Below are 57,671 nucleotides of genomic sequence, written 5' to 3'. Positions count from 1 at the left end.
GGAATTTAACGAATACAGCTGCTGTATGTCCGTTGAGGACCGGAACACGTACACACTGGCATGTGATGACAGGTGTGGTAGCCGGAACGATCACGCCGTCCTCGATCTTGCCCCAGAGTCTTAATGGCTCCTTCTCACTCTTCTCTTCCTCACCACCGATGTACGGAATGATGTTGTGCTCCATCTCCGGCCAGTCCTTGAAGGTTTTTCCTGCTCCGGAAATAGCCTGGTATGTAGTGGCAACTACTTCATACGGCTCGAACTCTTTCCATGCGGTAAGTACCGGAGCGTAGCTCTGGATAGAGCAGTTCGGTTTAACAGCTACAAAGCCGCGTTTTGTTCCGAGACGTTTCTTCTGGAATTCGATAACCTCGAAGTGCTCCGGATTGATTTCCGGAACTACCATCGGAACGTCCGGTGTCCAGCGGTGTGCGCTGTTGTTGGACACAACCGGTGTCTCTGTCTTTGCATATTCTTCCTCGATCGCCTTGATCTCATCCTTAGTCATATCAACTGCGGAAAATACAAAGTCAACCGTAGCTGCAACCTTCTCAACCTCGTGGATATCCATAACAACCAGCTTCTTTACTGCCTCCGGCATCGGAGTATCCATTTTCCATCTGCCGCCTACAGCCTCCTCGTAGGTCTTGCCTGCGCTTCTCGGGCTTGCCGCTACAGTAACCACCTCAAACCACGGGTGATTCTCCAGAAGAGAAATGAATCTCTGACCAACCATTCCAGTTGCACCTAAAATACCGACTTTAAGCTTTTCACTCATAATAAAACTCTCCTCATCTTGTGTCCCTCCATGGCACACATTTGTCTTTTCTGTAAATACTATACCAATTTTTCCTAAAATGCAAGCATTATCTTAATTTTTTTCAAGATATTCTTTATTCTGAGCGATCACCTGCTCCATCACGTCCGGTCCCGGCGCTCCCAGAGTCACACGTTTTTCCACGCAGGTCTTCATACTGATGGCTTCATAGATGTCCTCCTCAAACACAGGACTGATCTCTTTGTACTCGGAAAGCGGAAGCTCATCCAGAGAGATTCCCTTATCCAGACAGAGAAGGACCAGTCTTCCGACGATGCCGTGAGCATCACGGAACGGTACACCGTGGTTAACCAGATAGTCTGCTGCGTCTGTGGCGTTTGTAAAGCCTCTCTTTGCACTTGCCTCCATGTTGGCTTTGTTGAACTGCATAGTGGAAACCATGCCGGTAAACAGGGCGATACAGCCTTTTACGGTGTCGATGGCATCAAAGGTCAGCTCCTTGTCTTCCTGCATATCTTTGTTGTATGCAAGCGGGATTCCCTTCATGGTTGTGAGAATAGATGTCAGCGCTCCGTAAACACGGCCTGTTTTTCCACGGACAAGCTCTGCGATATCCGGATTCTTCTTCTGCGGCATGATACTGCTGCCTGTGCTGTATGCGTCATCGATCTCAACGAAACGGTACTCATTGGAATTCCACAGAATAATCTCCTCTGAAAAACGGCTCAGATGCATCATGATCGTAGAAAATGCACTGAGAAGCTCGATGACATAATCTCTGTCAGATACGGAATCCATACTGTTTCTGGTTGGTGCATCAAAGCCGAGAAGCTCTGCAGTATAGGCACGATCCAGCGGATAAGTGGTTCCTGCCAGTGCTCCCGCTCCAAGCGGACAGGTATTCATTCTCTTACGGATATCAAAAAGTCTGTCACGGTCTCTGCGGAACATCTCAAAATATGCGCCTACATGGTGTGCCAGAGTTACCGGCTGTGCCTTCTGAAGGTGGGTAAATCCCGGCATATAGGTGTGAACATTCTCTTCCATGATCTTCTGCAGGGCAAGAAGAAGGTCCTTCAGCTCCTTATCTGTCTCATCGATCTCGTCGCGGACATAAAGCTTCATATCCAGAGCTACCTGGTCATTACGGCTTCTTCCTGTGTGAAGCTTCTTTCCGGCATCTCCGATACGGTCGATCAGGTTTGCCTCCACGAAGCTGTGGATATCCTCATACTCCGCTGTGATCTCCAGCTTGCCTGCTTCCACGTCTGCAAGGATACCGTCCAGTCCTTCTGTGATCTGCTCCTTTTCTTCCTCTGTCAGGATCCCCTGTTTTGCAAGCATGGCAACATGTGCCTTGCTTCCACGGATATCCTGTCTGTAAAATTTTTGATCAAAGGAAATGGATGCGTTAAAATTGTAAACCAGCTTGTCCGTTTCTTTTGTAAAACGGCCTCCCCATAACTGTGCCATATTGATTCTTCCTCACTTTTCTTTTTTGCGGCAGAACTGTCTTCTCCGGACATACACGAGCTCCGTCTCCCGGACGTCTGCACTTTTCTGTGTTAGTGTAACATATTTTTATAAAAATGCAAAGTTTTTCATAATTATACGTTTGCTGTCTTCAGCCGTTGTTACTGTTCACTCGGTTCTCAGTAACCAGCCGTTCTCTGTCCATGGCTTCTTTCTTTGAAAATACACAGCCGCAGTAATTCTGCCGGTACAGAGCATGCTCATGAGACAGTTCAATAGAACGCTTGTAGCCATTCTTTTTCTTAAAATCCGAAGTCAGATGTGGCACTTTATAGATTTCTGCCAGCTCCTCGCCAATCTCATTGATCTTCTGTGCATTTTTCAGCGGACTGATACTTAAGGTTGTGGTGAAATAATCATATCCGCCCTCCTTCGCCAGCTTTGCCGCCTCTTCCATCCGCAGGCGGTAACACCGAAAGCACCTCTCTCCTCCTTCCGGAACATCTTCCAGGCCTTTTGCCATCTCATAAAATTCCTTCGGGTCATACCGGCCCTCCATAAGAGTTACCGGATGGACAAATTCCATCTCCCCGATCAGGCGGCGGATCTCAGCCACGCGGTGTGAATATTCCTCCACCGGTGCGATATTGGGATTATAAAAAAATATCGTGATTTCAAAATACTGCGACAGATATTCCATCACATAGCTGCTGCATGGCGCACAGCAGGCATGCAGAAAAAGTCTGGGGGTTTTCCCTTCTTTCTGGTTTCTTTCAATCAGTTTATCCAGTTCTTTCTGGTAGTTTCTCTTGTTCAATGTTTGTAATTCCTTTCTCTATGACTGTTTTCAGGCAGACATCAAAGTATGCTCTCTGCCATTGGCCTTCTCATGTTTCAGACATATGATAATATTATACCATTATCTACGAAAAGGAGGCAACATCCATGAATCCTGTCCTGAAAGTGCGGGACGTGTGTCTCTCCTATCACACATTGTCCGGTGAGACACCCGCCCTTTCTCATATATCCTTTGACCTGATGCCCGGTGAATTCCTGTCCATTGTAGGACCTTCCGGATGCGGAAAATCCACTCTTCTGAATCTCATTGCCGGCCTGCTCACTCCGGAACACGGTTCCATTACTCTGGGAGGCCGGCCGGTATCCTCCGGCAGTGCCGCTGTAGGATATATGCTCCAGAAGGATCATCTTCTGGAATGGCGGAGCATCTACAAAAACATCCTTCTCGGCCTGGAGATCCGGAAAGAGCTCACACCTGAAAAGCTGGCACATGCAGAAGCCCTTCTTCAGACCTACGGTCTGGACCGTTTCCGTGATGCCCGCCCTTCCCAGCTTTCCGGCGGTATGCGCCAACGTGCCGCTCTGATCCGGACCCTGGTGCTGGAACCGGAGCTCCTTCTTCTGGACGAACCATTTTCCGCTCTGGATTACCAGACCCGCTTAAATGTCAGTGATGATATCGGAAAAATCCTCAAAAGCTCCGGCAAGCCTGCGATCCTGGTCACTCATGACATCTCCGAAGCCATCAGTATGGCCGACCGGGTACTGATCCTTTCTGCACGTCCTGCCACTGTACGAAAGATCATTGATATCGATCTGGATATCAGCGACCGCACTCCCCTCTCCTCCAGAAATGCTCCGGATTTTAAGAAATATTTTAACATCATATGGAAGGAGCTCAATGAAAATGCCTGAAATTTCCAGACAGCAGAAACAATATCTTGCACGGCAGAAAAAAGAAAAACACATTATCCTGGCTGCACGGACACTTCTTTTTGTTCTATTTATGGGACTTTGGGAAATATCCTCTGATCTTGGATGGATCGATTCCTTTATCTTCAGCAGTCCTTCCCTGATCGCAAAGACCTTTCTTTCCATGTGCAGGGATCAGTCCCTGTTTGCACATATTGCCGTGACACTGGCAGAAACTCTTGTCAGTTTCTTTTTTGTTGTGATCCTGGGTGTAGGAACCGCAGTACTCCTCTGGTGCTCCCGACGGATCGCACGGATCCTGGAGCCATGTCTGGTGGTACTGAACAGTCTCCCGAAATCTGCTCTGGCCCCTCTTCTGATCGTATGGCTTGGTGCCAACGAACGTACCATTGTGGTCGCCGGCATGTCTGTAGCCATCTTCGGCTCCGTTATCAATCTGTACTCCGGTTTCTGCCAGGCAGATCCGGAAAAGCTGAAGCTGATCGAAACTCTGGGGGGACACAAAAAGGAAAAGCTTCTGAAAATCGTCCTGCCCTCCTCCGTTCCTCTTATCCTGAGTGTGATGAAGGTCAACATCGGGCTTTGTCTGGTAGGCGTGATCATCGGAGAATTTATCGGTGCCCGAAAAGGCCTGGGATACCTGATCATTTACGGAAGCCAGACATTCAGACTTACATGGGTCCTGATGTCCATTGTAATCCTCTGCATCATTGCCATGCTGCTGTATTTTGCACTTTATCTTATTGAAAAACAGGTCCGGAAGCATTAGCTGTAAAAAGGGCGTGTAAAAATGATCTCTCATTTTTTACACGCCTCTTTTGCTCTTATAACCTTTGTTTCAAAGTTTTCCCACGGCAAAGGCCGTGCATAATAAAAGCCCTGAATCTCATCGCAGCTCAGGCTTCGCAGGATCTCCACCTGTTTTGCTTTCTCCACGCCCTCGGCAAGAACCTTCATTCCAAGGCTGTGTGCCAGCGAAATGGTATGACGGATCACCTGCTGCCCACGAAAATTCTCTATGTAATCGATCAGACTTTTATCCAGCTTCAGAGTGTCGAATGGCAACTGGTTCAGGCTTGTCATAGATGAATAGCCGGAGCCAAAATCATCCATATGCAGCTCGAATCCTGCATCCACCATCTTCTCTATGAGCTTACTGATCCGATCATTATACAACGTAGCAGTTTCTGTCAATTCAATGGGAACAGAAGAAAACGGAATGCCATTTTCTTCCACGATCTTCACATAACGACAGATCATATTATCGTAATGGATACTGGCACGCGACAGATTCACCGAAATCGGAAGTATCTTTTTCCCTGATCTTATACGTTCCCCCTGGATGCTGCATACCTTTCGGAAAACATATTCATCAAGGCGTACGATCAGACCATCCTTCTCAAAAAGAGGGATAAATTCTCCCGGCGAAACCATAGTTCCTTCCGCTCTCTTCCAGCGCACCAGTGCCTCCGCCCCAACGATCTCTTCTGTCTCCACACTGTATTTCGGCTGCAGGTAGACTACGAATTCTTCATTGCGTATAGCCTCCACGAAAGCATTCTCCATCTGTCCGTTACGGATATGTCTCCGTCTCATCTCATCATCATAAAAAGCGATCTGGTGCTCATAGTCATCCCGGATACTCTTCATGGCCAGAAAAGCCCTGTCACAGATCAGGGTAAAAGGCAGTGTCTTATCCACATTCTCATAAACCCCATAGTTGACCACCAGATTAGGAATCGGCGCTCCGCTCTCGACCCTGTGGATAAATTTCTCCATATCTGTCATACGGATCTCTTTCTTTCCATATATGATGGCTACAAACTGGTCTCCTCCATATCTGCCCACCGTCCCATAGCGAACCTGATTTCTATACGTATCTCCCAGATAGGTAAGAACCTGATCACCGGTCTTCTCTCCATAGGTTCCGTTGATCCATTTAAAGTTCTTTATATCTGCCACCACCACATGAAAATCCTGATTCGTATTAAAGCGCATCAGCGTCTTTGCATGATGGAAAAAGGCCTGTCTGATATAAAGCCCTGTAAGATCATCATATTCCAGAGCTGAGAGTACCATCACGGACTCTCTCAGCTTGATCACATTGTTGATCTTACTTTTTAATATACAGACATTATACGGTTTCCGTACAAAATCCACTGCTCCCAGTTCCAGACATCGCACCTCATCCTCCAACCGGTTACTTCCGGTTATGATGATCACAGGCACAGAGGTCAGCATCACATCATCACGGATCAGCTCCAGAAACTGAAATTCATCACATACCGGCACACTCATATCAAGAAGAATTGCAGAAAGGGTTTTGTAATTCTCAGACAGACGCTTCATCCCCTCTGCTTCATTCATCGCAGTGATAACCTCAAAACTGCCCTCCAGATGTTCTGTAAGCGCTTTCCGATCCGTCTCGTCATTCACTACAATAAGAAGTTTTCTTCCGGATGCTGTTCCTCCTGGTTCCAGTACGGCCTCCATCTCACTGTACCGTACATCCATATCCTCATTGGCAAAAGCAAACACCACGGCCTGAAAATCCTCAGCCGTTCCTACCCTGGCACATTTCACATAGAAATATTCAATCCTCCCGTTGCTTCGGCGTACACGATAATGTACCATCAACTGGGGAATCCTTGTAAGACGTTGGCATATCTTCTCAAAATCCATCATCTGATGCATCCGGATCCTGTCCTCTGCCGCAACACTGCTCTCAATATAAATATCCATGATCTTCTCATAGGATTCATCACTGCGAAGTCCCTCCTCCACATAAGCTCCACTCTGCCCCTGGAAGCGGCATACCTGGACCTTATGAGTCTCTCTGTCAACAGAGTAGATATTGATAAAATTTTTTCCGAGAACATTAATGATCCCCATAAGAAGCGGATTCTCCATCATTCCGCTGCTGATCTCATCATTCGTCTCTGTATCCGAAAAAACAAGGGCATGTCCTGTCCCGCCGGATTCCAGCGGAATCTCCACAGCATCAACCGAACGCAGGATATTCCGTCCCGGTTCCAGATAATTCTTCGGACCTTTGATCCCGTTAACGACCGGACAGATCTCACAGGGAGTTTCTCTGTTTCTCAGACAGTGATAGCATTTCTCGCCCCTCTTCAGCTGCGGATAGATCTCACGTGCTGCCAGGTTATAGCTGATAATCTTATAATCCTCATCTATGACATACATTCCCGATGCATTTTTCCCCACGAGCATCACCTCCGGATTCGTAAATTTCTCATAGATCCTTCGTGACAGTTACTGTCTCAAAATCCTTAAATATTCCTTCATTATATACGATTTTTCTGATAACTGCAATTATCTTTCGTATTATTTATTTTTCATATTGGTTTTATTATATTTCGGTTATCAGCGCATCTGAAAAGATTTCCCCCTGAGCGGAACCCCTGCAAGCTCCGCAAGCCTTTTGATTCCGGAATCTGCTATGGATACCGCACTCTCCACATGATTGAAATCTGTGGCACTGTAATCAAACAGGATATTTCCCTGTGCTTCAAACTCCTCGTCCCGTTCCCAGAAAAAGAATCTCATAGGCATACAGTCAAAGGCCCTGATCTCATATCCCACATCACCCTGGGGCAGTTCCCTGCCGTCAAGTTTCTGAAACGCCTCCCTCAATTCCTTTTCATGGCCGGAAAATGTAGCACTGAACACATCCGTCTCTCCGATCTGATACGCCGGCGCAAATGGTCTTGCATTCCTGAGATCTGCAAAAGGGACCCACTTATCCATAATAAAAGCCCCCTCTTTCGCATACCCCAGAAGCGTATAAATATTCAGCATCTCCGTAGTATACGGTTCTCTCTGTCCATCCAGGCTCCGGATGCTGCCGTCTTCCAGACTCACCCCATATCTTCTTCCGAAATGAATGATCGTGAGAAACCCGTTTTCTTCCTTCAGTTCCGGCACCCGTTTATGCAGATCTGCCTGATCCATCTTCAAAAAGCGTTGTGCCCACTCTTCACATAGTTTTACATAGTTGGAAATTCTTTCTTCTTTCATCCTGTCTTCTCCCTGTCTGATATTGATATCCTTTCTCCGCTGTATTCCGGACTTTTTTTACAGAATACACTGCTTTCACATTTTCCGCAAGAATCTTCGCCGATGTATCCGAAATCCGGCTATTTTCAGTGTTACTGTTTTTTCAGCATCCCGGAACCTTCTTAAGCGTTTCTTTTTTTCGACAGATCATCCATCAATTTTCCCAAATCCGTCTAATTTCCCAATATAAAAATAACGTTTTTTTGCACAAAAAACTGGATTTTCTTTTTTAAAAGGTGTATAATATTAACAAAGTTTATTGTTTTTATGGTTAAAGACACCTGGCAGTAAACAAGAAATGAAAGTGAGGATTCGCCATGAAACAAAACAGTATGTTAGCAATGATCCTGGCCGGTGGAAGAGGAAGTCGTCTTCACGAGTTGACGAATAAAGTTGCCAAGCCAGCCGTTGGTTATGGCGGTAAATACCGTATCGTGGATTTTCCGCTCAGTAACTGTGCCAACAGCGGCATTGATGTCGTAGGTGTACTGACACAGTATGAATCAGTTTTACTGAACAGCTATGTAGCAGCCGGTGGCCGCTGGGGCCTTGATGCCAAGGACAGCGGAGTTTATGTACTTCCTCCACGTGAGAAAGCGGATGCCGGTCTGGATGTATACCGTGGAACAGCTGATGCGATCTCTCAGAATATTGATTTCATCGACTCACAGAACCCGGAATACCTTCTGATCCTTTCCGGTGACCACATCTATAAGATGAATTATGCAAAGATGCTTGATGACCATATCCAGCATAAGGCAGATGCGACTATTGCAGTTATCGAGGTTCCCATGAAGGAAGCCAGCCGTTTCGGTATCATGAACACCGGTGAAGATGACCGCATCGTAGAATTTGAAGAGAAACCGGAACACCCGAAGAGCAATCTTGCCTCCATGGGTATCTACATATTCAACTGGAAGCTTCTGCGCAAGCTCCTGCTGGCAGATATCAAAAATCCGGATTCCAATCACGATTTCGGTAAAGACATCATCCCTACACTCCTTGCACAGGACAAGGCACTCTACGCCTACAAGTTCAAAGGCTACTGGAAGGATGTAGGAACCATCGATTCCCTCTGGGAAGCAAACATGGATCTTCTCAGTCCTAACAGTGAACTGGATCTTAACGATCCTACCTGGAAAATCTACACTGAGGATGCTACCTCTCTTCCACAGTATATCTGTGATACAGCTGTGATCAACACTGCTTTCATTACTCAGGGCTGTGTTGTAGAAGGTGAGATCACCAACTCCGTACTTTTCACAGGCGTCAAGGTCGGTCCTGGTGCCAAGATCATCGACAGTGTCCTGATGCCGGGTGTTGTTGTTGAAGCAGGTGCCGTTGTCCAGCGTGCTCTCGTTGCAGACGGAGTCGTGATCGGTGCCAATGCTCATGTCGGTTCCAAGGACAGTGAGCACATCGAACTTGTATCAAAACGTGTAAAGGGGGCTGAGTAATATGTTTAAAGCATTTGGAATCGTGAATTCCTCAGAAAGAAATATCCATGTGGAGGGGCTTCAGGACTACCGTGCGATCGGCGCCTTTTCATTTCTCGGAAGATATCGTGTCATCGACTTCCCAATCTCAAATATGACCAACAGCGGAATTGAGTACATTCAGGTCTATGTAAAGAACAAACCCCGTTCTCTTGTAGAACATCTCGGAACCGGACGTCACTACAACATCAACTCCAAGAGCGGTAATCTCCAACTCCTCTTTTCAGAGCATTCCGGAGTCAACGATATCTATAACACCGATATCGACAACTACTACTCCAATCTGGAGTGCATCGAAGCAGTTCATTATCCGTATGTTGTTATCGCTCCGAATTACATGATCTACACCACCGACTATTCCAAGCTGATCGATGCCCATATCGAATCCGGTGCAGATGTGACCATGCTTTATCATTCCGTTGATAATGCCAAGGAGAACTATCTGAACTGCCACATCCTGAACCTGAACCGTCAGAAGGGTGTTCTCTCCATTGAGCACAACCACGGCAATGCAAAGAACCGCAACATTTTCATGGATACCTACGTAATGAGCAAGGAGCTTTTCATCAGCCTCATCCATAAGGCAAAAGAGATTTCCTCTCTTTATACCCTTGCAGACGTGATCAATGCCGGCTGCAGAGACGGTGAGCTGGATGTACGTGGTGTATCCCATCGCGGATATTTTGCATCGATCACTGATTTCAAGAGCTATCACGATGCAAATATGGATCTGATCGACTACAAAACTGCAACCGATCTTTTCCATGATAACTGGCCGATCTATACACGCACCAACAACTCCTGTCCGACCCATTATTTTGACACAGCCAATGTTTCCAACTCCGTTATCTCCAACGGCTCCATGATCGAGGGAACTGTAGAGAATTCCATTGTCGGACGTGGCTGTACCATCAAAAAGGGCGCTGTTATCAAGAACTGTGTAGTTCTTGCAGACTGCACCATCGGTGAGAATATCCATATCGAAAATCTGGTGGTAGACAAGCATGCCAAGATCACGCATGCCAAGGAGATCATCCGTCCTGCGGATGAGCCAGGCTACATCAAACGTAACGATACACTGTAATATTCATATATAATAAGGCCTCCGGTTCCTGTGTTACGAACCGGAGGCCTTATTTATCTCTGTACTCAGCTAAACATATGGATCCATCATTTCAAAACAGACTGGATCCATTTCAACGCATTCTCTTTATTCTTCACATTACCCGGAAGGCAGATGCACACCGGATCATATCTCAGGCCAAAGTCCTGAGCAACACTACTGCTGCCGTCAAGCTCCAGATGCTGATCATCCACAGCGCCCAGAGACTCAAACACCTCATCTCCAAACGTTTCCCTGAGATCTGCATACATTCCGCTGTCTTTCTCATGTTCATAGAGTTCCTTCGGCATGATCAGGACATCAACGGTAGCACTCTGGATTTCCGTCACATATGCGATTCTGGCATAGTAATCAAAATCCTCTCCTGTCTCGTCCGTCATCAGATTCTGCGCCACACTGACTTCTGCATATTTATCCTCTGTTCCCAGTGTCTTCAAAACATCCTCTTCCACCTTCTCAGAGTCATAATTCCCTGCATTCACCACCGCAATGGAAAGCACCGTCTTCATCTGTGCGTGACGATAAATATTCACTCCCAGACAGACTCCGCCAATGGCAAGAAGCACGCACAGCATATGTATCTTATAATACATCCAGATATACTGAATCTTCTTACCTGTTCCCATTCCCTTCAGTTTCTCTCTTTCGATCCGGCGGCGTTCCTTCTTCGTCAGATCAGTTTCGTTGGGCATCTCCGGATTCAGTACACTCTCATCGTGTCCGTCACTGCCGGCCTCCGCTCTGTTTTGTAAATCCATAAAAATCTCCTTTGTCTTTCATATCTCAGTATTTTTTACCCTGAAGCGGGATATTCCAGTCGCTTTCCCCGCATCTTCCGGGTGGGTGCTGTGACTTATCAATAAAGGATATTTTAGCATATTTTGGTACAAAATCACAGCGCATAAATATGAAAATACCATAAACTCTTCTATTTCCGGCAGATCTTCATTCCATATCCATACATTACCGCCACAGCAGTCACAAGAACACAGACCATCACCGGTCTCATCCACAGATATAAAAGATTTTTCTCAATTCCAGCTGCCACAGCCACATCCTTCAGGATATCCGCCACACAGAGATGGAACAGATAAATAAAAAATGCATATTTCTGACCGATGGCTACCGGAAGCTCGGGCACTTTCCGATTTTTTCCCATGATCGCAATGAGAAAAAGGCCAACAGCCATAAATACTGAACCCAGAAACAATTCCAGTTTGCCAAAATACCGGTATTCCAGCAGACTTGCGATCCCGCCGCCAGCTGCCATGCCATACAAAAGAAGCACTTTTTTTCCTGCAAAACAGGCTTCCAGCTTTTCCTGATATCTGTGTATCAGATGTCCCAACATAAAAAACGGAAATCCGGTAAACAGATAGTTGCGAAACTGCATAACACGGAAATGCTTTTCCGGGAACAGGAAGGTCGAAAATTCCTCCATTCCGAAATGGATCAGAAGAAGCACCGGTATCAGAACATATGCCTGCTTACAAATCCGGAATCTTGCTGCCAGGGCAAAAAGAAGATAACAATAGAGCAGTGCCGGGATAAACCACAGATGCCATTTCACCTGAGAGCTATTATTATATAGAAGAAACTGGCGGATATGTTCCCCCGAAACCAGGGCTTCCAGCCATTCCTTCTGGCTTGCTCCGTCGATGTGGTTCTGGATCAGCTCCCACAGACAGCAGACCGGAAATGCCACAAGCATCAGCTTCAGAACATGCCGGATCTTTTTTCCGATTCTTATAAATTCCGTATCATCGCCACGGAAACAAAAATATCCGGATACCATAAAAAACACAGGTACTGCAAATCTGGCAAGTACATTGGCTATAATTCCGGCATTTCCCGGAAAATGGACGTGAAGAAGCACAACTGCATAAGCACAGATCGCCTTTACCATATCCAGAGTACGGTTTCGCATAAAAATTACTCCTTTTTATATCGAACGCTTATCCCGAAAATATGATTCCGGGGTTCCCTTTTTTTCGAAACGATATACTAACAAACCAGCAGAATTTTGTCAATGCTGTTTTTCTCCTGTACGGTTTACTCTTATACGTTTTACTCTTGTACGGCTTCCGGATCTGAATTATAATTCTTTTATGACTTCTATGACAGGATGTTTGTTATTTCCTCAGAAAGGATTCTATTTTTTATGAAAAAAGACGGCTACTATTCTTCCGGCGAATTTGCACGCATGGCACACGTAACTCTGCGTACTGTCCGCTATTATGATAAACAGGATATCCTGAAACCCTCTCTCGTCACCGAATCCGGCGCACGTTTTTATACAGACGAGGATTTTGCAAGGCTTCAGCAGATCCTCCTTCTGAAATACCTGGGCTTTTCCCTGGATGACATCCGTGAAATGACCATCGGTGATTCCGATTATCATTTCATGCTGAATTCTCTGAATATCCAGCTTCGTCTGGTCCGTGACCGGATCGAACAGATGCAGCTGGTCGAAAAAGCAATCCAGGATACCGCACAGATGATAAAGGAACAGCACACCATTGACTGGAGCCAGATGCTGAACCTGATCCACCTGACCGGCATGGAAAAAAGCCTCAAGAATCAGTATCAGAATGCCACCAACATTTCCTCCAGGATCAACCTCCACAGCCTGTACTCCCAGAACAAACAGGGATGGTTTCCCTGGATCTTTGAGCAGTGTCGGATCTCACCCGGTCTTCGTATTCTGGAGCTGGGCTGCGGAGACGGAACGTTATGGACCGACAACCTTTCCCTTCTGCCGGAGGATATCTCCATCACACTTTCCGATATTTCCAGCGGTATGCTCCGCGATGCCAGACGAGCCATCGGTTCCTCGGATACCCGGTTTGCATTCCGGGCCTTTGACTGCAGAAAAATCCCCTGCAAGGACGAAAGCTTTGATCTGGTGATCGCCAATCACGTGCTTTTTTACTGCGATGATATTCCTTCCGTCCTGAAGGAAGTCCGCCGTGTCCTCGCTCCCGGCGGAAGATTTCTCTGCAGTGCTTACGGAAAGGCACATATGCAGGAGGTCAGCCAGCTGGTGCAGGATTTTGATGAACGGATCGTGCTTTCCGCAGACCGGCTTTATGAACGGTTCGGACGTGAAAACGGTCAGAGTATCCTAGCGCCTTTTTTCCCAAAGGCTCAGTGGCTTTCTTATGAAGACTGCCTTCTGGTCCAGGATGCGGAGCCGCTGATCTCCTACGTCCTCTCCTGCCACGGCAACCAGAATCAGTATATATTGGACCGTTACAAGGAATTCCGGGCCTACACCGCCAGAAAAACTGCCAAAGGATTCCGCATTACCAAAGATGCCGGCGTATTTCTTTGTGAAAAATAGCCAAAAATAAAAAATATGAAAAAAGCTCTTGAAGGTGACCTTGCGTCACCTTTTATAATACAGTTACAGTAACAAAGTTATGTGCAGGCACGACTTATGCTGCACATCATCACGCAAAGGAGAAAACATATGAAAGGAATTATTTTAGCCGGAGGCTCCGGAACACGTCTTTACCCGCTTACCATGGTGACCTCCAAACAGCTTCTGCCGATCTTTGACAAACCGATGATCTACTATCCTATGTCTGTTCTTATGAACGCAGGCATCCGTGATATCCTGATCATCTCCACCCCGCAGGATACCCCGAGATTTGAGGAGCTTCTCGGTGACGGCCATCAGTTCGGTGTCAACCTTACCTATGCTGTACAGCCAAGCCCGGACGGACTTGCTCAGGCATTTATCATCGGCGAGGAATTCATCGGCAACGACACCGTATGTATGGTCCTTGGTGACAACATTTTCGCAGGACATGGCCTCAAAAAGCGCCTGAAAGCTGCTGTAGACAACGCAGAAACAGGCAAAGGTGCCACTGTTTTCGGATACTATGTAGATGATCCGGAGCGTTTCGGCATCGTGGAATTCGACCAGAACGGAAAAGCGGTTTCCATTGAAGAGAAACCGGAAAAGCCAAAAAGCAACTACTGTGTAACCGGTCTCTACTTCTACGACAACAAGGTTGTAGAGTACGCAAAAAATCTGAAGCCAAGCGCAAGAGGCGAGCTTGAGATCACAGACCTGAACCGTATCTACCTTGAGAAGGGACAGCTGAACGTTGAGCTTCTGGGCCAGGGCTTCACATGGCTGGATACCGGTACACACGAAAGCCTTGTAGAGGCAACCAACTTCGTAAAAACCATGGAGCAGCATCAGCACCGCAAGATCGCATGCCTTGAGGAGATTGCTTACTTAAACGGCTGGATCACAAAGGAGGACGTGCTCAAGGTTTACGAAATCCTTAAGAAAAACCAGTATGGCCAGTATCTCAAGGATGTTCTGGACGGAAAATATCTGGACGCGCTTCACTAAGCCGATCTGATTTTCCGACACTGAATTTACCTGCGGACTCCGTTTCGACGGAATCCGCATAAGATCAATCATTTATTATAAAGGAGATTTTTTATGACAATCATCGTTACCGGCGGCGCCGGATTTATCGGAAGCAACTTTATTTTTCATATGATGGAGGCTCATCCGGATTACCGTATCGTATGCCTGGACTGCCTGACCTATGCCGGAAACCTTTCCACTCTTGCACCGGTCATGGACAAACCGAACTTCCGCTTTGTAAAGGAAAGCATCACAGACCGTGACGCTGTTTACAAGCTTTTCGAGGAGGAGCATCCAGACATCGTGGTAAACTTCGCAGCTGAGAGCCACGTAGACCGTTCCATCGAAAACCCGGAGGTATTCCTTGACACCAACATCAAGGGTACTGCTGTTCTCATGGATGCCTGCCGTAAATACGGAATCCAGCGTTATCATCAGGTTTCCACAGACGAGGTTTACGGAGATCTTCCTCTTGACAGACCGGACCTCTTCTTCACAGAGGAAACTCCGATCCATACAAGCAGCCCGTACAGCTCCTCCAAAGCAGGTGCTGACCTTCTTGTTCTCGCATACCACAGAACCTACGGCCTGCCTGTGACCATCAGCCGTTGCTCCAACAACTACGGCCCGTATCACTTCCCGGAAAAGCTGATCCCGCTGATGATCGCCAACGCTCTGAACGACAAACCACTCCCGGTTTACGGAAAGGGTGAAAATGTCCGCGACTGGCTCTATGTTGAGGATCACTGCCGTGCCATCGACCTGATCATCCACAAAGGACGTGTAGGCGAGGTTTACAATGTAGGCGGACATAATGAGATGAAAAACATCGATATCGTAAAACTGATCTGCAAGGAGCTTGGCAAACCGGAAAGCCTGATCACACATGTAGCAGACCGTAAAGGCCATGACATGCGCTACGCTATCGACCCGACCAAGATCCACAACGAGCTTGGATGGCTTCCTGAAACAAAATTCGCAGACGGAATCAAAAAGACCATCAAATGGTACCTTGACAACAAGGAATGGTGGGAAACCATCATCTCCGGTGAGTATCAGAACTACTACGAAAAAATGTATGGAAACCGCGAGGAGGTTAAAGCATGAGATTTTTCGTAACAGGTGTTGGCGGCCAGCTTGGCCATGACGTAATGAATGAACTGTCCGACCGTGGACATGAAGGCGTAGGAAGTGACATTGCTCCTTCCTACAGCGGCATCGCTGATGGTACTCCTGTTACCACCATGCCTTATGTGCAGCTTGATATCACAGATAAAGAAGCGGTAGCAAAAACCATCCGTGAGGTAAAGCCTGATGCAGTGATACACTGTGCCGCATGGACAGCCGTAGACGCTGCAGAGGACGAGGAAAACCGTGAAAAGGTACGTCTTGTCAATGTTGTAGGAACACAGAACATTGCGGACATCTGCAAGGAGCTTGGCATCAAGATGATGTATATTTCCACAGACTACGTTTTTGACGGCCAGGGAACCACACCATGGGATCCGGACTGCAAGGACTACGCTCCACAGAACGTATACGGTCAGACCAAGCTTGACGGTGAGCTGGCTGTATCCGGCACTGTAGATAAATTCTTTATCGTACGTATTGCATGGGTATTCGGCAAAAACGGCAAGAACTTTATCCGTACCATGGTAAATCTGGGAAAAACCCATGACAAGCTTACCGTAGTCAGTGACCAGATTGGAACTCCGACTTACACCTACGACCTTGCCCGTCTTCTGGTAGACATGGTCGAGACAGAGAAATACGGCTACTATCACGCAACCAACGAAGGCGGCTTCATCAGCTGGTATGATTTCACTAAAGAGATCTTCCGCCAGGCTGCTGCCCTCGGCCACAAGGAATACGAAAAAGTAGAGGTATCTCCTGTCACAACTGCAGAGTACGGCGTTTCCAAGGCTGTACGTCCATTCAACAGCCGCCTGGATAAATCCAAGCTTGTAAAAAACGGCTTCCAGCCACTTCCAACATGGCAGGATGCCCTGGAAAGATATCTGAAAGAGATCCTGTAAAAAAAAATCCATCGGTGATCGCCGGTGGATTTTTTTCGTTCTGTTTCTCATGAAAAAACAGCCGGTGGAAAGCTTTACGCTTCCCCGGCTGTTCTTATGCTAAAATTTAATAATTTTATCTTACTGCTGTGCAACAGTTCCGTCTGCACTCTGGGCATCTGCTGTGCCATTCTGTGTAGCATCTGCAGTCTCACCCTGCGCTTCTGCTGTACTTCCCTCTGCAGCTGCCTGTGCATCATTATCCGTAGCTACTGCCGCTGATGTTGCACTGTCTGCCTCCTCCTGGGAAACAGTCTCTCCGTCACGAACCTTCTTCATCATGGCCTCCGCCTTCTGAACGGTAGACTCATCCGGAATCATAACGTAAGCCTTCTGGCTCATAGAATACGGCTTCTGTGTGTCACCGGTACCATTTACACTATAGCTTACGATGTTCCAGTCACCGCCGTTGTTCAGCTGCTGCTGGAGCAGTCTGGCAATCTCCTCGTAGGAGATATTGGTCTCAAAGCATCCCTGGATGCTGGAAAGAACGGAAGAATAATTCTTCAGAAGCTCCGGTGAAAGAGCCTTGTTGATCACACCCTTGATCACAGCCATCTGGTTCTTGCCACGCTGACGATCGCCCTCTTTAAAGGCATAACGCTCACGGCTGAATACCAGAGCCTGCTCACCGTTCAGGTAGTTCTCTCCCTGATTGAAGTGATATCCTGTCTCATTCTTGGAATCAAAGTCATAGTCAGAATAAACAGTAACTCCGCCAAGCGCATTGATCAGCTGCTCAAATCCCGCAAAGTTGATACGGAAATAATAGTTGATATCCTCATTATAAAGCATTCCCAGAGTATCCATACATACATTGATACCATAGATACCTGCATGTGTCAGCTTATCTCTCTGTCCGCCTGAAATAGAAAGCGGTACAAAATAATCACGAGGTGTGGAAACCAGAAGCACCTGTCTGGTAGCTGTATTTACCGTAGCAATGATATTGGAATCGCTTCGGCTCTTTGCAACAAGGCCGCTGCGGCTGTCGATACCACTGATAAAGATGGTATATACAGAACCGTCATTGGTATTCTCTTCAGCCTTCGCCTCTGTCTCCTGGGGCTCAATGGTCGTCTCCACCTTCTTCACGGTCAGCTCTTTGATCCTGGAAGAAATATCGGAATATCCATCCATCTCTTCAATAACGCTTAAATATGCGCTGTTCAGCACGATCGCACCTGTCTGTCCGTTCAGAAGACCGTCAACCAGCTCTGTAAGTCCTGCATACTCCTGGACCTGCACAGTCTTGCCTGTCTCGGAATCCACCTCCTGGATAGCCTTATCCGAATTGGCTCTGTCAAGATCTGTCAGCACACCATATACATAATCTGCTGTAGCCTCTATGGAATCTGCAGAATCATCTGCACGGACATAAATGCCGACCTCCGTAACCTCTGTGTTCACACCGGAGATCCCTGCCAGTGTGGAATGTGTCTTATAAACATACATACTTCCGAGAATGAATACTGCTGCAAAAACTGCTGCCAGGATCACTCCCACTACAAATCTTATCTTACCATCCGTACTCCATACAAGCGCTCCGACGATCACGATCAGGACCAGCATTACCAGTCCGATCACTGCAATGAACTTCGTCGGGATCACCTTCATATTCAGAAGCATGACCGCAAATACGATTGCTGTGATCAGAACCACAAGCGTCACGATCAGCCCTGGGATATGTTTTCCCATTTTTCTCATATGCAATCCTCCATTTTTGATGGTACAGAGAATATTACATATGGACACTCTCTGTACAGATTCAAATATCCTAATCATTTTACGCTTTTTTACTGATAAAAGCAAGAAATATCGTAAATCGCCAAATGCAAAAACAGTTCCGTGATATCATGATTCTTTTATGCTCTCACGATGTCACGGAACTGCCTCTAAAATGTTCCTTCCATGAAACAGATATCCTTATTCCACGGTAACACTCTTGGCAAGATTTCTCGGCTTATCCACATCCAGACCTTTATTTACACTGACATAGTAACCCAGAAGCTGCAGCGGGATCACTGCCAGAGAAGTTGCAAAATGCGGGTCTGTTTTCGGGATATAAACCGTAAAATCTGCAGTATCCTCGATATTATAGTTTCCAAACGTAGTAAGCCCCATCAGATACGCCCCACGGCTCCTGCACTCCACCATGTTGCTGACTGTTTTCTCATAAAGCTCCGGCTGTGTCAGGACACCGATCACAAGGGTGCCGTCCTCGATCAGGGAAATGGTGCCATGCTTCAGCTCGCCAGCCGCATACGCCTCAGAATGGATGTAGCTGATCTCCTTCATCTTAAGGCTGCCCTCAAGGCTGATGGCATAATCGATCCCTCTTCCGATAAAAAAGATATCCTTTGCATTGGCCTGCTTGGAGGCAAACCACTGAAGCCTTTCCTTATCCTCGATGATCCTGCCGATCTTGTCCGGAAGTGTCTTCAGTTCCTTAATGTAGGACTCACACTGCTCCTCTGAGATCTTTCCGCGGACCAGTGCCATCTGCAATGCCAGCACATAGGAAGCGATCAGCTGTGTACTGTACGCCTTGGTGGTAGCAACCGAGATCTCCGGTCCTGCAAGTGTGTAAAATACATGATCCGCCTCTCTTGCAATGGAAGAGCCCACCACATTGACAATAGCCAGCGTGCGGATCCCCTTCTCCTTACATTCCCGAAGCGCAGCCAGACTGTCCGCAGTCTCACCGGACTGACTGATGATCACTGCCAGGCCGGCAGGATCCAGAAGCGGCTTCCGGTAACGGAACTCCGAAGCAAGCTCCACACGCACCGGAAGACCTGCAAGATCCTCGATCACATACTGTGCAGCCATTCCCACATGGTAAGCAGAGCCGCAGGCCACGATATAAACCTGGCTGATGCTGCGGATCCTCTCATCATCCAGACCGATCTCTGTCAGATCCAGCTTGTCCTCCCGGATAACGGAATTCAGTGTATCTGCGACTGCCTTCGGCTGCTCATGGATCTCCTTCATCATGAAATGCTCAAAACCGGCTTTCTCCGCTGCCTCTGCATCCCACTCAATGATCTTAGGCTCCTTCTCGATCTCCTCACCATCCAGATTGTAAAAAGTGATCTCACCCGGTTTTACACATGCCAGCTCCAGATTTCCGATATAATAAACATTTCTTGTATACTTCAGGATCGCAGGAACATCCGATGCGATATAGGATTCTCCATTCTCCACACCCAGGATCATAGGGCTGTCTTTTCTCGCTACAAAGATCTCTTCCGGATAATCACGGAACATCATTACCAGCGCATAGGAACCACGGATACGCACCATGGCATGACGCACTGCCTCAACCGGAGATCCGCCGTATTTCTGGTAGTAATAATCCACCAGCTTCACAGCAACCTCCGTATCTGTGGAAGAATAAAAAGAATATCCCCTGCGGAGAAGCTTCTCCTTCAGCTCCTGGTAATTCTCGATAATACCGTTATGCACAGCTGCCACATTTCCGTTATCACTGACATGAGGATGGGCATTGACCTCTGATGGTTCTCCGTGAGTTGCCCAGCGGGTATGACCGATCCCGCACATACCCGGAACAGATTCACCTGCGTTTGTTTTCTCCAGAAGGACCTTCAGACGGCCCTTCGCCTTAATGATCTCAATATCCTTTTCCCCGTCACGCACTGCGATGCCGGCGGAATCATATCCTCTGTATTCTAGTTTGGAAAGCCCGTCCAGAAGGATGGGTGCTGCCTGATGCCTGCCTGTAAAACCTACAATTCCACACATGATTTTTTTCTCCTCTTATTGCATTTTTATATTCTTCTGACTGCTCCGTTCTTCAGACACCTGCGGTCTGCATCCAGGACATCACTCTGCCACATGCCCCTTCTTACGGACGATCTCAACCACCTGGTCCACATATTTTCTGCAAAGCTCCTCACTCTCTGCCTCTACCATAACACGAAGCAGAGGTTCTGTGCCGGATTCTCTCACCAGGATCCTTCCGGTGTCTCCAAGCGCCTCAGCCACACTCTCTACTGCTGCCTGCACATCCACATCTGCCTGCGCTGCTGCCTTGTCATGGACACGCACGTTCTCAAGAACCTGGGGATAGATCGCCAGATCAGCAGTAAGCTCACTGAGCTTTTTCTTCCTTGCCATTATAACTTCCATCATCTTCAGACTTGTAAGGATGCCATCCCCGGTAGATGCATACTTGGAAAAAATAATGTGCCCGGACTGCTCACCACCAATACGGCAGCCATTCTGCATCATATATTCATAAACATATTTATCCCCTACTGCAGTCTTCGCATACTCGATATCAAGAGCATCAAAAGCCTTGTAAAGGCCAAAATTGGACATTACCGTAGTCACAACCGTATTGGTGAGAAGCTTTCCGCGCTCCTTCATATAACGGCCGTACACATAAAGGATCGCATCCCCGCTAACCACATTTCCCTTCTCATCCACACAGAGACAGCGGTCCGCATCTCCGTCGTAGGCAAAGCCAACATCCAGTCCCTTCTCCACTACAAGCTTCTGGAGACCCTCGATATGGGTGGAACCGGCATTGTTATTGATATTGGTACCATCCGGCTCAGCATTGATCACATAAGTCTTCGCTCCCAGCGCATCAAAAACCGCCTTTGCGATATTCCATGCACTTCCGTTGGCACAGTCCAGTCCAATCCGCATTCCCTTAAAGGAATATACTCCCAAGGAGATCAGATATCCTATGTAACGGTTCCGGCCTGCCGAATAATCCACCGTCCTGCCGATCTCACCGCCCTTTGTAAAAGGAATCTCATGCCATTTCTCTCCGAACAGCTGAAGACGGTCATCCAGATAATCCTCCACCAGAGCGATGATCTCCTCCTCCATCTTCTCACCCTGGCCGTTGATCAGCTTGATCCCGTTATCATAATAAGGATTATGGCTGGCAGAGATCATGATACCGCAGTCAAAGCCATCGGTACGGGCAACATAAGCCACAGACGGCGTTGTTGTCACGTGGAGAAGATAAGCATCCGCTCCGGACGCCACCAGTCCGCCAACCAGCGAATACTCAAACATATAGCTGGAACGTCGGGTATCCTTGCCGATCACGATCCTGGCCGCAGCCGTCTCCCCCGCTCTTCTGCGCAGTTCATTATAATACCATCCCAGAAAACGTCCGATCTTAAATGCATGATCCGCCGTCAACGAAACACCCGCTTCTCCACGGAAGCCATCTGTACCAAAATATTTTCCCATTTCTAGCTCTCCTTTGTGCGTTAATATTTATAACTTATCTTATATATTAATGTATAAGGACAATGTTATTTCCGCATTATCCTTATGCATGAATATATCTTGTTTTTATTACTATAATATATTTTATTCCATTAACTTCTATGTACTTTATGTCTTGGGTCCAATCGTATGATCTTATAATATCCTGCTTCTATAACAACATGTATACGAAATACCTCAGTTACTGCATAATGATATACCTGCATTCCATTATACACATCATCCGTATCTGGTTTACGCGAATACGCTTTATCTACCTGTGTGACTGTCATTTGAGAAACCTTATTCAAAAATATTTGAAACTGTTTCACATTTTCCGGTGTAAGTTCCTTGAATGTATACCCATTCTCCAAATGATATTTAAAACACAATTCAAAAGGTACTTCCCGATTTTGTTTTTCCGTTAATTTTGCCATTATTAATCACCACAATAAATAGCCTTATAGTAAGAAGCCATCGTTTCAGGAGAAATGATAACTGTACATCTCTCCTCTGGTTCATATCCTCTCCGAGCTTCTATCCAGGGTAATTCTCTATGCGTAAGTGTCTCAAGCGCATTGCCAGTGCTCTCTCCATACGTATCCCACACATCTTCCAACAACTGAATATCATCATCTGATAGCTTCAAAGCAACCTTCCCTTTTATACAAATCGTATCATATCCAAATGCCTTAAAACGCTCCCATAATGCAGGAGAAACCGGTCCATGTACCCAAGCCTGAAAATCTGTATTCATAAGTCGAAAACCTTTCAAAGCATAACACCAGGCCTGTGCATAATAACATAATTTCTGCAATTTTTTATGAGTCATCTGTCCTTTAGTCAAAAACCAGTTTGCAATATCAAATACAGAATACTTTCCCTCTTCATTAACATCAATATTAATCGATTCTTCTGGATTTACAATAACATATTTTTCTGTATCGGTAGGTATTGCAGACGTAGTAATTGCATGATATGCAGTATATGATGTTGTAACTGCAGTATTATGTTTGGAATTCACTACCTCTTTCATAAACAATATCCTCCATTCTATTGCCTGACTGTACCTGCATTTTTTCTATTAAACAGTCATGTCTCCAACCTTCAAAATTTACTCTGTTCTGAACAGCAATCTGTCCATCTGGCAAAGTTCCCCGGATAACAGTCCCTTCTGTTGAAAAATAATCCGCTCCTCCAACTATACTTTCCAACAGGCCTCTACGCACCACATATGCACCATTCACTTCCGTTAGTAAAAATGGTTTGCTAAACATCAATTCTTCGTTTATATCATCATAAATCTTTTTGATGATTTTATATTGTGTCTCGGATGGTTTTATAATATTTAATCCCAGTTCATCCTTAGCTTCCCGTCTGTTAATAGTATAATCATGACTTCCAGATTCGCTGCACAGAAATGCTATGATCTTCTTAATCTTCTCCGGATCTCTAACCTGATTTTGAAGTAATTTCTCTGCCATCATTTGAATCTGAGCCTTGGAACGGTAAACTTCCCCCAGAACCAAAGGATGCACAAAATCTGTCAGCTTTTCAAAAATACTTGCAAGGGAAGCTGTATCATCAATCTGCATTTCATTTTTTGCAAATTCAAGATATCCTTTAACAGCCTCTACACTTACCGGATATATGCCTCCATCCTGCAACCTGGGATTCAATGGGGTATGTAAACTCGGATCTATTGGTCCTAGTGTAGCTTGCTTAGTCATTATGATCTCATTAGCTCCCAAACTGATGATAGTCCCTGAACTATGCGCTTTATGAGGAACTATTACCTGCAATTCATCTCCATACATCCGTAATAAATTGACTATATTTCTCGCCGCTGAAGTATCTCCGCCTCTTGTATAAAGAAACAGTGAGATTTTCTTGCATGGTCCTATTTTATCCAGATGATCGATAAAATAATCAATCACATCCGGAGCGATCTGCGCTCCCATATTAGGTCTGTCACTGGTAACATATACCAATATCCTGCTACCCAATTCCGCTTCAAGTTCTTCATATAATCCTATTCTTTCCTGATACACGCAACTCACCCCCATCCTTTAACATTTTATCAGATTTACAGCCTCTGAACAGCCACTTTACATCGCTTCTTACAAAAAGCAACTCCATACGCCAGAATATTATTTCTTCCTTCATTACGTAACTGTTCATCGTACCGCTTTTCTCTGATCTGTGCCAGCGCTCTTTCACATGCATTTTGCAGTCCTGAAAAAGTCTGAGAATACTTCAGCTCGATAACGATCCCGGCATCCGGATCTTCCGGTTCTGCCAGAATATCTGCAAAACCATCTCCAGATTCCGCATTAGACTGAACAAGCCAGTTTGGATCACTACGCAAAAGCCCCAACAAAAGTCCATGATAAAAAATTTCTTTTTCTTCATTTCGTCCTTTTGTATCAAAAATACTGATCGTATTTCCCAGAATCTTTGTAAGGCGTTCCTCAATCTCACCTGCATTCCCTTCTTTTATTGCTTTCAGCAGATTTTTCGTCGGCTCCGCCTCTTTCAGCACTGCGCGGTCAAACCATTCCTTTATCTGAAGCACATAAACTTCTCTTATCTCCCTGTTCGGAATGGTCAGACGATACACTCCCCGTTCGGTCTTCCCTGACTGTGTAAGATATCCTGTAGTAAATAATACACTCCAGAGATTATCCAGACTGTTATCGATTTCATCATAGGTCAACTCCATACGGACCGTTTTCTCAATAGACTCACCTGCGATCAGACGCTCTATCTCATCTCTTGTAGTCTTATCTGCCCTGTCAATAAATCTCCTTACCAGTTCATTCCCACTGGTATTGATCCAGTAAGACAGCGGCTCCGCATCCGGATTCCCACACAGACAATCTACATGATTGATCACATCCCATGGGCAGTACACATCCGTATTTCCAAAATGATATCCATCATACCATTCCTTTGTTTCGGAAAGATGATCCTCCATGCCATATGCTGTAAGCAATCTGCAGACCTCATCATCTGTGAAACCAAAATGCTCATCAAATCGATGGTCCGTGATCGAAAGCACTTTGAAGTTATTAAGTCCTGTAAAAATACTCTCTTTAGACACGCGAAGACACCCTGTTAATACTGCAAAATACAGAGAATCGTTAGTCTTAAGTGCCTGTCCGAACACACCACGTATCATGAGCACCATTTCTTTATAATATCCATGCTGAAAAGCCTTATCCAGAGGAACATCATATTCATCTATAAGAATGATCGTCTTCTGCCCATAATGCTTATGCAACAGCTGAGACAATATCTGCAACGCAGAAGAAAGAATATTTTCATCCATAGAATATCGGCCATTCTCCACAGAGATCAATGTACGATATATATCTTTATCCGTTTCTGTCAGTCTGTCACTCTCCAATAAAACCAGAAAACGACTGGCCTCTCTGCCTACCAGTTCTGTCAGCTGATAGCGTGCATTCTCAAAGGTAAGTCCATCAACATTCTTCAGCGATAAAAACACTACCGGAAATTTCCCCATATACTGTTCACACAGTTCTTGTTTCCGGGAAATATAAAGACCTTCAAACAGCGCTTCATCTGCCCCGATCTCGAAGAAACAACGAAGCATACTCATATTCAATGTTTTCCCAAAACGCCGAGGTCTCGTAAAAAGATTTACTTTCCCCCACTGATCGATCAGTTGTTCGATAAGCCTAGTCTTATCTACATAATAAAAATCCGCCTGACGAATTTCCTGAAAATTCTCAATTCCCACCGGTAGCTTCGGTCTCTTCATATTCCGCGTTCCACTCCCTTTCAATGCGAAAAATCATATACAAATATGCCAATCGCCACGTGATTCGTGCTTTCAGAGTAGCACAATACGCTCTTTTTGTCTATTGATTTATTTCGACTCCGTTCGACAAACATATCCGCTTTACCTGCGAAGCTCTGAAGCTTTTTCACAAAATCCTCTTTCCAAAAGCAATGAACTATGTTACCCTGAAAATGGATCAGATGATAAAATAACTCTGATCACATAACAAGATCGAAGGTGGTGAAACCTATGGGTACAAAGAATACCATCACCAAAGATTACATGGCTGACAACCGCGTTTTTGCGGATGTGTTCAACCATATGCTGTACAAAGGAAAAAACGTCATAGACCCTGACACTCTTCATCCACTGGATACCACAGCTCTCGCTGTCCCCTACGGATCCGGCACTTCAGAAGTTCCTGTCCAGAAATTCCGGGACGAATTCAAATCTCTTAATGTTATGCATGATGATTCAAGAATTTATCTTCTCCTGGGAATTGAAAATCAGTCAGAACAACACTATGTAACGCAAGTGCAAAGCAATTGCGTTCATGAGCATGTAGCAAAGCGGAATGCGAACGTCCGCTTTTTCGCCGGTCAAGAACATGGTCTATGATGCATTAGAATACGCAGGGCAGGTAGAAAATTCCGCCAGGTCCCACAGAGAAGCAAAACAATGGCCCTCCACATCCGGAGAATATCTCACCGGCTTCTACAAGGATGACCGGCTGATCCCGGTCATAACCACGGTCGTGTACTTCGGTTCCGACACCTGGAAAGCTCCCAGAAGCCTCCACGAAATGCTCTCTATCCAGGACCCCGAGATTCTTTCTCTGGTCCCGGATTACCGGATCAATCTCTTCTCACCTGCCGAGATAAAGGATGAAGAACTTGACAAACTCCAGAGCAATCTCAAAGAAGTCATGCTCTTCATTAAATACTCCAAAGATAAACGGAAACTTCAGGAGCTCACATCACAGAGCCCCGGCTTCCGGTCACTCGAGCTCAAAGCAGCCCGGGTCATTGACTCCATAACCGGTATCAATTTACGTTTCACAGAAACAGAAGGGAGTGTTAATATGTGTCAGGCTGTTCAGGAAATGTGCGATGACGCACGCGCCGAAGGTCATGCCTCCGGACTATCCGAAGGTCACGCCCAAGGCCTTCAGGACCATGCTTTACTCACTGCGCAACGCATGCTGCAGGATTCCAGGTTCTCACCTGAGGATATCAGCAGGTTTTCAGGGCTACCACTTGAGGATGTTCTGAAATTGCGGGAGAAATGATGAGTTTTATTTGAGAGAATGCTCAGGGAGTACATGCTTTCTGAGCATTCGTTAATCCTCAATAATCAGTACCTGTTTATCTTACTAACCATGGACTATATTCCTTTCCTTCAAGAATATCCGCTATTCTTTTACAAGCCATTCCATCTCCATAAGGATTACAAGCTTTTGCCATACTATTATAAGCTTCTTCATTTTCAAGAAGTTCTTTAAAATTCTTATAAATATTTTCTTCATCAGTGCCTACAAGTCTAAGTGTTCCTGCTTCTACCCCTTCTGGTCTTTCCGTTGTATCTCTCATCACTAACACTGGTTTTCCATAAGATGGAACTTCTTCTTGAATTCCGCCTGAATCAGTTAAACATAAATGACATCTAGCCTCAAAATTATGACAATCAAAAACTTCTATAGGTTCAATAATATGAATTCTATCACACCCTCCAAGTTCTTCATCGGCAGCTTTCCTAACTGTTGGATTCATATGAATTGGATATACTGCTTTGCATTCTGGATGCTCATCAAGTACTCTACGAATTGCTCTAAACATATTATGCATTGGTGCTCCAAGATTTTCTCGTCTATGTGCAGTAATAAAAATTAATTTTCCATCCCCTACCCATTCCAGTTCTGGATGAGTATAATCTGCTTTTACTGTATGTTGCATTGCATCAATGACAGTATTTCCTGTAATAAAAATTTTGTCCGGATTTTTACCTTCTTTAATTAAATTATCTGCAGCCATCTGCGTTGGTGCAAAATTAAATTGAGAAATAATTCCAACAGCTTGACGATTAAATTCCTCCGGATACGGAGAATAAATATTATATGTACGAAGTCCTGCTTCTACATGCCCCACTGGAATTTGTAAATAAAAACAAGCTAATGCAGTTACAAAAGTTGTAGATGTATCTCCATGAACAAGAACTACATCTGGCTTAACTTCTTCTAACACGTATTTAATTTTTTCAAGAATTCCAGTTGTTATATCAAATAATGTTTGACCTTGTTTCATAATAGACAAATCATAATCCGGCACAACATTAAATGTAGCTAATACTTGATCAAGCATCTCACGATGCTGCCCTGTTACTGTTACAATAGTTTCTATTGTAGATCTAGTTTTTAGTTCATTCACTAATGGGCACATTTTTATTGCTTCCGGTCTGGTTCCAAAAACAAGCATAACTTTCTTTTTCATTCGTATCACCTCATCTATTTTTTATTTGTATATCTTTTCTATTGTTTTCAACCTATACCAAAGCATAATTAACAATATTCCTTCTGACAACATAGGTGCTAAAGCAGCTCCCAGTATTTTCCACCATTTTATGGCAAAATAATTTATTATAATCGTTATAACTACGCCTATTTGAAAACATTTTCCATATTCTTTATCGTATCCAGCTCCCACCAAAGTTTGAATTCCAACAAAATTATTATTTATTCCAAGTAAAAGCCACCCTAATAAAGGATATACTATATAATAATAAGTTACATATTCTTTTCCAAATAAAACTCCACACAACGGTTTAGCTAAAATACCAACACATACTGCAATACATGAAAATAGAATCAACATTACTTTTTGAATCCTATTTATTAAAAATTCCCCTTTTTTAAAATCATTTGTAATATTTTTACTTGAAATTGGATAAATAACTTGTGATATAGGTGTCCATAGTAGCATCAGCATGTATGGGATTTTATATATTGCAGAATACACTCCTACTTCATATTCGGTTGCAAACAGTCCTAAAAATGTAATTCCAATTGCTCCAAATACTTTTGAACTAAGTTGTGTAAAAAACACATACGATCCGCTTATGAATGAATTTTTAATATCATTTATCTTCAATTTTACAAATTTTAGATTGTATTTTCTTATTGCAATAACAGTTCCAATGGCGTTAGAAATAATAGGAGACAATGAATATAAAATACAATATACAAATATATCATTTGCATTATTAACAAAAATAAAAATACTTATTGTTGTTATTACTCTGGTAATCATATTTGTTATAGATATGAATTTCATATCCTGTTTTCCCTGAAACATCCAATTTTCTTGAAAACAATAACCAAACAACGAACCAGCTAAAATGAGTAAACAAATACTCTGTTCCAATGTATTGTTACTAAAGATCAAATAACATCCAATAAATATCATTGAAACCCCATATAAAATAAATCTGCACAATGTTACTTCCGTAAACAATTTATTCAAATTTTGGTTGCTGTCTTCTAATGCAACTTTTCTTGTTGCAGAAAGAGCAAATCCATATTCAACAATTACCTGAAGATACATCACCAGATTTAAAGCAATTGAAAAAGTACCATACCCTTTCGCGCCTAAAATTCTAGTAATATATGGTACTATCAAAAGAGGAATAACTGTATTAAAAAATTGAAGTGCATATAACCATATTCCATTTTTTAAAGATTTTGATTTAAGTATTTGCTTTATACTATCTACATTCTTATTCATACACTAACGTGCCTTTCCATCTTAACAGTTCGAGCTATATGTGCAAATACAAAAAAGCACATTAACTGCTGTGGTTGATAAAATGTATTTTCAGACATTGCATATAAAGTACAAAATAATATTCCCATAAACGCAGTCATTAAAATGTCACTATTCTTGTCTAAGTTTAGATTAATGCTTTTTTTCAAAGCACTAGTTGTTTTAATAATTTCTCTAATTATCGCGGATATATAAATTATGGTTCCTGCTATACCCAGTTCCGCTAAAAATTGAATATAAGAGTTATGTGCTCCGGCAAAAGCAATATAACCTGATGACTTTTTTCTTGCATTATATAAAAAATCGTATGTATTAATGCCATTTCCAAAGAACGGCTTTTTATGAAACATTTCAAATGCAATATTCCAAAACCATTCTCTGTTGCTTAACTGAATTGTGCCTGTTCCTTTGGTTACCACCTGCATAACTACATAAAAAACAGATGGAGCAACAACAAAAATTACAATTAACGCAATCATCATAATAATAATGCTCTTCTTTGTTGTTGGCCTCCATATTATTCTCAATGCGGCCATCAAAACCATAAGCATAAATAGCAGTAACAAAACACTTCTTTTAGCAGTCATTGAAATTCCAACAGACACAATTATCAAATAAACTAAATTATATAATTTAAACTTTTTATCACTTGATATTAGTTGCGGAAATGTAATAAATATTCCGAATGTCATACAAAATGCATTATAACTGCTTTCACCTGCAATTCCAGGAATTCCACCATTATTCAGATCAAAATATATTGTTTTTATCTGACTATCTGCTATTATGAATTTAAAGATATCAATAACAATTTCATGATTGTAATAGTTTATTATTGTAAATATAGCAAATATCAAAGAAATTACTTTAATCCCTTTAAAAAGCATCCTATATTCATGTTCATCATATGCTACTAAATACCATAAACAACCATTTAATATTAATACAATATATTCAAACCCTGTACGAGTATTAAATATTAATGCGCTTATAAAAATAAATACTAATAAAAGCCCCCACAAAAGAAGGTCATTATTTCTTGGAAAACGCAAACAAAAATTATTTCTCATTAATATTATTATAAATAAAAACAAACATAATATATAAGAAGGAATCATACGATATCTGTTGAACACACCCAAATATCCAAATATCATAATTGTTAACACAGAATTAATAACAAATGTATATGAAGCATTTTTTAATTTGAATCGCACTTTTAATCTCCTACATATCTAATATTTCTTTCATTACAATACTATCCATATCCGTCATATTGTAAAATTCACCGCAATTCTGTGAAAATTCCCTATAATTCATTTCTATTGTTTTAATAGCTGTTTTTATATATGTTGGTTCAAATTTATCTACTATAACTCCCATAGCATTATAACCAATAGTATACCTTAAACCTGGAATATCATTTCCTATCATAGGAACTTTATATCCACTATACTCATATAGTTTATTCGGAGCACAATATATTTCATTCAATTTAGAATAATGCAATATATCATCTTTTCTCGGAACATAAGATAAAATTCCAATATATGCTTTTTGTGTCACTAATAAATGGTACGGAGGAGCTATAAAATCAATATGTTTTACATTTTTATAAGTATTAATAAGTCTTTCCACTTCTTCATTTTTTGCTCCCATTATGTAAAGCACATAATTTTCTCCTAATTCATCTATTGCTTCAGCAAATGCATCCAATGGTCTTTCTTTTCGAATTACCCCTTGATATAAAATAATTTTTCTAGTTTCATTTTCTATTTTTTGTAATCGTTCCTTGATATCATCAGGAACATCTGTAATTTCTTCAACGCTTTGTTTATTAGGTAAAACAATCGGCACTTTTTCCAATCCCCACCATGCATTAATAATCTGCGCCCTATTATATTCTGGTACAACTACTTTGTATGCTTTTTTAGCATATTTCTTTATATTTGACTGAATTATTTTTTGTCTTGGGAAATATGGAATATCATAAATTAATTCCATAAGCTGCATAACATGTTTATATTTAAACAAAACTGGGCCTAAATCTCTTGCAGTTCGGTCTGTTGTCGTCCATAAGATATCGTGATTCTTCATAAGATCATTAACTAATTCTCTTAATTTTTTCTTTCTAGAAATAAAATTAATTCCTCTGCTAATAATATTATTTTTTTCCTCTTCAATCTTATAAAAAGTAAATTTACCATTCTGCTTAGTTTTATATTGATTATTCTTGTCTATGCTTACTAATGTAACAATGCAACCATTTTTCAAAAGAATATCCACTAAGTTTCGAACCGGTGGAAGCTTACTTATTTCATAATAGTTTACAATTAATACCCTCATTTAATAATTTTCCCTTTCCAAATATTACTCTAATTCTTCAGTTTCATTTTGTAGTAATCTAAAAATAACTATTACTTCAAACGTAAATTAAACTCCTTCTTTCTCTTCTTTGTTTATAATGTTACACACTTTCCATTACCCAAAATACCTTACTTATTTTTTAAACCACTCTATACGATATTCGTATATCCTTATAAACTTTTCCAAACAGACTACTCTATGTACATCTATAAAGATTTTCCAAACAATTTAATCCATACATAATCCCGAATTATGATATCTTTATCAAAATCTGTTTCCCAATATTTCTCTTTTTTTACATTTCATATAACTTATTTATAAAAATCGAATAATTTTTTTCTGCATCATATTTATTTTTCCATGAAGAATATGCACAATCACGTAATTTAAGAATTTGTTCATTATTTAAGTTCCAATACGCTCGTATAATATTCTCAAGTTCTTCTTTTCTAAAATTTTCATCTAAAAGCCATCCATTATAACCATGTGTTACAATTTCATTTGTTCCCCCAACATTCGTTGCAACACATGGAATTCCAAACGAAAGAGCTTCCATTATAGACACAGGAATTCCTTCTGATATACTGACATTTACAAAAAGATCAAATTGATTATTTACATATATCCTCATTAAATCACTGTTTTTTATGTTTCCTTTAAATTCTACACTAATATTATTTGGAAGTTTTGTTGCCAACTCTTTGATCTGACTCATTAAAATTCCATCACCAAAATGCGTCCATTCAATATCCACATCTTTAAGATTCATTAATGTCTTTATAATTAAATCTAATCTTTTAACCGGTACTACATTTGAACAACTAACTATCCTTAATACTTTGCCTTTTTTATATTGTTCCACTCCATACCCTTTAGTTCCAAGAAAACTGGTTTTAATTTTGCTTTTATATCTTGGAAATTTATTTTGTAAATATTTTTTTCCATCTTCAGAACATGGATAAACAACATCAATATTTTTCAACAAAATTTCTCTGCATGGTATATACTTATTTTTTCTAAATTCTTCATACAAATCATATCGATGTGCACGTGATACAATTTTATTATTTGTCTTTAATACTTTTTTTAACAGTAGTGCAACATATGGCTGATACTCAAATCTGTATGAATAAAAAATTGCATCTTTTATCTCATCTAAACTGATACTTTTTTTTATTTTTCTCATCTCATAATTTGCTCTACTTAAATAAACAAACAAGTCTATTATCCTTTTTATCCCAAGCTGTTTTCTTTTTATCATCGAAAATAGTTCTTTATATAAATTAGGATCATTTAATACTCGAATACTATTTATTAAATATTTCCATCTTGGAGCATACCAAATAGGAATCACTGTAAAATTTTCAGGAAGTGCCCTCCGAGTTTTTGAGTGTTCTTTTCTTAATTGAAGTGCAAAAACATATACTTTGTCAAATTGATCATAAAATTTTACTTCTGTCTCCAAGTATGCTTCCCAAGTACCATATGGAAATTCATTTGTAAATAAACACAGTGTTTTCATAATGTATCGTCAATTTACTCTCCTCTTTTTTAACATGTTATCATTTTAATTTTATCCGAATATTTTTTAATACCTCATTCAAAGTATCCTGACACTGTTTTTGATTATTTCCCTGTACAATCACCTGTCCTACACAGTCATTTGAATTTTCAAACACCCTTACTCTATCACCTTGATGTTTAAAAAAAGTCACTTCTAAAACATCTTCATCCTTGCATCCATTAAATTCGATTTCTTCTAGAATTCCTTCCTTTTCAGTCTCCAAAATCATTCTGGCAAGGCCTGCTTTTGATGTTTCACGTCTTTTATTCCAATACTCCAGCGGATTTTCTCCAACAGCCATTGCAGCAATCATTTTGTAATATTCAATTCCGAAGTTAATCTCAACCAGTTCAGGGAGACAGTTTGCACCTACACGGCCTGTAAGCTCAATTACATAAACCTTATTGTCTCTCAAAATCAAGTCTACGTTTACTGCACAGTTATTCAATCCTAAAGCTTTGATTGCATTTTTTACAGCTTCTTCCGTCTGTTCGTGGATGTTCTCATCGCAATCCAGCGGAACATAATGTCCTACCGGTACTGCCGTATGGCTCATATAAGTTTCGTCGCCATGTGGCATAACAAAAAGTACCTCATTGTTATATACAAATGCCTGCGCACCAAATTCCCATCCTTCTATGAACTCTTCTACAATACAGTACGATCTTTTTGTTAATCCCATTGCTGCATGAAATCCGTCATAGGCATCTTTTTCTGTTTTTGCTATGTAAATTCCATTGCTTCCCTGTAAATCCGTTGCTTTAATGATCACCGGCAATTTAATTTTATCCAATGCATTTTTTAATTCCTCTTCACTGGAAATTTCAAAATACTGTGCTGTACTTACACCGTATTCCATAAATGCTTTTTTCATTTTTGACTTATCATTACACATGATGGCTGCTTTTTCCGGAAGTCCTGTTAATCCTAAAGAATCACAGGTTTTTCCAAGAGCTGAAATTCCTGTATCCAGACAGCAAGTAGCCACTCCGTCCAATTTAAGATTCGCTGCTTTTTTAGCAACCTCATCAGGATTTGCAATATTCATAAAGCACACTTCATCTGCCAGAGGAATTCCTGGAGGATTATTATCAGGCATGGTTCCTGCAATTGTTGTGATTCCCATCTCTTTTGCTGCTTTATACAGTCCGATCTGTCCTCTTCCAGCACCTAATACTAAAAGTCTTTTTCCTTCAACACCCATTTTTTCTTCTCCCTTCTAATTTGTATAAACATTTTTTCTGCATACTACAGTTTCAATTGTTTTAAAGAAAATCTTCAGATCACCCAGAAATGTTACTTTCTGTGTATATTTTGCATCCAGAGCCAGTTTGTCTTCCTGTGAAATATTATTTCGATAATAGGCCTGTGTATACCCTGTAATGCCTGGTTTTACTTTTAAACGATCTTTTCTTTTCTGGTCATACTCAGACAATGGTCTGTCTGTTGTTACTGGCCTTGGTCCGATCCAGCTCATGTCTCCTTTCAGAATATTAAATACCTGCGGTAGCTCATCAACTGAAATTTTTCTCATTAGCTTTCCGATTTTTGTTACTCTTGGATCATCTGCACTGTTAAAAGTTGAATTATCCTTATTTCTAATATCTGGCGCATTTACCTTCATGGAACGAAGCTTATACATATTAAAGATTGTCCCGTCTTTTCCCCTTCTCTTTGCCAGATAAAAAATCGTTCCCCTGTCCTCTAGCCAGATCAATGTCCCAAAAATAATACAGACTACTAATACGATCGGCAGTGCAATGACTGCAAATATAACATCCAAACCTCTTTTTATGTATCTTTCGTACATGAATTTATACTTCCCTTACTCCATTTCTATTTCTATTAAATCCAGCGCTTTTTCACATATTTCTACAGCCTTTTCAGCTGTATCTGCCTGCGCGATTACAAAGCCGCTACGATCTCCACTACTCTTTATGCCATTCATTTTTTCCCCGATCCCATGTACAACATAAATCTGTTTTACACCTGGAATCTTTCTGGCTTCTTCAAGTCCCCTGATATCTCTGATGAAACCTTGCTCAACTCTAAAATATCTTATAGCAGATGCTTTATGAAATTTAGGCTCTAAGTCTGCAGTTTCACCAAGTGCAATTCGTATACAACTTTCAACCATATCTACACCTGTGGAAAGAGGCGTAAGATAAGTCGTAATATTATCTCCTCCCAGCCGTGCTCCAAGCTCTACAACTTTAGGTCCATCCTTCGTTATTTTGATTTCTGTATGGGATGGTCCATTTGAAATACCAATTGCGTGATTCGCTGCAATAGCCACCTCCGCTATCTGCTTTTTTATTTCTTCTGTATGACCTGATGGCTGTGAATGTCCCATTTCTACAAAATATGGTGCATCTGTTGTCAGCTTATCTGTAATCTGAATAACATGGCATACGCCGTTGACACTTAAAGTTTCTACACTTACCTCTGGCCCTTCCATATACTCTTCAACCATGAGATCTCCGGACCTTGAAGATTCCTTACTGTAGTTATAAGCCTTTTCCACAGTTTCACTGTCATAATCTTTAAGCAGATTGATTCCCCGGCTTCCCGAATTATCTGCCGGTTTTATAATACATCGATAACCTGCTTCTTTTATTTTTCCTACTGCTTCCAAATATTCTTCTTTAGTAGATACTTTGTAAAATACAGGAATCGGAACACCTGCTTTTTTCAGTGCCTTCCGCATTTCCGCTTTATTTGTTGCTTTCACAGCTGTATCTGCACTAATTCCAATCAAATTCATTTCCCTTGCCACTGCTGCCACTGCTCTCATTGGCATATCTGTAGCAAGTGTCATGATTCCATCAATAGAATGTCTTTTTGCAGCTTTCACTATCTCAGGTATATCAATCGTGCTTATGATTTCTTTTTCGATTCCTTCTGTCTGAAAGCCTACTGCGTCGGGATTCATATCGACAACTACAACTTCCAGCCCCATTTCCTTTGCCTTTTTTATCGCTGGAAGCTGTAATATACTTGCTCCCAAAATCATGATTTTTTTCATTTAATATATTCCTTCACAATCCCCAAAAACATCTCAATCACATACTCCACTTCCTCATCCGTCAACTTCGTATGCAGCGGCAATGTGATCTCATTTTCAAATCGCTTATAAGCATTCGGGTAATCCTTGATATCAAATCCCATATTTTTATAAGCAGTCATCATTGGCAGTGGTTTGTAATGTACGTTGCAGGCAACCCCTTTTTCTGCCATTTTGACGATGATCTCGTGTCTCTGCTCCAGAGTGATTCCCGGGATTCTGGTGATGTACAGGTGTCCGGAAGACTGATGCTCTTCGTTGTAATGATCCAGCACTTCGATGTCGAGTGGTTTAAATGCTGCATCATATCTGCTGATGATTTCTTTTCTTCTTGCAAGCAAAGCTTTATACCGTTTCATCTGCGCCAGTCCAATCCCGGCAACTACATCGGTCATATTGCATTTAAACCAAGGTCCGATGATGTCATACTCCCAGGCGCCAAGCTGTGTTTTTGCAAGGGCATCCTTTGACTGACCATGAAGTGATAACAGCTGATACTGATGATAGATTTCTTCATTATCAATTCCTTCGATATCTCTCCATGCCACAGCGCCGCCTTCTGCTGTTGTAAAGTTTTTCACTGCATGGAAGCTGAAGTTTGAAAAATCCGCAATGCTGCCCACTGGTTTTCCATGCCAGGTCGCACCAAATGCATGGGCTGCATCTGCCATTACGATAACTCTTCCGATTGCTTCCTGAAGCTTATTGACTGGATGGAAAAGCTTCTTTTTCTCTTCTACGATAGAGAAGATCCTGTCATAGTCGCATGGCACTCCGCCAAGATCCACCGGAATGATCACTTTTGTTTTCTCTGTAATAGCTTCTGCCAGCTTGTCATAATCCATTTCCAGAGAATCTTCCTGTGTATCAATAAGAACCAGCTTTGCCCCGACATGACACACCACCGATGCACTTGCGGTATAGGTATAAGCGCAAGTGATCACTTCATCGCCTTCGTGGATTCCCAGAAGACGAAGTGTCATTTCCGCACATGCAGTCTGCGAATTCAGGCATACAGCTCTATTGGTGCCGCATAAATCCGCAACTTCTCTTTCCAGTTCTTTTGTTTTCGGTCCTGTTGTGATCCATCCGGATCTTAAAGCTTCTGCTACCTGTTCGATTTCTGCCTCTGTAATATCTGGCGGTGAAAATGGGATTTTCATTTTTTCAACACTCCTTCGTTTTCGTATATATGTAAATTATTGACCAGTTATCAGTTCTTCTCCGCAGCCACAGCCGCCTCACTCATCAGTTCCTCATACACCTTCTTATGCAGCTTCAGGTCGGAATCCGCAGAGTGATAGGTCGGTACGATCGCGGCTACAATGTCCCGGATCTTTTCGCTGTTGGCGTAGCCGTATGCTGCCAGGACTTCCAGCTGTCTGAAGAATTCCTGTACGTCCATTTCGATGGGTTTGCCGATGTGGATGAGGTCGTTTGGAGTTTTCTCCATGCCTTCCTCGGCCATCAGCTTTTCTTCGTAGAGCTTTTCGCCTGGGCGGAGGCCGGTGTAGGTGACTTTGATGTCTACATCCGGGGTGTAGCCAGAAAGCTTGATCAGGTTTCGGGCAAGGGTGTCGATCTTTACCGGGGCTCCCATGTCCAGGACGAAGATCTCGCCGCCTTTGGCGTAGGTTCCTGCCTGGAGGACAAGGCTTACGGCCTCCGGGATAGTCATAAAGTAGCGGATGATGTCCGGATGTGTGACGGTGACAGGGCCGCCTTTTTCGATCTGGCGCTTGAACAGCGGGATCACGCTTCCGTTGCTGCCCAGAACGTTTCCGAATCGTACAGCTACGAATTCTGTGCCGGTTCCTGCTTTCGATGTATGGTTCTCACTTACATATGCCTGGCCTTCGTTGTCGTGAAGTGCATCCAGGGTATCCTTTCTGTGTCCGCCAAGTCGTGGCAGCCAGTCGGTGTGTCCGTTGTGGCTGACCATGTTCATGCTCTGGACTACCATTTCGCAGAGTCGTTTGCTGGCGCCCATGATGTTGGTCGGGTTTACAGCCTTGTCGGTACTGATCAGCACAAAACGCTGGCAGCCGTTCATCATTGCCGCATATGCAGTCTTATAGGTTCCTACCACATTGTTCTTGATTGCCTCACAGGGGCTGTTCTCCATCAGCGGTACGTGCTTATGTGCGGCTGCATGATATACGATCTCCGGCTTGTAGGTTTCAAATACCCAGTTGATCCTTTTGCTGTCGCGGACGGAGCCGATCAGTACCTTCAGGTTCAGGTTCGGATAACTGGCCTTCAGTTCCTGCTCAATGTCATATGCGTTATTTTCATAAATATCGAAGATCACCAGAAGCTCCGGCTCATGACCTGCGATCTGACGGCAGAGCTCGCTTCCGATAGAACCGCCGCCTCCTGTTACCAGGATCCTTTTGCCCTTCAGATACTGAAAGATCTCTGACATGTTGACTTTGATGGTGTCTCGTCCAAGAAGATCCTCCACTGCTACTTTTTTCATCTTGCTCAGGGATACTTCTCCGTTTACAAGCTGATATACACCAGGAAGCTGCTTCAGCTCGCAGCCGGTTTCCTTGCAGATGTTCAGGATATCCCGCTTTTGATGCGGTGTTGCCGTCGGGATCGCAAGAAGGATCTGATTGATATGATACTTGTCCACATTGAGAAAAATATCGTCTCTTCCACCTACCACCGGAACGCCTTCCATGTATCTTCCCCATTTATTCGGATTGTCATCGATCAGGCAGCGTACTCTGGAATTGGTTTCCTTTGCATTCTGAAGCTCCCGGACAATGGTCCTGCCCGCTTCTCCTGCACCGATGATCATCACGTTTTTGCTCCGCTCCTCACGCTCGCTCTTTTCTCTGCGGTTCCGCTCAAGAAGTACAAAACGATAGGAGAAACGTACGCCTACAGTCAGGAAAAACTGCAGCATGATACCGATCAGATAATAGGAAGCCGGCATCCGTTCCCAGAAGATCGTGATACCCACAATATGCAGAACGCCAGTGATCACAGTTGCTACCGTGATCTTGATCAGCTCATGGAAGCTTGCGAAACGCCATACACTGTTATACAGATGCATGCATCCGAACACTACCAGGATGATAATGGTATAGATTGGTGCAAAACTCCTCCATGCGGCAAAATAGTCTGTGGGGATCGAGGAATACCGAAAATCGAATCTCACCAGCAGCGCCATAAAATAAGAAAAATTAACAGCTATCATGTCATAGATGATCAGATATATCGCAATTACTTTCCAATGTTCTAACTTCTTCATACTTCCTCCGGTCTGTCTTACTGTTTCTGCATAATCCCTGATGTATTCTTCCTGCTCTTTGTCTTCTGTCTGCTTTTCCCTGGGACTTTGTTTTGCCAGTGCCAGAAGCAGGACCGAGAACGCAAGGAATATTACGATCAGCATGATCAATAAAATCTGCATTTTTTTACTTCCTCTTTTATATTTATAACTTATCTAATTTATTTTTATCCCCGAACTGCGTCTCCGCAGCCCGGGTCATTATATTCGAATCTCAATATGTATGGATCATTTGGCGCCGCTTCCGCGGAAAACGACCATAACTGTCTTAACCAGGATCTCTATATCCAGCTTCAGACACCATTCGGCAATGTACTTTGTGTCAAGCTCTACGACTTCCTCGAAATCTGTAATATCACTTCGACCGCTTACCTGCCACATACCGGTAAGTCCCGGCTTGATGGCCAGACGTTTGCGATGGTGAAGCTCATACTTCTCCCACTCATCCATTGTCGGCGGTCTGGTTCCTACAAGACTCATATCTCCTTTCAGAATATTCCAGAACTGTGGAAATTCATCCAGGGATGTCTTTCGGATAAAATGTCCTACTCCTTTGATGATTCGTGGATCATCATCCATTTTGAACATCATTCCATCTTTTATGTTATTCTGTTTCATCAGTTCTTTTTTGCGTTCTTCTGCATCCATATACATGGAGCGGAATTTATAGATCTTGAACGGACGACCGTTCTTTCCCATGCGGACCTGTGAGAAAAATGCAGGACCCGGAGATTTGATCTTAATGGCCGGAACCAGAAAGATCGCTGCGATTCCTGTAAAAAGACAACCTACCAGACCGCCTGCGATATCCATAGCTCGTTTCACAAACATCTGGCGCGGTGTCACAATGTGGATACTGCTGGAAAGCACAGTGTATCCGCCAAGCTCCTCCACCACCTGGTTCTTGCCAAGGGATTTCATGGTTGCCAGTCTCATATGGATAACAACTCCCATTGCAGAACAATCCTTGATCATCTGCTCCGGGATCGGAATTTCCTTAGGCACTGCAAAAAATACTTCATCGATCCAGTTCTTATGGATATAGGAGATCATATCCTCCTTTCCGGCTACTACCGGCACTCCACAGACGGATGCTCCCTTCTTGTCACAATCCATAAAAACAATTCCTGCCAAATGATAGGTTCCGTAATTATTCTTGCGGATGGTTTCCACCACATTGTCTGCATTTTCACTGACTGTAACGATCAGCAGGGATCGCTTCTCGCTTTCTTCGTATCTGTGATCCTTCAGGAATTTCTTCAATGCCTGTCTGCCGCAGTAGCTGAAGCAGATATAAAGTACATAGGTGATCAGCAGGATCATTCTGGAATAATTGTTTCCAATTCTTAAAAGAAACATATATGCCAGGACCAGAAGACAGACCAGTGTACACTGTTCAAAGGTTTTCTTCAGTTCCACCAGCATTCCTCTTCGCAGAACTCCGCTGAAGCTTTCATTAAAAAATGTGACCATCAGCTGGATAAGAAACATCACCACTGCCACATTTCGATATAGCTCTGTCTCGTATGGCTGATCGATCCCGTTTCGGATCCAGTATGCAAGTACAAACGCAAGCTGCAGACACAACATATCGCAAATCGTAAAATCGGCATGTTTTACCCAGCTGCTGTTTTCTTTTTGATACATATTCTTTTCTACGCCTTCCCTCGCTTACATTTTTTGTTGCTTTTATCCCCTCTCCGGTATCTCAGGCACCTGGAGAGGGGATGATATTTATTTCACAACAATGGTAAGTACGGCTCCGTTGGAGCTGTTTCCACTGTTGTCTACTACATAATATGTAAGCTCGTAAGTTCCCGGTATATTTGTATTTACATTACCGTCAATCTGGATAACTCTAAAAAGATCACTTCTTGATTGTGTATCATCCTGGATATCCTTTACATAGCTTAATTTATCCAGCGTAGTTCCTACCGGTACCTCTACGTAATAGGTAGTCAGATACATCTTCGGATCCTGCGGAGAGAGCTGCTCGATCTTGTCTTCCTGTGTCTTCCGCGCCTGTTCCTCCGGAGTCAGTTCTCCTTCTGTGGAATCTCCGCTTTCAGCATCTGTGCTGTCTGCTTCTGTCCCATCCTGCATATCTGTCTCTTCTGCAGGCTCTGTGGTGTCTGTGGAATCTCCGTCCTCTGTGAGACCGTCATTATCGATCAGTCCCAGCTGCGGATTTTCAGCACTGCCGTCCTGAGCTTCCATGGTAAATTCTTTTTTTGTTACATTGTTGTTTTTGTCCTTTGCAACAAAGATAACAGAAACCTGTTTTCCGTCAGTCTTCGGATATATGGTTTCTACAGTAAGAGACTCTGTAACATCTCCATCTCTGTCATCCTGTGCCTTTACATCCTTCAGAAGATCCTCTTCTGTCATATCGGATGTATAATTCGTATCTTTTCCCTCTTCAAATGTGATCTTCGGTCCTTCATTATCCTCGGAGCTCTTCATGTATACTACACCGACTCCCATACCAAGGCAGATGACCACTAATAAAAACACAAAAAATTTCTTCATATTTTTGCTGCTCCCGGCCTTTCCCAACACTTTGATCCGTTGTTGTTATTTTTATGCGTGACGTTTCTTTTTCTTTTTGGATTTCTTGCCCATTTTGGAAGAGTATGGGATTGTACCAAGTACGCTTAATCCAAGATATTTCTCTACGTCTTCCGGTGTCTTTACAGTATCGTTTGTCAGATATATGATGAGCACAACGGCTGCTGCCAGAAGGATACCCAGAAGTCCGCCGATCACACCGTTTTTCGGTACGCTTGGGCTTGATGGCTCATCCGGGATGTTTGCTGTCTCTACCACATTTACTGCCTTGATATCCATAACCTGCTGGATATGCTTGGAAGCAATATCTCTTACTGCGTTTGCGATCTCTGCCGCTGTATAAGGATCGGTATCTGTAACTGTGATGGATACTACTCGTGTATCCGTTGGTGTATCTACGGAAAGCTTCTTAAGAAGCTTCTCATGTGTCATATCCAGTTTCAGCTGTGCGATCACACCCTCGGTAACTGTACGGCTCTTGATCAGCTCCGCATAGTCCTTTGTCAGTGATGTACTCGTCTGGATATCCTGATTGGTCAGTGTGCTGCTGTCCTGCTTGGACAGTACCACGATCTTGGTTGTGGATTCATACTTCGGTGTGATCAGAAGCATGGTTCCCATAACAGCTGCCAGGCAGAAAACAATACCGGATAAAATGATAACACCCAGCTTGCTCAGTAACAGGTGAAATACCTCACCAAGATCGATCTCTACTTCGTCGTTGTTGTTAACAGTCTGATTTTCCATTTCTTTTCTCCATTACCCTGTGATTTTCCGGGGATTTTTGATAAAGATCTTCTTTACATATTCGCTCCCCATTGTTTTTTCCATTTTGGCGACACATTTGCCGATCTCCGGGATACGCTCCGTCTTACGGTGTCCGTCAGAACCGACAAAATCCAGAAGCCCATGCTTCATGACTTTCCGTGCAAAGGTTTTTGCCCCGAATCCGTCCTGACCGCTGATGGTATCTGCGTTGACCTGGATATGTGCTCCCATATCCTTCAGCTCTGTCAAAAATCCAATATCGTTCCGGGTAGCCTTATAACGTTCCACATGAGCGATGATCGGGATAAAACCATTCATCAGAAGACTTCTGACCCGTTCTTCAATATAATTTTTCTCATCTCCGTTGCTGAATTCCACAAGCACATATCTGGAACCTGCAAGGGTAAGCCGCCGTCCCTTCTTAAGGCATTCCACCATATCCATACTGGAATGGAGTTCACAGCCCAGATAAAGTCTCATGCCTTCATCACCAATATTCATGGCTGCTCTACGCAGCTGCATGAACTGTCTTGTCACAATGTTCATATGCGGCTCAAACATATCGTACCGGAAATGTGGTGTCAGGATCACATGACGTACGCCCTCCTGATACTCCTTGTTGAGCATCCAGAGTGATTCTTCCATGTTTCTTGCACCGTCATCCACCCCGGGGAGGATATGACAATGAATATCATAAAGTCCCTTCATTAAAATAACCCACTCATTTCTGTTGTCAATGTTTTTTTATTTACTGCTGCTCTCACCATAATCTCCGTAGGAACCATACTTACCGTACTTGCCGTATTTACCATACTTGCCATAGTGACCGTAATTGCCGGCCTTGCTGTAGTCCACCTTGTTCAGGATGGTTCCCAGGATCGGGCAGTTGCTCTTGGCAAGCTGATCTCTTACTTCCTGTACAAAACGGTAGCTGATGGTACCGGATTCAACGACGATTACAGATCCGTCGCAGGAATCTGCTATGATAGCACTGTCGATGATCAGTCCAAGCGGCGGTGTATCTACAATAACGTAATCATAAACATCTCTTACCACGCGGATCATATCCTTGAAGAGTCTGTTTCCGAGAAGCTCTGCCGGGTTCGGAGGTACGATACCGGAGAAGATAATATGGAACTTCGGAAGTGTAGTGGCACAGATCACGTCAGAAAGCTTGGCCTGCTTGGAAAGATAATGAGCAAGTCCCATTACCTCCTGGTCTACTGTCACACGTCCCATCAAAACGGATTTACGCAGATCGGCATCGATCAGAAGCACTGATTTGCCGCTCTCAGCAAGAGAGGCAGCAAGATTAAATGCCACACTGCTCTTTCCCTCATTAGGAGTACAGCTGGTAAGTGCGATCACTTTCTTATCTGCTCCGCAGAACTGGATATTTGTTCGCAGAGCTTTATAAGCCTCATCCATCTGGTGATCAGACTTCCAGTTGCTCAGTTTAACTTTAATCATAATTCCTTTTCACCTTTACCTTTTTGTTCTATCTGATGACAGTCTTGCCCTTTGGGCATGTCTATAGGTTATTATACAATCCCATTTTCTAATACGCAAGTTCTTTATTCGACAGAAAAGCCGTTAAATATGTACAATTTGCCTAATTTTTATTATTTTTTATTCCCCGGCCCCGAAACAGGATAGATTATTTTTATTCCCTGTGTTAAAATAAACCCACGGCAATGAGTGCAGCGGTTACAGGAGGAGCCTTATTTTTTGCCAACCGTGATTGGCTGCCATAAGGAGGATATAAACATATGACAAAACAGGAATTTCAGAAACTGACCGAAGATCATGTCCTGCTGCTGGATGGTGCTACCGGCTCCAACCTGATGAAGGCCGGCATGCCGCGTGGTGTCTGCACAGAGAGCTGGGTGCTTGAGCACAAGGATGTGATCCAGTCTCTGCAGAAAGCATACATCGAGGCGGGAAGCCATATCATCTATGCGCCTACCTTCGGCGGAAACCGTATTAACCTCACTATGCACGGACTGGAGGATCAGATCGAACAGATCAATCATACCCTGGCCGGCTATTCAAAGGAGATCGCACCGGAGGGTGTTTTCGTAGCAGGTGATATCACCACCACAGGCAAGATGATGGCACCGGCCGGTGACATGACTTACGAAAAAGCCTTCGAAGTCTATCAGGAACAGATCGGCTATCTCCGTGATGCGGGTGTGGACCTGATCGTAGCGGAAACCATGATCAACATCGAGGAGACACTGGCTGCTGTAGACGCCTGCCAGAGTGTCTGCGAGCTTCCTATCATCTGTACCGTGACTGTAGAAGCAGACGGAAGTATCTTCAGCGGCGGAAATGCCATAGAGGCTGCCATGTCCCTGGAAGCTGCAGGTGCAGACGCTGTCGGCATCAACTGCTCGGTTGGCCCGGATCAGCTGGTATCGGTTATCCGCAATATCAAAGAGAACGTTTCCATTCCGGTCATTGCCAAACCCAATGCGGGAATGCCCCAGATCGATGATCTTGGAAATGCAGTTTACAGTATGACCCCTGCGGATTTTGCAGGTTATATGAAGGTGCTGGTGGACAACGGTGCTTCCGTGATCGGCGGATGCTGTGGTACCACACCGGAGTTTATTTCGGAAACCGCCCAGGTGCTTGGACTTCGATAACTTTAACCGGAACAGATATGCTTCCACGCACTGCTTCAATTTAGAACAGCAATAAGCCGTGAGTGAAAGATTCCGTCAAAAAATTCCTGAGGATCCTATGTGAGATATCAACAGATATCAACATAGAAATTCTCAGGATTTTTATTTTTCCGGATATTATTTCTCTTTTACTGCTTCTTCCGGCCGGTTTGCCTCATCCGCATAGGAGCTGCGGATCGCTTTTCGCACTGGAAGTACACAGGCAGGAACAACGGAAAGGCCGTCCACTCCCATCTGGATAAAAGCTTCTGTAAGATTGGAATCTGCTGCCAGCTCTCCGCATATGTAAACTTCACATCCTGACTTATGTCCTGCCTCTGTTACCATGCGGATCATCTTTACAAGCGCTGGATGATGATCGTTGTATTTATCCTTCAAAAGAAGATTCTGCCGGTCCATAGCCAGGGTATACTGGGTCAGGTCATTGGTTCCAAGGCTCAGAAAATCCACACGTTTTCCAAGTTCTTCACTGATCATGACCGCTGCCGGTGTTTCGATCATAATTCCGGTACGGATGTTTTTGTAAGGAATGTTCTTCTCATCCAGGCCCTTTTTTACCTCACGGATCAGCTTCTCGATCTCATCCAGTTCATCCTCGGACGTGATCATCGGATACATCAGGTTGATATTTCCATAGGCACTTGCACGGTAAATAGCCCGAAGCTGCGCTTTAAACATTTTTTTGCGATCAAGGCAGAGGCGGATGCCGCGGTTTCCCATCATAGGATTGACCTCATCAGGAATTGCCATATATTCTGCCTGACGGTCTGCCCCCAGGTCCACGGTACGGATCACTGCCGGACGTTCATCCATATCCTCGGCTACTTTTTTATAGGCACGGAACAGCTCATTCTCTCTTGGATAATTCTCTCTTCCGAGATACTGGAATTCACTTCGAAGAAGGCCGATACCTGCTGCTCCGTAATAAAGAACCGTATTCAGATCATCCAGATTTCCGATGTTTGCCAGAAGCTTGATCTCCTTGCCATCGGCTGTGATATCCTTCTGGTTCCGAAGTCTCAAAAGTTCTTCCCGCTCTTCCTTATCTGCTGCATGACGGATCTCATATTCCTTAAGAAGCTCCGGCTCCGGATCGATATACAGTGTTCCTGTATACCCATCTACAATAGCCATATGGCCATCCCATTCTTTCTGTATCTCCACCTCGACCAGGGTGGGGACTTCCATGGATTTTGCCATGATCGATACATGGGAAATAACAGACCCCTGATGCATGACTACCGCCAGAAGACTGGCTTTGTTCATCTCCAGAAGTTCATTGGGGGAAAGCTGCTCTGCTGCAAGGATCACCGGCTCATCTCCCAGATTGATCCGTGCATGGGAGCCACCCATGGCGCCGATCAGCAGCTCGGAAATCTCCCTGATATTTTCGATCTGTTCTTTGACAGCCTCGTCCTCCAGCTTGCGGAACACATTTGCAAGCTCATCCCTGGTTGTCTGGACTGCGTAAGCTGCACTGACCTTTTCTGTCGTGATCATGCTTTCCACGGCCCGCTGGAAGCTGCCGCCACTTAAGAGCTTCAGCTGCCGTTTCAAGGTCAGCTCCTGCTCTTTGGGGAGGGGTGCTCCGTTTTTATACATATGTTGGATCTGGTTCTTTACCGCTGTTCTTGCATTATCCAGACGATCCAGCTCCTTTTTTACATTGTCTACCATGGACTGACGGATCTGATATTCGCCTCTGTGGTAATACAGTATTTTTCCAATGGCTATTCCGGAAAAAGCGGATGTGCCTTTGTATATCTCCACCTGAAAAACCCCCTTACTGGTCCGTCTGCTTAATCGCAGGCAGCTTTAAACTCTGTCCAGATCTTATTGTATTCCTGCTCTGCTTCCTGGCTTACATTCTGTACGATCTCACCCTTTGTCACGCTGTCCGGAACAACCAGGCTCTCGTCTACCAGATCATCTGCTGCCTTGTTTGTATTGTAGTATCCGATATAGTTGATGCACTGTGCAGATACTTCCGGCTCCAGGATATAATTGATAAATTCATTGGCAGCCTTCGCATTCGGTGCTTCACTTGGCACAAACATTCCCATAATACCAAATCCAAGACCTTCCTCCGGATAAACCACCTTAAGATCCGGATTATCCTTCAGCGCCTGTGTTACCTGTGATGTATAAAGAAATGCCACACTTGCCTCTCCGTTGAGAAGTGCATTCTGTGTATTGTCATCCTGGATCATACGAATGTTCGGTGCCAGCTCTTTCAGCTTCTCACCTGTCTTGTCGATCACGGCTACATCTTCTTCGTTCATGCTCTCTCCCATGGAAAGCTGTGTGATGCCACAGATCACGCGGTAATTACCTACGATGGCAATGCTGTCCTCCAGAGACTTATCCCAGAGATCCTTGTATCCTTTAATGTCGATATCTACCTGCTCCGGATCATAAACGATCAGTGGGATTCCTGCTCCGTAAGGTACTGTATATTCGTCATCCGGATCATAAAACTGTCCCTGATAAAGGGAGTTGATGTTCTTAAAATTGGAAACGGTATCCTTGTCGATCTTCTGGACAAGTCCCTCTTTTACCGCGCTGTCGATAATGTAATCATCTGCAATTACCACATCGTAATCGCCACCCTTTGCCTGGGAAAGCTTCTCAAGCATGGTCTCATCGGTATCAAAGTTGGAATATACTACCTTGGTCCCTGTTTCTTTTTCAAAATCATCCAGCACTCCCTGCGGAAACATTCCGTCCCATGTATAAAGTACCAGTTCATCCTTATCCTTTGCACTGACACTGACACCTGTTATCATAGATGTTCCAAGTACCGCACATAACATGATCGCTGCTGCTTTTTTTGATCTCATAGAACCTCCTTCATGTCTCTCTCTGACGTCTTGTTATTTTGCTTTTACCTTTGTCCAAAGCTCTGCGAATTTCTGCTTGATCTTTGGCTTCTGGTATCCGAAGATCTCATTCTTTGGATTGTCGATCTGCGGAATATAGGAAGAAATTCCCTCATAAGTTCCGTTCTTCATCTCCTCGAATGCACTCTTTACAGTAGAAGTATATCCTACTTCTTCGGTATTGGAAAGAGCATTTTCATCATCCAGCATAAAATTGATGAACTCATGAGCCAGATCTACTTCATTGCAGTCCTTGGTAATGACCATGGCATCATACCAGGTATTGGTTCCCTGCTGCGGAGTATAATAGCCAAGCTCCGGATTTTCGCTGATAATATAGGAAGCATCTCCGGAATAAACAACCGCCATTGCCTTGTTTCCTGAGATCATGTTGTCGATCACATCATCACCTGCATAGATCGGATCCATGGTATCTCTCTGCCGGATCAGCCACTCATAAGCCTGCTGGATCTCATCAAGATTTTTTGTGTTCATGGAATACCCCAGCGCTTTCAGGGCGATCATAAAGGAATCCCTTTCGGAATCATACATATAAAGATCTCCCTTATATTTTTCATCGCAGAGAATATTCCAGCCCTCTTTGTCAAGATCCTCCTGAGAGACTACATTCTTATTATAAAGGATTCCTACAGTTCCCCAGAAATACGGACAGGAATAACGATTTCCCGGATCATAGTCCTTATTCTGTACCTCGGGAAGAAGATTTTTGCTGTTTGGAATTTTTTTCCAGTCAAGGGCCTGAAGATATTCCTCCTTGATCAGTCTTTCAATCATATAATCTGACGGAACCAAAACATCGTAGGTTTCACCACTGGCCAGCTTGGTGTACATCATCTCATTGGACTCGAAGGTTTCATATACAACAGTACAGTTATACTGCTTCTCAAATTTGTCTAGAAGACTCAGGTCCATATATTCTCCGGCATTATATACACGAAGCACGTGGTTTCCCTGACTTACGAGCGTCCACTTTCCCAATACCAGAACAACCGCAGCAGCTGTGATAACCGCAACGATCCTTCTTTTTTTCGGATCCATTTTTTTCACGGTGGAGGCCTGAAGCTTCGGCATGATCAGATTTGCAAAAAGAAGCACCAGTACAATGACCACGATCACAATGGTAGAAAGGGCGTTGATGGTGGGATTGATGCGCTTTGTCATATTATATACAACAATGGATATATTTTTTACTCCGTTTCCGGAAACAAAGTAGGAAATTACGAAATCGTCAAAGGACATAGTAAAGGCCAGGAGCGCTCCCGCAAAAATCCCTTCTTTGATCATGGGCACGATAACCTTGGTAAGTGCCTGATATGGCGTTGCACCAAGATCCATGGCTGCATTGGCAAGGTTCGGATCCAGGCTTCGTACCTTCGGATATACACTGGTGATCACATAGGGCGTACAGAATGCGATATGTGCCAGCAGCATGGTCAGATAGCCTTTCGTCATTCCCAGCGAAGAAAACAGCAGCATCAGACCAATCGCGGTTACGATCTCCGGATTCAGAATTGGAAAGTTATTGATGGTAAGGACCATCTCCTTCAGCACCTTTCTGGATTTTGAAAGTCCGATGGCTGTGATGGTTCCCAGCACTGTGGAAATAACAGTTGCCAGAATTGCCACTGTGACCGAAACATAAACTGCCTTACTGATCTCCATGTTGTTTATCAGCTCTCCGTACCAGCGCAGGGAAAATCCTGTAAATCTGGTCAGGGACTTGGATGAGTTAAAGGAAAAGATCATGGTCACAAGGATCGGCAGGTAAAAAAATGCCAGACACAGCACTACATATAATTTTGAAAATATGGTATTTTTTCTTTTCATCTCCTGCCTCCTTTAATCGTCCTGGGTATCCATCTTCTTCATCAGGCTCATAAAGATCAGGATGATCACTGCCAGGATCAGAGAGATGGCACTTCCGAAGTTCCAGTCACCTACAGAAATAAACTGTGACTCGATGAGATTACCGATCAGCATGTACTGGCCGCCGCCGAGAAGCTTCGGAATAACGAAGGTTGATATGGACAGAAGGAATACCATCATGATACCATTGACCACACCTGGCATGGAAAGCTTCCAGGTGATCCTCCAGAAGGTCTGGAAGGGATTGGCACCAAGGTCGTTGGCCGCTTCGATCAGTGACTTGTCCATTTTACTTAAGGATGTATGGATCGGAATGATCATAAAGGGCATAAAGTTACAAACAAGGCCCACGATAACGGAAAAATCTGTATACATCATGGTGATCGGTGAGATTCCCAGCATTTTCAGAAGGTTGTTCACCAGACCATTGTCAGAAAGAATGTTCATCCATGCATAGGTACGGAGAAGCATGTTGATCCACATGGGAATGGTGACCATAAGGATCAGAAAGCTCTGCACCTTTTCGGAATATTTGGAGATAATGTATGCCAGCGGATATCCGCAGACCAGGCAGATCAGTGTGGTCAGGATACCCAGGCGGAAGGATTTCAGGATAACACTTAAATATGTAGCTTCCAGAAATTTTGCAAAATTCGCCCATGTAAAATGCAGGGTCAGAACTTCATTTCCATCTGAGGTAAATGCATAAAGCACGATCAGGATCAATGGTACCACGATCAGGATCGAAGCCCAGATGATATACGGCTTGATCAGATGCTTGAACTGTTTCATTAGTATCCTCCCATTCTGCACATAACATGGATATCCTCAGGACCAAACTTCAGTCCCACTTCACGTCCCACTTCTGCATAATCGGTAGTATGCACCATGTATGTGCGAAGCTCCGTCTCGACCAGGATCTCATAATGCACGCCCTTGAACGTAATGTTCCGTACCGTTCCTCTGATCTTGGCCTGATCCGGTTCCACAATATCCAGATCCTCCGGGCGGAGAACAACCTCAATGGCTTCGTTGTCCTCAAATCCCTTGTCTACACATTCAAAACGGAAGCCATCAAACTCCACAAGGAAATCCCTGATCATTATTCCTTCTATAATATTGGACTCTCCGATAAAGCCGGCAACAAAACGGTTCTCCGGCTCATTATAGATATCTGTCGGGCTGCCAATCTGCTGGATCTCACCGTTGTTCATGACTACTACCGTATCAGACATGGAAAGTGCCTCCTCCTGGTCATGGGTGACATAGATAAAGGTGATCCCTACCTCTCTCTGGATCTTTTTCAGCTCGATCTGCATCTGCTTACGGATCTTGGCATCCAGTGCGCCGAGTGGCTCATCCAGCAGAAGAACCTTCGGCTCATTGACAAGAGCTCTGGCAATGGCAACTCGCTGCTGCTGTCCACCGGAAAGAAGTGTAACATCTCTTTTTTCGAAGCCTTCCAGCCCTACCATTTTCAGCATTCTTTTTACCTTCTGCTCAATAACAGATTTATCTACCTTTTTCAGATTCAGGCCGAAACCGATATTGTCCATAACATTGAGATGCGGAAACAATGCATATTTCTGGAATACCGTGTTGATCTCTCTTTTATATGGAGGCAGCTTGGAGATCTCAATTCCGTTAAACAGTACCTCTCCGCCGCTTGGCTCCTCAAAGCCTGCAATGATCCTTAAGGTTGTTGTCTTTCCACAGCCGCTGGGTCCCAGAAGCGTAAGGAATTCGTTTTCGTGAATGTCCAGATTAATGCCCCGGAGCACCTGCTGGTCATCAAAGTTTTTTGTGAGATTTTTTAACTCGATCAGTTTATTGCTCATCTTTTATATTCCCCTTCCCGCGTTTTCCTGCGATCAGATATACTGCCAGTACCAGAAGGATCACTCCCAGCATTATGGTACAAAGTGCATTGATCTCCGGCGTAACGCCTGTTTTCATCTGTGTGTAAACTTTTATCGGCAGCGTGGATACACGTGGCCCGGTTACAAAAATACTGATCACCACATCGTCCATGGACATGGCAAAGGCCAGCAGAGAGCCGGATATAACAGCCGGCATGATCAGCGGCAGGGTAATGTCCCAGAAGGCCCGAAAGGAACCGGCACCAAGATCTCTGGCTGCCTCTTCCAGGGACGGATCCATTCCCACAAGCCTTGCTTTTACCTCCATCAAAATATAGGGCACGCAGAAAACCGTGTGTCCGATCAGAAGTGTCAGCATTCCAAATGGCAGGTTCAGCATATAGAAAAATGCCATCAGTACCATTCCCAGAATGATTTCCGGGATCATCAGAGGCAGGATGGAAATATACTCCATCACCCCTTTTGTTTTCCAGTGGATCCTGGAAAGTCCTACAGCCCCCAGTGTTCCGATCATTGCAGATACCCCACAGCTGGACACCGCCAGGATCAAACTGTTTTTCAATGCCTGGATCAGATCCCTGTCCTGAAACAGTTCCTGATACCATTTCAGGGAAAATCCGGTAAAGCGCACCGGAAGTCTTGCTTCATTAAACGAAAATACCACTACCACACCAATGGGCAGATACATAAGGAAAAACAGGATTCCCAGGTACAATCCTGAAAGCTTTGAGTTCTTTTTCATCCGATTCCCTCCAGTTCCTTCACATTGGTAAGCTTCCGATATAATACGATCATCAGAGTTGTCAGTATCATCAGTACCACAGCCAGTGCTGCGGCAAAGGGCCAGTTATTGCCTCTTGTCATCTGCTCCTGGATCAGGCTTCCCACAAGTACGATCTTGTTTCCGCCCAGGATATCCGCAATAAAAAACAGACCCATAGACGGAATAAAGGTAAGTATCACTCCGGAAAGAAGTCCCGGCAAAGTCAGCTTAAAGGTGACGCTCCAGAAAGCCTTCCATCTGCTGGCTCCAAGGTCTCTGGCAGCTTCCACAAGGGACCAGTCCAGCTTTTCCGCACTGGAATATACGGACAGTGCCATAAACGGCAGCAATACATAGATCATACCGATCACGATCGCCGGATAGCTGTACAGGATTTTTAAGGGCTCCTGGATGATGCCAAGCTTCATCAGCAGATAATTCAGAAGGCCCTTTTTCTGGAGAATGATGATCCAGCCATAAAGACGGATCAGGGAATTCACCCAGAAAGGCAGCATCAGGAAAAGCATGGCCAACTTCTTTTTGCCCTCGGAAAGCTTTGCCATAAAGTATCCGAAAGGGTAGCCCACCAGACAGATGATCAAAGTGCTGGTGAGCGCAAGGCGGAAGGATCCCGTAAAGGTCTGCAGGTATACAGGCTCCAGGATCTGCTTGTAATTATCCAGAGTAAATTTCCAGTTCACGCCGTAGCCGCCGTCTGCTGTGGAAAAGCTCAGTGCAACTACATACAGAAGAGGCAGTGCAACGAAGATCAGTGTAAAAAGATACAGCGGCAGGATCATCCATACGGAGCCTGCTCTGTGCTTACGCATGGGTACCTCCTGCACAGGGACATGACTGATCCGGCAATACTTCTTCTGATCTTTCTTCCCGATCTACCAGCACTGCATCTGTAGGAAGAAAACAGCAGCGCACCTTTTCTCCTACACTGACATTTGTATCAATGCCGTAACGGCTTGCCACGATTTCCTGACCTTCCGAAGTTTTCAAAACAACTCGGAGCTGGCCGCCGGCGAAGGTTTTTTCAATGACTTCGGCGGTTAAGCCATCGCAGCTGTCATCTGTGTTTTTTTCTGCGGGCTCCTGTACGCTCTTTTGTGTGTTTTCTGATGTGCAATTCGGCGTGCTTTGTTGTGCATTTTTTTTATTTTCTTCAAACCGGATATTTTCGCTTCTTACTGCGATGGTAACCTTTTCTCCTTTTTGTGGGAAATATCCTCTGTCAGATGTAGCTGCGGTGTCCATTGATACTTTTACTTTTCCGGCATCAGTTCTTACGGTGATCTGAGCGGAAGTACCGTCAATCTCCTCTTCCGCAATGCTTTCCACAATGCCGGTCAGGATATTGGCATTTCCAACAAAGGTTGCCACATAGCTGGTCTTCGGATGATTATAGATCTCATCCGGCGTCCCGATCTGCTCAAAGCGTCCGTGGTTCATCACAGCGATCGTATCAGACATGTTGATGGCTTCTTCCTGATCGTGAGTGATATAGATAAAGGTGATCCCCAGCTTCTTCTGCAGGCGCTTCAGCTCGTGCTGCATGGCACGCCTCAGCTGCAGATCCAGTGCACCAAGGGGTTCGTCCAGAAGAAGTACCTCCGGATTGTTCACAAGTGCTCTGGCTATGGCCACACGCTGGCGCTGACCGCCGGAAAGCTCTGACGGCTTACGCCTCTCAAAGCCCGGAAGCTGAACAAGCTCCAGCATTTCTTTGACTCTTCTGCTGATCTCTGCTTTCGATGTTTTTTTCAATTTCAGCCCATATCCAATGTTATCTGCTACATTCATATGGGGAAAAAGTGCATAATTCTGGAACACTGTGTTCACATTGCGCTGATTCGGTTCCAGGAATGTCACATCCTTTCCATCCAGAAAAACCTGGCCGGAATCTGGCTGTTCCAGGCCTGCAATGATCCGCAGTGTGGTGGTTTTTCCACAGCCGGAAGACCCCAGCAGAGTGACAAATTCTCCTTTTTTTGCTGTAAGACAAATGCTTTCCAGGACGTCCTCACCTTCCTGGAAGCTCTTTTTTATGTTTTTCAGTTCTAATGAAATTTCGGACATTTCGTTCTCCTTCTGTTTGCTATGATATCCGTACCCTGCATGGGACTTTCCTGATATAAAATTGCTTATTGTACTCTCGCAGGGGATTCTCCTGATCCAAGATTGCTTATTATACCCCGCGTGGGACTTTCCTGATTCAAGATTGCTTATTGTACCCCATGGGATTTCCTGATTCAAGATTGCTTATTGTACCTTCATAGGACTTCTCTGGTTCGGTTAACTACTCATTTTCATGAAAATTATCTCGTATATACTGACAATAAGTTTCTTTATTAAATACAGGTTTAAATTCCTGACAGATTTTTTTTGCTTCTTTTGCCTGATCACAGAGAAGACGATACGTAGTCAGTGCCAGAAGCTTGGCTGGTTTGATATATGCCAGTTCTTCATCCATGATCTTAAAATCTGCTCCGTGGAGTTTTCCCGCAAATCCTCCGAATGTAAAATTCAGCACTGGAAACAGATGGGTCAGGTCTCCTACGTCGGTACAGGCGTTGTTAAAATCTGCCGGCTTTGAACATCGGTATGAAGCATCCAGAAGCTTTACGGATTCTTCCATCACTTTATCCGCACCTCTGTGCAGGATCGGCATATATCCCTGAAGCGGTTCTCTTTCGATCATACCACCGAATGCATAGGCAGCTCCGTCATAGGCACGGTCCATTTTTTCCTGTGTTGCCCGGATCGCATCCAGAGACGCTGCACGGACTTTTGTTTCGATCACCGCTTCGTCCGGAACTGCATTGATCACATCCCCGGCTTTTCGGATCACGTTGTGAATACGCACATGGTCTTCCTCCCGGAACGTTTCCCGCATCAGTCCCATCATCTGAATGGCACTGGAAGTAATACTTAATGCATTGACACCATCCCATGGATCAATGGCTGCATGTGCGGCTTTTCCTCTTACTGTCACTCGTTCTGCGGAAAATCCGTTGCAAGCTGCATTTCCCAGGTAGAAGTCTTCCTCCACCGGCATCATGTGCACATGTGTTGTCATAATAATATCAGAATGGTCAAATTCTCCAAGACGGATCAGCTCGCTTTTTCCGGATGCAGGAAAGCCGATTCCTTCTTTACGAAGCCGTGCACGTTTATCTGCATCAATGTATTCTTCCGCCGGAACGGCAAAAAAAGATACGGACCCAGACAGAGAGGCTTGAACCTCCTCATTGGTCAGTGCCAATGCTGCGCCAATCATGGCTGCAATCTGTGCGTGGTGTCCGCATGCATGTGCTGTCCCGTTGACGGGATCAGCCATCGGATGCGACTTACATCCGATGGCGTCAAGTTCTCCGATAATCGTAATGTTCGGTCCGTCCTGTTCCATCCACTCGGCGCGAACCCCTGTGCGTGCAAGTCCTCCATGCACACGAAGTCCCAGGCCACGCAAAAAAGCCGCTACGTGTGCGGCTGTTCTCTCCTCATAAAACCCTGGTTCCGGATGACTCTGGATATCCTTCGCAAAGGCTATGATCTCATCTCTGTGTTCATCTATAGTCTGAATGATCTTTTCTTCAATATGATTCATGTCTTATAACCTCCATTTTCCGCAGGTTAAGCTATATGATATCATAAAACAGTTGGTTTGGAAATAGATATTTTTTGGAGATATTTCCATCACCAAAAACAACTAATCTGTCACATTCCAGTTTTTGTTTTAGCTGCAAAGCAGCCTGCGCTTTGGATGCTTTTTGCGGCATGATCTCCAGCCACTGCTCTCCTGTGTAGATGTCCTTCTGTTGACACTCCCCACAGCTAAAGCAGGGGGATTCTTGCTTCTTCCACTACTGCATTGGCAAACACCTTACGGTACTGCAATGTCTTACACAGTGTCCA

At 43.9% G+C, this 57,671-nt stretch carries 49 protein-coding genes (1 of these 49 running past the window's edge); 11 read left to right on the top strand and 38 right to left on the bottom strand.

Annotated features, from left to right (window positions below; all coding sequences use genetic code 11):
• The 3 genes from asd to NE671_RS01390 form a co-directional block, all read right to left on the bottom strand.
• Window positions 1-778 carry the 5' portion of an aspartate-semialdehyde dehydrogenase gene (gene asd / locus NE671_RS01400; protein WP_015525720.1) on the bottom strand. It extends 308 nt beyond the left edge of the window, so only the first 778 of its 1,086 coding nucleotides appear in the window; it begins with the start codon at window positions 776-778; its stop codon lies off the left edge, out of view.
• A gap of 93 nt (window positions 779-871) precedes the next feature.
• A complete protein-coding gene (gene argH / locus NE671_RS01395) occupies window positions 872-2,251 on the bottom strand; it encodes an argininosuccinate lyase (protein ID WP_015525719.1) in 1,380 nt (459 codons plus the stop codon).
• 151 nt (window positions 2,252-2,402) lie between these two features.
• Window positions 2,403-3,068, bottom strand: a complete 666-nt coding sequence (locus NE671_RS01390; protein ID WP_092069260.1) for an epoxyqueuosine reductase QueH — start codon at window positions 3,066-3,068, stop codon at window positions 2,403-2,405.
• A gap of 128 nt (window positions 3,069-3,196) precedes the next feature.
• Here NE671_RS01390 and NE671_RS01385 point away from each other — a divergent pair, with 128 nt between their 5' ends.
• On the top strand, window positions 3,197-3,964 hold the full coding sequence (locus NE671_RS01385) for an ABC transporter ATP-binding protein (protein ID WP_092069257.1): 768 nt from the start codon (window positions 3,197-3,199) through the stop codon (window positions 3,962-3,964).
• Window positions 3,957-4,751, top strand: coding sequence for an ABC transporter permease (locus NE671_RS01380; RefSeq protein WP_022426268.1), 795 nt, complete (start codon window positions 3,957-3,959; stop codon window positions 4,749-4,751). Before NE671_RS01385 ends, NE671_RS01380 begins: the two co-directional genes overlap by 8 nt.
• A 29-nt stretch (window positions 4,752-4,780) precedes the next feature.
• On the opposite strand, the gene NE671_RS01375 is transcribed toward NE671_RS01380, so the two are convergent.
• Complete coding sequence (locus NE671_RS01375; protein WP_256163575.1) at window positions 4,781-7,207, bottom strand: two-component system response regulator; 2,427 nt, start codon at window positions 7,205-7,207, stop codon at window positions 4,781-4,783.
• A gap of 159 nt (window positions 7,208-7,366) precedes the next feature.
• Complete coding sequence (locus NE671_RS01370) at window positions 7,367-8,020, bottom strand: DUF3786 domain-containing protein (protein ID WP_256163573.1); 654 nt, start codon at window positions 8,018-8,020, stop codon at window positions 7,367-7,369.
• Between the two features lie 356 nt (window positions 8,021-8,376).
• On the opposite strand from NE671_RS01370, the gene NE671_RS01365 reads away from it, so the two are divergent.
• Both NE671_RS01365 and glgD read left to right on the top strand, forming a co-directional pair.
• Complete coding sequence (locus NE671_RS01365; protein WP_256163572.1) at window positions 8,377-9,516, top strand: glucose-1-phosphate adenylyltransferase; 1,140 nt, start codon at window positions 8,377-8,379, stop codon at window positions 9,514-9,516.
• Window position 9,517: 1 nt separating this feature from the next.
• Window positions 9,518-10,639 (top strand): glucose-1-phosphate adenylyltransferase subunit GlgD, encoded by a 1,122-nt coding sequence (glgD, locus tag NE671_RS01360; protein ID WP_256163571.1) that lies wholly within the window; start codon window positions 9,518-9,520, stop codon window positions 10,637-10,639.
• An 86-nt stretch (window positions 10,640-10,725) separates the two neighbouring features.
• Here glgD and NE671_RS01355 read toward each other — a convergent pair whose 3' ends face one another.
• Together NE671_RS01355 and NE671_RS01350 are read right to left on the bottom strand one after the other, a co-directional pair.
• Window positions 10,726-11,436 (bottom strand): hypothetical protein, encoded by a 711-nt coding sequence (locus NE671_RS01355; RefSeq protein ID WP_173761473.1) that lies wholly within the window; start codon window positions 11,434-11,436, stop codon window positions 10,726-10,728.
• A gap of 170 nt (window positions 11,437-11,606) precedes the next feature.
• Complete coding sequence (locus NE671_RS01350) at window positions 11,607-12,605, bottom strand: acyltransferase (RefSeq protein ID WP_256163570.1); 999 nt, start codon at window positions 12,603-12,605, stop codon at window positions 11,607-11,609.
• A gap of 234 nt (window positions 12,606-12,839) precedes the next feature.
• Here NE671_RS01350 and NE671_RS01345 point away from each other — a divergent pair, with 234 nt between their 5' ends.
• From NE671_RS01345 to rfbD, 4 genes are all read left to right on the top strand, one after another.
• The gene (locus tag NE671_RS01345) at window positions 12,840-14,021 is read left to right on the top strand and encodes a MerR family transcriptional regulator (RefSeq protein ID WP_021976536.1); all 1,182 of its coding nucleotides are present in this window, start codon (window positions 12,840-12,842) and stop codon (window positions 14,019-14,021) included.
• Window positions 14,022-14,150: 129 nt separating this feature from the next.
• Window positions 14,151-15,047 carry a glucose-1-phosphate thymidylyltransferase RfbA gene (gene rfbA, locus NE671_RS01340; protein WP_015525711.1) on the top strand — a complete coding sequence of 299 codons (897 nt, stop codon included), beginning with the start codon at window positions 14,151-14,153 and terminating at the stop codon, window positions 15,045-15,047.
• A 93-nt stretch (window positions 15,048-15,140) separates the two neighbouring features.
• Window positions 15,141-16,175, top strand: a complete 1,035-nt coding sequence (gene rfbB, locus NE671_RS01335; RefSeq protein WP_015525710.1) for a dTDP-glucose 4,6-dehydratase — start codon at window positions 15,141-15,143, stop codon at window positions 16,173-16,175.
• Window positions 16,172-17,104 (top strand): dTDP-4-dehydrorhamnose reductase, encoded by a 933-nt coding sequence (gene rfbD / locus NE671_RS01330; RefSeq protein ID WP_256163569.1) that lies wholly within the window; start codon window positions 16,172-16,174, stop codon window positions 17,102-17,104. Before rfbB ends, rfbD begins: the two co-directional genes overlap by 4 nt.
• 120 nt (window positions 17,105-17,224) lie before the next feature.
• Here rfbD and NE671_RS01325 read toward each other — a convergent pair whose 3' ends face one another.
• From NE671_RS01325 to NE671_RS01295, 7 genes are all read right to left on the bottom strand, one after another.
• Complete coding sequence (locus tag NE671_RS01325; RefSeq protein WP_256163568.1) at window positions 17,225-18,850, bottom strand: LCP family glycopolymer transferase; 1,626 nt, start codon at window positions 18,848-18,850, stop codon at window positions 17,225-17,227.
• A gap of 219 nt (window positions 18,851-19,069) precedes the next feature.
• Window positions 19,070-20,908, bottom strand: coding sequence for a glutamine--fructose-6-phosphate transaminase (isomerizing) (gene glmS / locus NE671_RS01320; protein WP_110102076.1), 1,839 nt, complete (start codon window positions 20,906-20,908; stop codon window positions 19,070-19,072).
• 81 nt (window positions 20,909-20,989) lie between these two features.
• A complete protein-coding gene (glmM, locus tag NE671_RS01315) occupies window positions 20,990-22,378 on the bottom strand; it encodes a phosphoglucosamine mutase (protein WP_015525706.1) in 1,389 nt (462 codons plus the stop codon).
• A 131-nt stretch (window positions 22,379-22,509) separates the two neighbouring features.
• Window positions 22,510-22,833 carry an MAG6450 family protein gene (locus tag NE671_RS01310; protein WP_256163567.1) on the bottom strand — a complete coding sequence of 108 codons (324 nt, stop codon included), beginning with the start codon at window positions 22,831-22,833 and terminating at the stop codon, window positions 22,510-22,512.
• A 2-nt stretch (window positions 22,834-22,835) separates the two neighbouring features.
• A complete protein-coding gene (locus tag NE671_RS01305; RefSeq protein WP_256163566.1) occupies window positions 22,836-23,432 on the bottom strand; it encodes a Panacea domain-containing protein in 597 nt (198 codons plus the stop codon).
• The gene (locus NE671_RS01300; protein ID WP_256163565.1) at window positions 23,404-24,447 is read right to left on the bottom strand and encodes an SDH family Clp fold serine proteinase; all 1,044 of its coding nucleotides are present in this window, start codon (window positions 24,445-24,447) and stop codon (window positions 23,404-23,406) included. The genes NE671_RS01305 and NE671_RS01300 overlap by 29 nt, the downstream gene beginning before the upstream one ends.
• Window positions 24,448-24,482: 35 nt before the next feature.
• Window positions 24,483-26,183 carry an AAA family ATPase gene (locus NE671_RS01295; protein ID WP_256163564.1) on the bottom strand — a complete coding sequence of 567 codons (1,701 nt, stop codon included), beginning with the start codon at window positions 26,181-26,183 and terminating at the stop codon, window positions 24,483-24,485.
• Window positions 26,184-26,453: 270 nt separating this feature from the next.
• Between NE671_RS01295 and NE671_RS01290 the strand changes: the two genes are divergently transcribed.
• Together NE671_RS01290 and NE671_RS01285 are read left to right on the top strand one after the other, a co-directional pair.
• Window positions 26,454-26,822, top strand: coding sequence for a hypothetical protein (locus tag NE671_RS01290; protein WP_256163563.1), 369 nt, complete (start codon window positions 26,454-26,456; stop codon window positions 26,820-26,822).
• Entirely contained in the window at window positions 26,812-27,492 is a 681-nt protein-coding gene (locus NE671_RS01285; protein WP_256163562.1) for an Rpn family recombination-promoting nuclease/putative transposase, read from the top strand. The genes NE671_RS01290 and NE671_RS01285 overlap by 11 nt, the downstream gene beginning before the upstream one ends.
• A 76-nt stretch (window positions 27,493-27,568) precedes the next feature.
• Here the strand turns inward: NE671_RS01285 and wecB are convergent, their stop codons facing one another.
• The 15 genes from wecB to NE671_RS01210 form a co-directional block, all read right to left on the bottom strand.
• Window positions 27,569-28,690: a non-hydrolyzing UDP-N-acetylglucosamine 2-epimerase gene (gene wecB, locus NE671_RS01280; RefSeq protein WP_173741472.1), complete on the bottom strand. Its 1,122-nt coding sequence runs from the start codon at window positions 28,688-28,690 to the stop codon at window positions 27,569-27,571.
• A gap of 21 nt (window positions 28,691-28,711) precedes the next feature.
• Complete coding sequence (locus NE671_RS01275) at window positions 28,712-29,980, bottom strand: flippase (RefSeq protein ID WP_256163561.1); 1,269 nt, start codon at window positions 29,978-29,980, stop codon at window positions 28,712-28,714.
• Window positions 29,977-31,236 carry an O-antigen ligase family protein gene (locus tag NE671_RS15890; RefSeq protein ID WP_173741474.1) on the bottom strand — a complete coding sequence of 420 codons (1,260 nt, stop codon included), beginning with the start codon at window positions 31,234-31,236 and terminating at the stop codon, window positions 29,977-29,979. Before NE671_RS15890 ends, NE671_RS01275 begins: the two co-directional genes overlap by 4 nt.
• 10 nt (window positions 31,237-31,246) lie before the next feature.
• Window positions 31,247-32,365, bottom strand: a complete 1,119-nt coding sequence (locus tag NE671_RS01265; protein WP_173741475.1) for a glycosyltransferase — start codon at window positions 32,363-32,365, stop codon at window positions 31,247-31,249.
• Between the two features lie 316 nt (window positions 32,366-32,681).
• The gene (locus NE671_RS01260; protein ID WP_173741476.1) at window positions 32,682-33,851 is read right to left on the bottom strand and encodes a glycosyltransferase; all 1,170 of its coding nucleotides are present in this window, start codon (window positions 33,849-33,851) and stop codon (window positions 32,682-32,684) included.
• Window positions 33,852-33,948: 97 nt separating this feature from the next.
• Window positions 33,949-35,154 carry an ATP-grasp domain-containing protein gene (locus tag NE671_RS01255; RefSeq protein ID WP_256163560.1) on the bottom strand — a complete coding sequence of 402 codons (1,206 nt, stop codon included), beginning with the start codon at window positions 35,152-35,154 and terminating at the stop codon, window positions 33,949-33,951.
• 15 nt (window positions 35,155-35,169) lie between these two features.
• Window positions 35,170-35,760 carry a sugar transferase gene (locus tag NE671_RS01250; RefSeq protein WP_256163559.1) on the bottom strand — a complete coding sequence of 197 codons (591 nt, stop codon included), beginning with the start codon at window positions 35,758-35,760 and terminating at the stop codon, window positions 35,170-35,172.
• A 15-nt stretch (window positions 35,761-35,775) separates the two neighbouring features.
• The gene (locus NE671_RS01245) at window positions 35,776-36,975 is read right to left on the bottom strand and encodes an ATP-grasp domain-containing protein (RefSeq protein WP_110102086.1); all 1,200 of its coding nucleotides are present in this window, start codon (window positions 36,973-36,975) and stop codon (window positions 35,776-35,778) included.
• Window positions 36,972-38,177 carry a DegT/DnrJ/EryC1/StrS family aminotransferase gene (locus NE671_RS01240; RefSeq protein WP_015525695.1) on the bottom strand — a complete coding sequence of 402 codons (1,206 nt, stop codon included), beginning with the start codon at window positions 38,175-38,177 and terminating at the stop codon, window positions 36,972-36,974. Before NE671_RS01240 ends, NE671_RS01245 begins: the two co-directional genes overlap by 4 nt.
• Before the next feature lie 50 nt (window positions 38,178-38,227).
• Complete coding sequence (locus tag NE671_RS01235) at window positions 38,228-40,276, bottom strand: polysaccharide biosynthesis protein (RefSeq protein WP_334304390.1); 2,049 nt, start codon at window positions 40,274-40,276, stop codon at window positions 38,228-38,230.
• A 267-nt stretch (window positions 40,277-40,543) separates the two neighbouring features.
• A complete protein-coding gene (locus NE671_RS01230; protein WP_022426286.1) occupies window positions 40,544-41,962 on the bottom strand; it encodes a sugar transferase in 1,419 nt (472 codons plus the stop codon).
• An 87-nt stretch (window positions 41,963-42,049) separates the two neighbouring features.
• The gene (locus NE671_RS01225) at window positions 42,050-42,844 is read right to left on the bottom strand and encodes an immunoglobulin-like domain-containing protein (RefSeq protein ID WP_092073327.1); all 795 of its coding nucleotides are present in this window, start codon (window positions 42,842-42,844) and stop codon (window positions 42,050-42,052) included.
• Window positions 42,845-42,895: 51 nt separating this feature from the next.
• Window positions 42,896-43,630, bottom strand: coding sequence for a YveK family protein (locus tag NE671_RS01220; protein WP_092073330.1), 735 nt, complete (start codon window positions 43,628-43,630; stop codon window positions 42,896-42,898).
• Between the two features lie 12 nt (window positions 43,631-43,642).
• Window positions 43,643-44,359, bottom strand: coding sequence for a CpsB/CapC family capsule biosynthesis tyrosine phosphatase (locus NE671_RS01215; RefSeq protein WP_015525687.1), 717 nt, complete (start codon window positions 44,357-44,359; stop codon window positions 43,643-43,645).
• Window positions 44,360-44,395: 36 nt separating this feature from the next.
• Entirely contained in the window at window positions 44,396-45,121 is a 726-nt protein-coding gene (locus NE671_RS01210; RefSeq protein WP_015525686.1) for a polysaccharide biosynthesis tyrosine autokinase, read from the bottom strand.
• A gap of 299 nt (window positions 45,122-45,420) precedes the next feature.
• Here NE671_RS01210 and NE671_RS01205 point away from each other — a divergent pair, with 299 nt between their 5' ends.
• Window positions 45,421-46,299, top strand: coding sequence for a homocysteine S-methyltransferase family protein (locus NE671_RS01205; RefSeq protein ID WP_022426289.1), 879 nt, complete (start codon window positions 45,421-45,423; stop codon window positions 46,297-46,299).
• A gap of 156 nt (window positions 46,300-46,455) precedes the next feature.
• On the opposite strand, the gene ptsP is transcribed toward NE671_RS01205, so the two are convergent.
• The 9 genes from ptsP to NE671_RS01160 all read right to left on the bottom strand — a co-directional run bounded on the left by ptsP (window position 46,456) and on the right by NE671_RS01160 (window position 57,363).
• Window positions 46,456-48,108: a phosphoenolpyruvate--protein phosphotransferase gene (gene ptsP, locus NE671_RS01200; protein WP_022426290.1), complete on the bottom strand. Its 1,653-nt coding sequence runs from the start codon at window positions 48,106-48,108 to the stop codon at window positions 46,456-46,458.
• A gap of 29 nt (window positions 48,109-48,137) precedes the next feature.
• A complete protein-coding gene (locus NE671_RS01195) occupies window positions 48,138-49,178 on the bottom strand; it encodes a polyamine ABC transporter substrate-binding protein (RefSeq protein WP_118752472.1) in 1,041 nt (346 codons plus the stop codon).
• Window positions 49,179-49,211: 33 nt separating this feature from the next.
• Window positions 49,212-51,065 carry an extracellular solute-binding protein gene (locus tag NE671_RS01190; RefSeq protein ID WP_059086331.1) on the bottom strand — a complete coding sequence of 618 codons (1,854 nt, stop codon included), beginning with the start codon at window positions 51,063-51,065 and terminating at the stop codon, window positions 49,212-49,214.
• A 12-nt stretch (window positions 51,066-51,077) separates the two neighbouring features.
• Entirely contained in the window at window positions 51,078-51,896 is an 819-nt protein-coding gene (locus NE671_RS01185; protein WP_015525682.1) for an ABC transporter permease, read from the bottom strand.
• Window positions 51,896-52,942 (bottom strand): spermidine/putrescine ABC transporter ATP-binding protein, encoded by a 1,047-nt coding sequence (gene potA / locus NE671_RS01180; RefSeq protein ID WP_129976125.1) that lies wholly within the window; start codon window positions 52,940-52,942, stop codon window positions 51,896-51,898. The genes NE671_RS01185 and potA overlap by 1 nt, the downstream gene beginning before the upstream one ends.
• Entirely contained in the window at window positions 52,932-53,726 is a 795-nt protein-coding gene (locus tag NE671_RS01175; RefSeq protein ID WP_173740688.1) for an ABC transporter permease, read from the bottom strand. Before NE671_RS01175 ends, potA begins: the two co-directional genes overlap by 11 nt.
• Window positions 53,723-54,577 carry an ABC transporter permease gene (locus NE671_RS01170; RefSeq protein ID WP_015525679.1) on the bottom strand — a complete coding sequence of 285 codons (855 nt, stop codon included), beginning with the start codon at window positions 54,575-54,577 and terminating at the stop codon, window positions 53,723-53,725. The genes NE671_RS01175 and NE671_RS01170 overlap by 4 nt, the downstream gene beginning before the upstream one ends.
• Window positions 54,570-55,832 carry an ABC transporter ATP-binding protein gene (locus NE671_RS01165; RefSeq protein WP_173740689.1) on the bottom strand — a complete coding sequence of 421 codons (1,263 nt, stop codon included), beginning with the start codon at window positions 55,830-55,832 and terminating at the stop codon, window positions 54,570-54,572. The genes NE671_RS01170 and NE671_RS01165 overlap by 8 nt, the downstream gene beginning before the upstream one ends.
• Before the next feature lie 220 nt (window positions 55,833-56,052).
• Window positions 56,053-57,363, bottom strand: coding sequence for a peptidase dimerization domain-containing protein (locus NE671_RS01160; protein ID WP_173740690.1), 1,311 nt, complete (start codon window positions 57,361-57,363; stop codon window positions 56,053-56,055).
• Window positions 57,364-57,671 lie beyond the last annotated feature (308 nt).

This window comes from Blautia sp. DFI.9.10 (assembly GCF_024461705.1).
Classification (GTDB): Bacteria; Bacillota; Clostridia; order Lachnospirales; family Lachnospiraceae; genus Blautia_A; species Blautia_A fusiformis.
The sequence above is the reverse complement of the archived record's forward strand: the minus strand, read 5'-3'. Positions and strand labels throughout refer to the sequence as shown.

Bases quoted from the DNA above. Each gene is read 5' to 3' on its own strand.
- argH (WP_015525719.1), bottom strand. From the start codon at position 2,251: ATGGCACAGTTATGGGGAGGCCGTTTTACAAAAGAAACGGACAAGCTG.
- NE671_RS01385 (WP_092069257.1), top strand. From the start codon at position 3,197: ATGAATCCTGTCCTGAAAGTGCGGGACGTGTGTCTCTCCTATCACACA.
- NE671_RS01380 (WP_022426268.1), top strand. From the start codon at position 3,957: ATGCCTGAAATTTCCAGACAGCAGAAACAATATCTTGCACGGCAGAAA.
- NE671_RS01370 (WP_256163573.1), bottom strand. From the start codon at position 8,020: ATGAAAGAAGAAAGAATTTCCAACTATGTAAAACTATGTGAAGAGTGG.
- NE671_RS01365 (WP_256163572.1), top strand. From the start codon at position 8,377: ATGAAACAAAACAGTATGTTAGCAATGATCCTGGCCGGTGGAAGAGGA.
- glgD (WP_256163571.1), top strand. From the start codon at position 9,518: ATGTTTAAAGCATTTGGAATCGTGAATTCCTCAGAAAGAAATATCCAT.
- NE671_RS01355 (WP_173761473.1), bottom strand. From the start codon at position 11,436: ATGGATTTACAAAACAGAGCGGAGGCCGGCAGTGACGGACACGATGAG.
- NE671_RS01350 (WP_256163570.1), bottom strand. From the start codon at position 12,605: ATGCGAAACCGTACTCTGGATATGGTAAAGGCGATCTGTGCTTATGCA.
- NE671_RS01345 (WP_021976536.1), top strand. From the start codon at position 12,840: ATGAAAAAAGACGGCTACTATTCTTCCGGCGAATTTGCACGCATGGCA.
- rfbA (WP_015525711.1), top strand. From the start codon at position 14,151: ATGAAAGGAATTATTTTAGCCGGAGGCTCCGGAACACGTCTTTACCCG.
- rfbB (WP_015525710.1), top strand. From the start codon at position 15,141: ATGACAATCATCGTTACCGGCGGCGCCGGATTTATCGGAAGCAACTTT.
- rfbD (WP_256163569.1), top strand. From the start codon at position 16,172: ATGAGATTTTTCGTAACAGGTGTTGGCGGCCAGCTTGGCCATGACGTA.
- NE671_RS01325 (WP_256163568.1), bottom strand. From the start codon at position 18,850: ATGAGAAAAATGGGAAAACATATCCCAGGGCTGATCGTGACGCTTGTG.
- glmS (WP_110102076.1), bottom strand. From the start codon at position 20,908: ATGTGTGGAATTGTAGGTTTTACAGGCAGGCATCAGGCAGCACCCATC.
- glmM (WP_015525706.1), bottom strand. From the start codon at position 22,378: ATGGGAAAATATTTTGGTACAGATGGCTTCCGTGGAGAAGCGGGTGTT.
- NE671_RS01310 (WP_256163567.1), bottom strand. From the start codon at position 22,833: ATGGCAAAATTAACGGAAAAACAAAATCGGGAAGTACCTTTTGAATTG.
- NE671_RS01305 (WP_256163566.1), bottom strand. From the start codon at position 23,432: ATGAAAGAGGTAGTGAATTCCAAACATAATACTGCAGTTACAACATCA.
- NE671_RS01295 (WP_256163564.1), bottom strand. From the start codon at position 26,183: ATGAAGAGACCGAAGCTACCGGTGGGAATTGAGAATTTTCAGGAAATT.
- NE671_RS01290 (WP_256163563.1), top strand. From the start codon at position 26,454: ATGGGTACAAAGAATACCATCACCAAAGATTACATGGCTGACAACCGC.
- NE671_RS01285 (WP_256163562.1), top strand. From the start codon at position 26,812: ATGGTCTATGATGCATTAGAATACGCAGGGCAGGTAGAAAATTCCGCC.
- wecB (WP_173741472.1), bottom strand. From the start codon at position 28,690: ATGAAAAAGAAAGTTATGCTTGTTTTTGGAACCAGACCGGAAGCAATA.
- NE671_RS01275 (WP_256163561.1), bottom strand. From the start codon at position 29,980: ATGAATAAGAATGTAGATAGTATAAAGCAAATACTTAAATCAAAATCT.
- NE671_RS01265 (WP_173741475.1), bottom strand. From the start codon at position 32,365: ATGAGGGTATTAATTGTAAACTATTATGAAATAAGTAAGCTTCCACCG.
- NE671_RS01255 (WP_256163560.1), bottom strand. From the start codon at position 35,154: ATGGGTGTTGAAGGAAAAAGACTTTTAGTATTAGGTGCTGGAAGAGGA.
- NE671_RS01250 (WP_256163559.1), bottom strand. From the start codon at position 35,760: ATGTACGAAAGATACATAAAAAGAGGTTTGGATGTTATATTTGCAGTC.
- NE671_RS01245 (WP_110102086.1), bottom strand. From the start codon at position 36,975: ATGAAAAAAATCATGATTTTGGGAGCAAGTATATTACAGCTTCCAGCG.
- NE671_RS01240 (WP_015525695.1), bottom strand. From the start codon at position 38,177: ATGAAAATCCCATTTTCACCGCCAGATATTACAGAGGCAGAAATCGAA.
- NE671_RS01235 (WP_334304390.1), bottom strand. From the start codon at position 40,276: ATGAAGAAGTTAGAACATTGGAAAGTAATTGCGATATATCTGATCATC.
- NE671_RS01230 (WP_022426286.1), bottom strand. From the start codon at position 41,962: ATGTATCAAAAAGAAAACAGCAGCTGGGTAAAACATGCCGATTTTACG.
- NE671_RS01225 (WP_092073327.1), bottom strand. From the start codon at position 42,844: ATGAAGAAATTTTTTGTGTTTTTATTAGTGGTCATCTGCCTTGGTATG.
- NE671_RS01220 (WP_092073330.1), bottom strand. From the start codon at position 43,630: ATGGAAAATCAGACTGTTAACAACAACGACGAAGTAGAGATCGATCTT.
- NE671_RS01215 (WP_015525687.1), bottom strand. From the start codon at position 44,359: ATGAAGGGACTTTATGATATTCATTGTCATATCCTCCCCGGGGTGGAT.
- NE671_RS01210 (WP_015525686.1), bottom strand. From the start codon at position 45,121: ATGATTAAAGTTAAACTGAGCAACTGGAAGTCTGATCACCAGATGGAT.
- NE671_RS01205 (WP_022426289.1), top strand. From the start codon at position 45,421: ATGACAAAACAGGAATTTCAGAAACTGACCGAAGATCATGTCCTGCTG.
- NE671_RS01195 (WP_118752472.1), bottom strand. From the start codon at position 49,178: ATGAGATCAAAAAAAGCAGCAGCGATCATGTTATGTGCGGTACTTGGA.
- NE671_RS01190 (WP_059086331.1), bottom strand. From the start codon at position 51,065: ATGAAAAGAAAAAATACCATATTTTCAAAATTATATGTAGTGCTGTGT.
- NE671_RS01185 (WP_015525682.1), bottom strand. From the start codon at position 51,896: ATGAAACAGTTCAAGCATCTGATCAAGCCGTATATCATCTGGGCTTCG.
- potA (WP_129976125.1), bottom strand. From the start codon at position 52,942: ATGAGCAATAAACTGATCGAGTTAAAAAATCTCACAAAAAACTTTGAT.
- NE671_RS01175 (WP_173740688.1), bottom strand. From the start codon at position 53,726: ATGAAAAAGAACTCAAAGCTTTCAGGATTGTACCTGGGAATCCTGTTT.
- NE671_RS01170 (WP_015525679.1), bottom strand. From the start codon at position 54,577: ATGCGTAAGCACAGAGCAGGCTCCGTATGGATGATCCTGCCGCTGTAT.
- NE671_RS01165 (WP_173740689.1), bottom strand. From the start codon at position 55,832: ATGTCCGAAATTTCATTAGAACTGAAAAACATAAAAAAGAGCTTCCAG.
- NE671_RS01160 (WP_173740690.1), bottom strand. From the start codon at position 57,363: ATGAATCATATTGAAGAAAAGATCATTCAGACTATAGATGAACACAGA.